This window comes from Streptomyces sp. NPDC031418 (genome assembly GCF_055581605.1).
In genome coordinates this window covers 57,124-113,737 of record NZ_JBVIJC010000020.1, presented here as the reverse complement: position 1 = coordinate 113,737, position 56,614 = coordinate 57,124, and the positions used below count along the sequence as shown (strand labels likewise).

At 72.9% G+C, this 56,614-nt stretch carries 50 protein-coding genes and 1 pseudogene (2 of these 51 running past the window's edge); 26 read left to right on the top strand and 25 right to left on the bottom strand.

What is annotated here, in order from left to right:
- The 6 genes from ACZ5CZ_RS27850 to ACZ5CZ_RS27825 all read right to left on the bottom strand — a co-directional run.
- A protein-coding gene (locus ACZ5CZ_RS27850) for a protein kinase domain-containing protein (protein WP_468947002.1) crosses the window boundary here: on the bottom strand, positions 1-1,650 show its 5' portion. It extends 564 nt beyond the left edge of the window; the window shows 1,650 of its 2,214 coding nt (coding positions 1-1,650); its start codon is at positions 1,648-1,650; its stop codon lies beyond the left edge, outside the window.
- Positions 1,651-1,736: 86 nt separating this feature from the next.
- A complete protein-coding gene (locus ACZ5CZ_RS27845) occupies positions 1,737-4,853 on the bottom strand; it encodes an efflux RND transporter permease subunit (RefSeq protein WP_385844056.1) in 3,117 nt (1,038 codons plus the stop codon).
- 158 nt (positions 4,854-5,011) lie between these two features.
- The gene (locus ACZ5CZ_RS27840) at positions 5,012-5,686 is read right to left on the bottom strand and encodes a response regulator (RefSeq protein ID WP_468947000.1); all 675 of its coding nucleotides are present in this window, start codon (positions 5,684-5,686) and stop codon (positions 5,012-5,014) included.
- Complete coding sequence (locus ACZ5CZ_RS27835; RefSeq protein ID WP_385844058.1) at positions 5,683-6,924, bottom strand: sensor histidine kinase; 1,242 nt, start codon at positions 6,922-6,924, stop codon at positions 5,683-5,685. The genes ACZ5CZ_RS27840 and ACZ5CZ_RS27835 overlap by 4 nt, the downstream gene beginning before the upstream one ends.
- Positions 6,925-6,988: 64 nt before the next feature.
- Positions 6,989-7,267: a PspA-associated protein PspAA gene (pspAA, locus tag ACZ5CZ_RS27830; protein WP_385844059.1), complete on the bottom strand. Its 279-nt coding sequence runs from the start codon at positions 7,265-7,267 to the stop codon at positions 6,989-6,991.
- A gap of 22 nt (positions 7,268-7,289) precedes the next feature.
- The gene (locus tag ACZ5CZ_RS27825; protein ID WP_385844060.1) at positions 7,290-8,081 is read right to left on the bottom strand and encodes a PspA/IM30 family protein; all 792 of its coding nucleotides are present in this window, start codon (positions 8,079-8,081) and stop codon (positions 7,290-7,292) included.
- A gap of 303 nt (positions 8,082-8,384) precedes the next feature.
- Here ACZ5CZ_RS27825 and ACZ5CZ_RS27820 point away from each other — a divergent pair, with 303 nt between their 5' ends.
- The 3 genes from ACZ5CZ_RS27820 to ACZ5CZ_RS27810 all read left to right on the top strand — a co-directional run bounded on the left by ACZ5CZ_RS27820 (position 8,385) and on the right by ACZ5CZ_RS27810 (position 10,917).
- Positions 8,385-9,011, top strand: coding sequence for a DUF3043 domain-containing protein (locus tag ACZ5CZ_RS27820; protein WP_450785509.1), 627 nt, complete (start codon positions 8,385-8,387; stop codon positions 9,009-9,011).
- Positions 9,012-9,094: 83 nt separating this feature from the next.
- On the top strand, positions 9,095-9,796 hold the full coding sequence (locus tag ACZ5CZ_RS27815; protein WP_385844063.1) for a class I SAM-dependent methyltransferase: 702 nt from the start codon (positions 9,095-9,097) through the stop codon (positions 9,794-9,796).
- A 56-nt stretch (positions 9,797-9,852) separates the two neighbouring features.
- On the top strand, positions 9,853-10,917 hold the full coding sequence (locus ACZ5CZ_RS27810) for a S1C family serine protease (RefSeq protein WP_468946994.1): 1,065 nt from the start codon (positions 9,853-9,855) through the stop codon (positions 10,915-10,917).
- A gap of 56 nt (positions 10,918-10,973) precedes the next feature.
- On the opposite strand, the gene ACZ5CZ_RS27805 is transcribed toward ACZ5CZ_RS27810, so the two are convergent.
- Complete coding sequence (locus ACZ5CZ_RS27805) at positions 10,974-11,183, bottom strand: hypothetical protein (RefSeq protein ID WP_385844065.1); 210 nt, start codon at positions 11,181-11,183, stop codon at positions 10,974-10,976.
- 77 nt (positions 11,184-11,260) lie between these two features.
- On the opposite strand from ACZ5CZ_RS27805, the gene ACZ5CZ_RS27800 reads away from it, so the two are divergent.
- Complete coding sequence (locus tag ACZ5CZ_RS27800; protein ID WP_385844067.1) at positions 11,261-12,463, top strand: bifunctional adenosylcobinamide kinase/adenosylcobinamide-phosphate guanylyltransferase; 1,203 nt, start codon at positions 11,261-11,263, stop codon at positions 12,461-12,463.
- 26 nt (positions 12,464-12,489) lie between these two features.
- Here ACZ5CZ_RS27800 and ACZ5CZ_RS27795 read toward each other — a convergent pair whose 3' ends face one another.
- Positions 12,490-13,497, bottom strand: coding sequence for a class I SAM-dependent methyltransferase (locus ACZ5CZ_RS27795; RefSeq protein WP_468946989.1), 1,008 nt, complete (start codon positions 13,495-13,497; stop codon positions 12,490-12,492).
- A gap of 133 nt (positions 13,498-13,630) precedes the next feature.
- Between ACZ5CZ_RS27795 and cobT the strand changes: the two genes are divergently transcribed.
- The 3 genes from cobT to ACZ5CZ_RS27780 all read left to right on the top strand — a co-directional run bounded on the left by cobT (position 13,631) and on the right by ACZ5CZ_RS27780 (position 17,478).
- The gene (gene cobT / locus ACZ5CZ_RS27790) at positions 13,631-14,734 is read left to right on the top strand and encodes a nicotinate-nucleotide--dimethylbenzimidazole phosphoribosyltransferase (RefSeq protein ID WP_385844070.1); all 1,104 of its coding nucleotides are present in this window, start codon (positions 13,631-13,633) and stop codon (positions 14,732-14,734) included.
- A gap of 110 nt (positions 14,735-14,844) precedes the next feature.
- Complete coding sequence (locus ACZ5CZ_RS27785; protein ID WP_385844071.1) at positions 14,845-16,641, top strand: phosphatidylglycerol lysyltransferase domain-containing protein; 1,797 nt, start codon at positions 14,845-14,847, stop codon at positions 16,639-16,641.
- Between the two features lie 24 nt (positions 16,642-16,665).
- Complete coding sequence (locus tag ACZ5CZ_RS27780; RefSeq protein WP_385844073.1) at positions 16,666-17,478, top strand: hypothetical protein; 813 nt, start codon at positions 16,666-16,668, stop codon at positions 17,476-17,478.
- On the opposite strand, the gene ACZ5CZ_RS27775 is transcribed toward ACZ5CZ_RS27780, so the two are convergent.
- A complete protein-coding gene (locus tag ACZ5CZ_RS27775; RefSeq protein WP_468946987.1) occupies positions 17,418-18,182 on the bottom strand; it encodes a hypothetical protein in 765 nt (254 codons plus the stop codon). The two genes, ACZ5CZ_RS27780 and ACZ5CZ_RS27775, sit on opposite strands and share 61 nt — an antisense overlap.
- 60 nt (positions 18,183-18,242) lie before the next feature.
- Here ACZ5CZ_RS27775 and ACZ5CZ_RS27770 point away from each other — a divergent pair, with 60 nt between their 5' ends.
- Complete coding sequence (locus tag ACZ5CZ_RS27770; RefSeq protein WP_468946984.1) at positions 18,243-19,028, top strand: adenosylcobinamide-GDP ribazoletransferase; 786 nt, start codon at positions 18,243-18,245, stop codon at positions 19,026-19,028.
- 46 nt (positions 19,029-19,074) lie between these two features.
- Entirely contained in the window at positions 19,075-19,683 is a 609-nt protein-coding gene (locus ACZ5CZ_RS27765) for an RDD family protein (protein WP_468946982.1), read from the top strand.
- Here ACZ5CZ_RS27765 and ACZ5CZ_RS27760 read toward each other — a convergent pair.
- The 4 genes from ACZ5CZ_RS27760 to ACZ5CZ_RS27745 form a co-directional block, all read right to left on the bottom strand.
- Entirely contained in the window at positions 19,638-20,288 is a 651-nt protein-coding gene (locus tag ACZ5CZ_RS27760) for a spherulation-specific family 4 protein (protein ID WP_385844078.1), read from the bottom strand. The genes ACZ5CZ_RS27765 and ACZ5CZ_RS27760 overlap by 46 nt on opposite strands.
- Positions 20,285-21,649 (bottom strand): hypothetical protein, encoded by a 1,365-nt coding sequence (locus ACZ5CZ_RS27755; RefSeq protein WP_468946980.1) that lies wholly within the window; start codon positions 21,647-21,649, stop codon positions 20,285-20,287. The genes ACZ5CZ_RS27760 and ACZ5CZ_RS27755 overlap by 4 nt, the downstream gene beginning before the upstream one ends.
- Positions 21,646-23,139: a GT4 family glycosyltransferase PelF gene (pelF, locus tag ACZ5CZ_RS27750; RefSeq protein WP_385844081.1), complete on the bottom strand. Its 1,494-nt coding sequence runs from the start codon at positions 23,137-23,139 to the stop codon at positions 21,646-21,648. Before pelF ends, ACZ5CZ_RS27755 begins: the two co-directional genes overlap by 4 nt.
- Before the next feature lie 80 nt (positions 23,140-23,219).
- On the bottom strand, positions 23,220-25,265 hold the full coding sequence (locus ACZ5CZ_RS27745; protein WP_468946977.1) for a hypothetical protein: 2,046 nt from the start codon (positions 25,263-25,265) through the stop codon (positions 23,220-23,222).
- 351 nt (positions 25,266-25,616) lie between these two features.
- Between ACZ5CZ_RS27745 and ACZ5CZ_RS27740 the strand changes: the two genes are divergently transcribed.
- From ACZ5CZ_RS27740 to ACZ5CZ_RS27705, 8 genes are all read left to right on the top strand, one after another.
- Positions 25,617-27,179 carry a leucyl aminopeptidase gene (locus tag ACZ5CZ_RS27740; RefSeq protein WP_468946975.1) on the top strand — a complete coding sequence of 521 codons (1,563 nt, stop codon included), beginning with the start codon at positions 25,617-25,619 and terminating at the stop codon, positions 27,177-27,179.
- A gap of 294 nt (positions 27,180-27,473) precedes the next feature.
- Positions 27,474-28,862, top strand: coding sequence for a dihydrolipoyl dehydrogenase (gene lpdA, locus ACZ5CZ_RS27735; protein ID WP_385844085.1), 1,389 nt, complete (start codon positions 27,474-27,476; stop codon positions 28,860-28,862).
- Between the two features lie 62 nt (positions 28,863-28,924).
- Positions 28,925-30,700, top strand: a complete 1,776-nt coding sequence (gene sucB, locus ACZ5CZ_RS27730) for a 2-oxoglutarate dehydrogenase, E2 component, dihydrolipoamide succinyltransferase (protein ID WP_468946973.1) — start codon at positions 28,925-28,927, stop codon at positions 30,698-30,700.
- Positions 30,701-30,882: 182 nt separating this feature from the next.
- Entirely contained in the window at positions 30,883-31,506 is a 624-nt protein-coding gene (locus ACZ5CZ_RS27725) for a GntR family transcriptional regulator (protein ID WP_385844088.1), read from the top strand.
- Positions 31,507-31,756: 250 nt separating this feature from the next.
- Positions 31,757-34,459 carry a pyruvate dehydrogenase (acetyl-transferring), homodimeric type gene (gene aceE / locus ACZ5CZ_RS27720; RefSeq protein ID WP_468946970.1) on the top strand — a complete coding sequence of 901 codons (2,703 nt, stop codon included), beginning with the start codon at positions 31,757-31,759 and terminating at the stop codon, positions 34,457-34,459.
- A 115-nt stretch (positions 34,460-34,574) separates the two neighbouring features.
- The gene (locus ACZ5CZ_RS27715) at positions 34,575-35,093 is read left to right on the top strand and encodes a DUF4240 domain-containing protein (protein WP_385844110.1); all 519 of its coding nucleotides are present in this window, start codon (positions 34,575-34,577) and stop codon (positions 35,091-35,093) included.
- 304 nt (positions 35,094-35,397) lie between these two features.
- Positions 35,398-36,252 carry a helix-turn-helix domain-containing protein gene (locus ACZ5CZ_RS27710; protein WP_385844091.1) on the top strand — a complete coding sequence of 285 codons (855 nt, stop codon included), beginning with the start codon at positions 35,398-35,400 and terminating at the stop codon, positions 36,250-36,252.
- A gap of 49 nt (positions 36,253-36,301) precedes the next feature.
- The gene (locus tag ACZ5CZ_RS27705) at positions 36,302-36,880 is read left to right on the top strand and encodes a hypothetical protein (protein WP_468946966.1); all 579 of its coding nucleotides are present in this window, start codon (positions 36,302-36,304) and stop codon (positions 36,878-36,880) included.
- A gap of 362 nt (positions 36,881-37,242) precedes the next feature.
- Here the strand turns inward: ACZ5CZ_RS27705 and ACZ5CZ_RS27700 are convergent, their stop codons facing one another.
- On the bottom strand, positions 37,243-37,470 hold the full coding sequence (locus ACZ5CZ_RS27700; protein ID WP_385844094.1) for a DUF397 domain-containing protein: 228 nt from the start codon (positions 37,468-37,470) through the stop codon (positions 37,243-37,245).
- A 446-nt stretch (positions 37,471-37,916) separates the two neighbouring features.
- A pseudogene (locus tag ACZ5CZ_RS27695) lies at positions 37,917-38,771 on the bottom strand (peptidoglycan recognition protein family protein); the annotation flags it as partial.
- A gap of 57 nt (positions 38,772-38,828) precedes the next feature.
- Here ACZ5CZ_RS27695 and ACZ5CZ_RS27690 point away from each other — a divergent pair.
- The gene (locus tag ACZ5CZ_RS27690) at positions 38,829-40,019 is read left to right on the top strand and encodes a MarP family serine protease (RefSeq protein WP_468946962.1); all 1,191 of its coding nucleotides are present in this window, start codon (positions 38,829-38,831) and stop codon (positions 40,017-40,019) included.
- 31 nt (positions 40,020-40,050) lie between these two features.
- Here the strand turns inward: ACZ5CZ_RS27690 and ACZ5CZ_RS27685 are convergent, their stop codons facing one another.
- Positions 40,051-40,539, bottom strand: a complete 489-nt coding sequence (locus tag ACZ5CZ_RS27685) for a GNAT family N-acetyltransferase (RefSeq protein ID WP_385844096.1) — start codon at positions 40,537-40,539, stop codon at positions 40,051-40,053.
- 265 nt (positions 40,540-40,804) lie between these two features.
- Here ACZ5CZ_RS27685 and ACZ5CZ_RS27680 point away from each other — a divergent pair, with 265 nt between their 5' ends.
- Positions 40,805-42,166, top strand: coding sequence for an NAD(P)/FAD-dependent oxidoreductase (locus ACZ5CZ_RS27680; protein WP_385844097.1), 1,362 nt, complete (start codon positions 40,805-40,807; stop codon positions 42,164-42,166).
- A 16-nt stretch (positions 42,167-42,182) separates the two neighbouring features.
- Here the strand turns inward: ACZ5CZ_RS27680 and ACZ5CZ_RS27675 are convergent, their stop codons facing one another.
- Positions 42,183-43,640 carry a regulator gene (locus ACZ5CZ_RS27675; RefSeq protein WP_468946959.1) on the bottom strand — a complete coding sequence of 486 codons (1,458 nt, stop codon included), beginning with the start codon at positions 43,638-43,640 and terminating at the stop codon, positions 42,183-42,185.
- 237 nt (positions 43,641-43,877) lie between these two features.
- Between ACZ5CZ_RS27675 and lipB the strand changes: the two genes are divergently transcribed.
- The 4 genes from lipB (at position 43,878) to ACZ5CZ_RS27655 (ending at position 46,935) form a co-directional block, all read left to right on the top strand.
- Positions 43,878-44,675: a lipoyl(octanoyl) transferase LipB gene (gene lipB / locus ACZ5CZ_RS27670; protein WP_385844099.1), complete on the top strand. Its 798-nt coding sequence runs from the start codon at positions 43,878-43,880 to the stop codon at positions 44,673-44,675.
- An 87-nt stretch (positions 44,676-44,762) separates the two neighbouring features.
- Positions 44,763-45,728, top strand: coding sequence for a lipoyl synthase (gene lipA / locus ACZ5CZ_RS27665; protein WP_468946957.1), 966 nt, complete (start codon positions 44,763-44,765; stop codon positions 45,726-45,728).
- Positions 45,729-45,964: 236 nt separating this feature from the next.
- On the top strand, positions 45,965-46,162 hold the full coding sequence (locus tag ACZ5CZ_RS27660; protein WP_385844101.1) for an SCO2195 family GlnR-regulated protein: 198 nt from the start codon (positions 45,965-45,967) through the stop codon (positions 46,160-46,162).
- 71 nt (positions 46,163-46,233) lie between these two features.
- Positions 46,234-46,935: a DUF4191 domain-containing protein gene (locus tag ACZ5CZ_RS27655; RefSeq protein ID WP_385844102.1), complete on the top strand. Its 702-nt coding sequence runs from the start codon at positions 46,234-46,236 to the stop codon at positions 46,933-46,935.
- Positions 46,936-46,938: 3 nt separating this feature from the next.
- Here the strand turns inward: ACZ5CZ_RS27655 and ACZ5CZ_RS27650 are convergent, their stop codons facing one another.
- The gene (locus ACZ5CZ_RS27650; protein ID WP_385844103.1) at positions 46,939-48,066 is read right to left on the bottom strand and encodes a ferritin-like domain-containing protein; all 1,128 of its coding nucleotides are present in this window, start codon (positions 48,064-48,066) and stop codon (positions 46,939-46,941) included.
- A gap of 167 nt (positions 48,067-48,233) precedes the next feature.
- Between ACZ5CZ_RS27650 and ACZ5CZ_RS27645 the strand changes: the two genes are divergently transcribed.
- Positions 48,234-49,313, top strand: a complete 1,080-nt coding sequence (locus ACZ5CZ_RS27645) for a right-handed parallel beta-helix repeat-containing protein (protein WP_468946952.1) — start codon at positions 48,234-48,236, stop codon at positions 49,311-49,313.
- Between the two features lie 43 nt (positions 49,314-49,356).
- A complete protein-coding gene (locus ACZ5CZ_RS27640; protein ID WP_385844105.1) occupies positions 49,357-50,421 on the top strand; it encodes a methyltransferase in 1,065 nt (354 codons plus the stop codon).
- Between the two features lie 76 nt (positions 50,422-50,497).
- On the opposite strand, the gene ACZ5CZ_RS27635 is transcribed toward ACZ5CZ_RS27640, so the two are convergent.
- The 7 genes from ACZ5CZ_RS27635 to ACZ5CZ_RS27605 are packed head-to-tail and all read right to left on the bottom strand — an operon-like array spanning position 50,498 to position 55,652.
- Entirely contained in the window at positions 50,498-50,830 is a 333-nt protein-coding gene (locus tag ACZ5CZ_RS27635) for a TcmI family type II polyketide cyclase (RefSeq protein WP_468946949.1), read from the bottom strand.
- Between the two features lie 23 nt (positions 50,831-50,853).
- A complete protein-coding gene (locus ACZ5CZ_RS27630; RefSeq protein ID WP_385845063.1) occupies positions 50,854-51,336 on the bottom strand; it encodes an SRPBCC family protein in 483 nt (160 codons plus the stop codon).
- Between the two features lies 1 nt (position 51,337).
- A complete protein-coding gene (locus ACZ5CZ_RS27625; RefSeq protein WP_385845064.1) occupies positions 51,338-51,595 on the bottom strand; it encodes an acyl carrier protein in 258 nt (85 codons plus the stop codon).
- A complete protein-coding gene (locus tag ACZ5CZ_RS27620) occupies positions 51,592-52,866 on the bottom strand; it encodes a ketosynthase chain-length factor (RefSeq protein ID WP_468946946.1) in 1,275 nt (424 codons plus the stop codon). The genes ACZ5CZ_RS27625 and ACZ5CZ_RS27620 overlap by 4 nt, the downstream gene beginning before the upstream one ends.
- The gene (locus tag ACZ5CZ_RS27615; RefSeq protein ID WP_385845068.1) at positions 52,863-54,131 is read right to left on the bottom strand and encodes a beta-ketoacyl-[acyl-carrier-protein] synthase family protein; all 1,269 of its coding nucleotides are present in this window, start codon (positions 54,129-54,131) and stop codon (positions 52,863-52,865) included. The genes ACZ5CZ_RS27620 and ACZ5CZ_RS27615 overlap by 4 nt, the downstream gene beginning before the upstream one ends.
- A complete protein-coding gene (locus tag ACZ5CZ_RS27610; protein WP_385845069.1) occupies positions 54,128-54,544 on the bottom strand; it encodes a cupin domain-containing protein in 417 nt (138 codons plus the stop codon). The genes ACZ5CZ_RS27615 and ACZ5CZ_RS27610 overlap by 4 nt, the downstream gene beginning before the upstream one ends.
- Positions 54,545-54,578: 34 nt before the next feature.
- Positions 54,579-55,652 (bottom strand): SchA/CurD-like domain-containing protein, encoded by a 1,074-nt coding sequence (locus tag ACZ5CZ_RS27605; RefSeq protein ID WP_468946942.1) that lies wholly within the window; start codon positions 55,650-55,652, stop codon positions 54,579-54,581.
- 225 nt (positions 55,653-55,877) lie between these two features.
- On the opposite strand from ACZ5CZ_RS27605, the gene ACZ5CZ_RS27600 reads away from it, so the two are divergent.
- A protein-coding gene (locus tag ACZ5CZ_RS27600) for an FAD-dependent oxidoreductase (protein ID WP_468946939.1) crosses the window boundary here: on the top strand, positions 55,878-56,614 show its 5' end (the start). The gene runs 907 nt beyond the window's last position; the window shows 737 of its 1,644 coding nt (coding positions 1-737); the start codon lies at positions 55,878-55,880; its stop codon lies beyond the right edge, outside the window.

Genomic DNA, 56,614 nt, shown 5'->3' with positions numbered 1-56,614 from the left:
CGGGTCGACGGAGAGCAGCCGGGCGCCCGGCCGGGTACCCGTGAACCGGCTGCACACGGCGTACAGGCCGCCGTCCGGGTCGTACACGTCGCAGGAGTGGTCCGCGGGCAGCGGCATCGACCAGCGGCGGCCACCGCCGTGCAGGGAGTACGCGACGAACGCATGCCCGGCGCTCTCGTCGGGCGCCAGGGCCAGGCCCGCCACCAGGGCCGGCATGTCGGCCATCCGGTCCGTCATCGGCCGGGACCACAGCACCTTCCCGGTCCCTGCGTCGAGCGCGACGACGGACGGCACGCTGTCGCCGCCCATGTCCAGGAACCGGGTCCGGCGCAGCAGTACCACGCCGTCGTGCACGCCGAGGACGTAGTTCTCGTACCGGATCGCGCCGGTGCCGGGCCCGTCGTCGGCGCGCCAGAGCACCTTGCCGGTCAGCGCGTCGAGCCGGACCGGCAGGACCTGGTCACCGGCGCAGTAGAGGGAGCCGGACTCCTGCGCGCAGGAGAGGGAGCCGTCGCCGGAGCCGTGGGGCGCCTTGGTGACGCCGTGCGCGGCGTTCGCGAACACCGTGGTCCGCCAGGGGCGCCAGCCGGCCGGCACCGGCGCCCAGCGGCGGGCCTCCGTGGCGCCGACGGTGCCGCCGGCTCCGGTGGTGCTGCCTCCCTGCGAGGGGCCGAGCAGCAGATAGGCGGTGAGTGCGATCCCCAGCACCCCGGACGCCCCGGCCAGGGCGAGCAGCCGAGCGCGGTGACGACGCACCCCGGTCCGCCGCCCGGACGCCGTGGGCCGGGTCGGCTCCGGGTCGGGCCGGCGCAGGGTCACGGTGGGCAGGTCGCCGGGCGCGGGGGCGGGCAGGCCGGTCGCGAAATCCTCCGCCAGCGCGTCCAGTCCGGGCCGGTCGGCGGCGTCCTTGGCGAGGCAGCGGGTCAGGATGGCGCGCAGGGCCGGAGTCAGCGGTTCCAGGTCCGGTTCCTCGTGGACCACCCGGTAGGCCGTCAGATACGGGCTGTCGGTGTCGAAGGGGCCGCGGCCGGTCGCCGCGTAGACCAGCAGCGCGCCGAGGGAGAAGACGTCCGAGGCGGGGCCGACCGTACGGGCGTCGGTGAGCTGCTCGGGAGACATGAACGGCGGAGTGCCGATCATGTGGCCGGTCTCGGTGAGGGTCCGGTCACCGGCGGCGCGGGAGATGCCGAAGTCGATGACGCGCGGGCCGTCCTCGGCCATCAGGACGTTGCCGGGCTTGAGGTCCCGGTGCACGACGCCGGCCCGGTGGATGTCCCGCAACGCCTCCACCAGCCCGAGGGCGAGGCCCCGCAGCTCGGCGGCGCGCAGCGGCCCCACCTGCTCGATCCACTCCGCGAGCGAGCGCGCCGGCACGTACTGGGTGGCCATCCAGGGCCGTACGGCCTCCGGGTCGGCGTCCACGACCGGCGCGGTGAAGGCGCCGCTCACCTTCCTTACGGCGGCGATCTCCTGCCGGAAGCGGGCCCGGAAGACGGGGTCCTCGGCGTACTGGGCGTGCACGATCTTGACGGCGACCTCGCGCCCGGAACGGGCCCGGGCCCGGTAGACGACCCCCATGCCGCCGGACCCCAGCCGGTCGACGATCCGATAGCCGCCGACCGACCTCGGCTCCTCCATGCGCAGTGACACCGCCCCGTTCCCCTTCCCCCGCGAAGCAGCTGGAGTCCACAGGATAAGGACAGCTCAGGGGGGAAGGGGCCACGGGTGCCGAACCGCTACACCGCCGCGGGCTCGGGCTCGTCGGAGGTGGGCTGCGCCGGGGCCGGTGCGCCCTTCTTCGCCGCCCGCTTCTTCGCCCGCCGCTCCTTGCGCAGCTCCAGCATCGCGTAGAGCGTCGGGACCAGGAGCAGGGTCAGCAGGGTCGACGTGATCAGACCGCCGATGACGACGACCGCGAGCGGCTGGGCGATGAAGCCGCCCTCGCCGGTGACGCCCAGGGCCATCGGGAGCAGGGCGAAGATGGTCGCCAGCGCCGTCATCAGGATCGGGCGGAGCCGGTGCCGGCCGCCCTCGACCACGGCCTCGACCACACCGTAGCCCTGGCCGCGGTACTGGTTGATCAGGTCGATCAGCACGATCGCGTTGGTGACCACGATGCCGATGAGCATCAGCATGCCGATCATCGCCGGGACGCCCATCGGGGTGCCGGTGGCGACGAGCAGACCGATCGCGCCGGTGGCCGCGAAGGGGATCGACACCAGCAGGATCAGCGGCTGGGCCAGCGAACGGAAGGTCGCGACCAGCAGCATGAAGACGATCGCGATCGCCGCCAGCATGGCCAGGCCCAGGTTCTTGAACGCGTCGTCCTGGTCGGAGCTGACCCCGCCGATCTCCGCCTTGGCGCCCGCGGGCAGCTTCAGGGCCTTGATCTTCGCCTGGAGCTTGGTGCTGATCGCACCCGTGTTGTCACCGGTCGGCTTGGCGGTGATGGTGGCGGCGCGCTGGCCGTCGATCCGGGTCAGCGACACCGGGCCGTCCACCAGCTTCACCGTGGCGATGTCGCCGAGCTTCACCGGGCCGAGGCGGAGGTTCCGCAGCTGTGCGAGCGTCGTCGCGGGCTTGGCCGACCGCACCACGACATCGCGCTCGGTGTCGTCCAGGACCGCCTTGGCCGCCGTCGTGCCGCGCACCGCCTCGGCGACCGCCGCGCCGAGCTTCTGGTCGTCGAACCCGGCCGCCGCCGCCTTGGCGTTGGCCTTGACCGAGATCCGCGGCACGCTCGTCGCCAGGTCGCTGGTGACGTCCGTGACGTGGTCGAGCCCGGCGACGGTGGAGCGGACCTGCTCGGCCGCCGTGCGCAGCGCCTGCGGGTCGGAGGCCTTCACCACGACGCTGAGGTCCTGGTTGCCGAAGCCGTCACCGGCCGCCACCGTGGTCGTACCGATGCCCTTGAGCTTCTTCAGCCCGTCCTCCAGGCGCTGCTGGACCTCGTCGTAGGACTTCGAGTCCTTCAGCATCACCTGGTAGGTGGCCTGGTTGGTGTCCGTGCCGCCGCCGAAGGCCGCCATGAAGCCGGAGGAGCCGACGGTGACCTGGTAGTCCTTGACGCCGTCGGTGGCGGCGATGAGCTTCTCCACCTTCTTCGCCTGGGCGTCGGTGGCCGCGAGGCCGGTGCCGGCCTTCAGCTCCTGCTTGACGGTGAGGACCTGCTGCTCGCCCTGGTCGAAGAAGTTGGTCTTCAGCAGCCCGGACATGCCGAACGTGACGACCAGGACCACGATCGCGATCAGGACGCTGGTCAGCCGGCGCCGGGTGGCGAAGCGCAGCACGGGGACGTACGCGCGCTGGAGGCGGCTGTTCGCCTCCTTCTCCTCGGCCCGCCGGCGCGCCTCCTCGGCGTCCTCCGGGGTGCCCTTCGGAGCGCGCAGGAACCAGTACGACAGGACCGGTACGACGGTCAGCGACACCAGCAGGGACGCCAGCAGGGCCGCCGTCACCGTGATGCTGAACGAGCCGAACAGCGCGCCCACCATGCCGCCGACCAGGCCGATCGGCAGGAACACGGCGACCGTGGTGAGGGTGGAGGAGGTGACCGCGCCGGCCACCTCGCGCACCGCGGTGAGGATGGCCTCCTTGCGCTCCTCGCCGTACCCGAGGTGCCGCTTGATGTTCTCCAGCACCACGATCGAGTCGTCCACGACCCGGCCGATGGCGATGGTCAGCGCACCCAGCGTGAGCATGTTCAGGGACAGGCCGTCGGTCCACAGCACGATCAGCGCGAGGACGACGGACAGCGGGATGGAGACCGCCGTCACCAGCGTCGAGCGGAGCGAGGCGAGGAAGAGCAGGATGATCAGGACCGCGAAGAGCAGACCGAGCGCGCCCTCCGTGGTGAGGCCCTTGATGGACTTGGAGACCGCCGGGCCCTGGTCGCTCACGACGGTCAGCCGGGCGCCGGAGCCGAGCTGACGGCGCAGGTCGGGCAGCTTGTCCTTGACCGCGCCGGAGATGGACACCGCGCTGCCGTCGTGGTCCATGGTGACGCTGACGGCGAGGCTGGGCCGGCCGTCGGTGCGGGTGATGGAGTCGGCCGGGGCGGGCTGCTCCTTGACGGTGGCCACGGCACCGAGGCGGACGGGCTTGCCGCCGTTCGCGCCGGCGATCATCAGGTCCCGGATCTGCTGCACCGAGGTGAAGCCGCCGCCGACCTGGACGGTGCGGTTGGCGCCGTTCTCCTCGAAGGAACCGGCCGGGACGGTCGCGCCGCCCGCCTGGAGCGCCTGGCCGAGGGCGGCCGGGGTGAGTCCGGCCCGGCCGAGCGCGGCCTCGTCGGGGGTGACGGTGACCTGGACGTCACGGACGCCGGTGACCTGGACCCGGCCCACGCCGTCGATGTCCTTCAGGGACGGTACGACCGTCCGGTCGAGCTGGTCGGCGAGGGACTGCTGGTCCTTGTCCGAGGTGACGGCGAGGACCACGGTCGGCATGTCGTCCGTGGAGCCGGAGATGACCTGCGGCTCGACGTCGCCGGGAAGCTGGTTGCGGGCCCGGTTGACGGCCTGCTGGACGTCGGAGACGAGCTGCTTGGTGTCGTTGCCGTAGTCGAAGGACGCCATGATCACGGCGTTGCCCTCGCTGGCGGTGGAGGTGACACCCTTGATGCCGGAGACGCCCTGGAGGTTGTTCTCGATGGGCTCGACGACCTGCTTCTCGACGACGTCGGGCGAGGCGCCGTGGTACGGCGCGATGACCGACACCATGGGCAGGTTGATGGTGGGCAGCAGCTGCTGCTTGATCTGGGGTATCGCAATCAGCCCGAAGACCAGCGCGACGATCGACATGAGCCCTATGAGGGCCCGTTGGGCGAGGCTGAATCTGGACAGCCAGGACATGGGTCAGGGTCCTCTTCCGTGAGCGGCAGAAGCACGGCGGGGCGCACGGGTGAGCGCCCACCTCACCACCCTGAGCCATGGCCAGGGGCCGTTCCGTAGGCCCCAGGTCCCGTTCCTTATGCCATCTCTACTCCGCGCGCAGTACACGCGGGTGGAGATCAGTCCATCCTCGGGCGCACCAGCCCGGACTCGTAGGCGATCACCACGAGCTGCGCCCGGTCCCGCGCGCCGAGCTTGGCCATGGCGCGGTTGACGTGCGTCTTCACGGTCAGCGGGCTGACCTGGAGCCGCTCGGCGATCTCGTCGTTGGAGTGGCCGCCGGCGACCTGCACCAGCACCTCCCGCTCCCGGCCGGTGAGCGCGCCCAGCCGCGCGGAGCGGGCGGGGTCGCGGTCGTCGTCGCCCTGGGCCAGGAAGCGGGCGATCAGCCCCTTGGTGGCGGCCGGGGAGAGCAGCGCCTCGCCGCCCGCCGCGACCCGGATGGCGTTCAGCAGCTCCTCCGGTTCGCTGCCCTTGCCGAGGAAGCCGGAGGCGCCGGCCCGCAGCGCCTGGACGACGTAGTCGTCCACCTCGAAGGTGGTCAGGATGACCACGTGGACCTGGGCCAGCTCGGGGTCGGAGCTGATCATCCGGGTGGCGGCGAGTCCGTCGGTGCCGGGCATCCGGATGTCCATGAGGACGACGTCGGGGGCGTACTCCTTGGCGAGCCGGACCGCCTCTGCGCCCTCGCAGGCCTCCCCCACCACCTCCATGTCGGGCTCGGAGTCGACCAGCACCCGGAACGCGCTGCGCAGCAGTGCCTGGTCGTCGGCGAGCAGGACACGGATCGTCATGCGGGCTCCCCCTGGGCCGTCGTACGCGCGTCGGCGGTGCGCGTGTCGGTTGCGAGGGGCAGGATCGCATGGACGCGGAAGCCGCCGCCGTAGCGGGGCCCGGTGGTCAGCCTGCCGCCGAGGGCCCCGACCCGCTCGCGCATCCCGAGCAGCCCGTGCCCTCCTCCGTCCTGCGGTACGGCCGCCTCCCCGGCTCCGTCGTCCAACACGCTGACCTCGATGGCCGACCCGACGCGTACGACGCTGACCTCCGCCCTGGCGCCCGGCCCGGCGTGCTTGCGGGCGTTCGTCAGGGCTTCCTGGACGATCCGGTAGACGGCCAGGTCGACGGCGGCCGGCAGGTCCCCGGTCCGGTCCGGAAGGGCCACCTCCACCGGCAGGCCCGCGCTGCGGAAGGTGCCGGCCAGCTCCTCCAGGCGGTCGAGGCCGGGGGCGGGCTCGGTCGGGGCCTCGGGATCACCGGACTGGCGCAGCAGGCCCACGGTCGCCCGCAGCTCGTTCAGCGCGCTGCGGCTGGCCTCGCGGACATGGGCGAGGGCCTCCTTGGCCTGGTCGGGCCGCTTGTCCATGACATGGGCGGCGACACCGGCCTGCACATTCACCAGGGCGATGTGATGGGCGACCACGTCGTGCAGATCGCGGGCGATGCGCAGCCGCTCCTCGGCGACCCGGCGGCGGGCCTCCTCCTCACGGGTGCGCTCGGCGCGTTCCGCCCGCTCCCGCATGGCCTGGACGACCGCGCGGCGGCTGCGGACGGCGTCCCCGGCGGTGGCGCCGATGCCGGTCCAGGCGAGGACGCCCAGGTTCTCCTGCGCGTACCAGGGCAGCGGGCCGCCGAGCATGGCGGCGGCCGTCAGCACGGTGGTGGTGAGCAGGCCGATGCGCAGGGTGGTGGTGCGGTCGGTGGCCGAGGCGACGGTGTACAGGGCGATGACGGCGGACATCCCGACCGGGGCGCGCGGGTCGCCGGTGACGAACTCGACGAGGGAAAAGGCGCCGGTGAGGGCGAGGACCAGCATGGGGGCGCGGCGGCGGAAGACCAGGGCCGCGGCGCCGAGCAGCATCAGCAGCAGGCTGAGCGGGTCGGGGGTGCGGACGCCCCAGGTCACCCCGTGCGGTCCCTGGGGCACCACGAAGGAGCCCGCGATCATGCAGGCCAGGACGCCTGCGGCGAGGGCCGCGTCCAGGGCCAGGGGGTGGGCCCTGAGGCGGCAGCGGGCGCGGTCGAGAGTGCTCACGGTGTGAACAGTACGGCGGCGGTCGAGGCTCCCTTGTCCGTCACCTTTCCCGGCACCCGGGGGGTCAGCCGGGGATCAGGCCGTCGTCGCTCAGCAGGTCGCGGACCTGCTCCAGGCTCGCGTCCGCCGACGGCAGGATGAGGTCCGACGGTTCCAGCGCGTCGTCCGGCAGCGGGACGCCCAGCCGGTGGACCGCGGACAGGAGGGCGTCGAGGGTGCGGCGGAAGCCGGCCTCGTCGCCGCTCTCCATCTCGGCCAGCAGCTCGTCGTCCAGCTGGTTCAGCTCGGCCAGGTGGGCGTCGTCCACGCTCACCTGGCCCTCCCCCATGATCCTTACGATCACGTCGGCCTCCTCGGCGTGACCCCTACTGCTTGTCGAAGCGCGGGGTGTCCTGCGGCTGCTGCTGGGACTGTCCCTGACCGGTGCCGCCCTCGATGGCCTGCTGCGGCGCGCCGCCGGCCAGCTCGGCCTTCATGCGCTGAAGTTCCAGCTCTACATCACTACCACCGGAGATCCGGTCCAGCTCGGCGGCGATGTCGTCCTTGGCCATGCCGGTCGGGTCGTCCAGGGCACCGGAGGCGAGCAGCTCGTCGATGGCGCCGGCCCGGGCCTGCATCTGCTGCGTCTTGTCCTCGGCGCGCTGGATGGCGAGCCCGACGTCGCCCATCTCCTCGGAGATGCCGGAGAAGGCCTCGCCGATCCGGGTCTGCGCCTGGGCGGCGGTGTAGGTGGCCTTGATGGTCTCCTTCTTCGTACGGAAGGCGTCCACCTTGGCCTGGAGCCGCTGGGCCGCCAGGGTGAGCTTCTCCTCCTCGCCCTGGAGGGTCGCGTGCTGCGTCTGGAGGTCCGTCACCTGCTGCTGGAGGGCGGCACGCCGGGACAGCGCCTCGCGGGCCAGGTCCTCCCGGCCCAGCGCGAGCGCCTTGCGGCCCTGGTCCTCCAGCTTGGAGGACTGCTGCTGCAACTGGTTGAGCTGGAGTTCCAGGCGCTTGCGGGAGGTCGCCACGTCGGCGACGCCGCGGCGGACCTTCTGGAGCAGCTCCAGCTGCTTCTGGTACGAGTAATCGAGGGTCTCGCGCGGGTCCTCGGCCCGGTCAAGGGCCTTGTTCGCCTTCGCGCGGAAGATCATCCCCATACGCTTCATGACACCGCTCATGGGCTTCGCGCGCCCCCTTCTGACGGACTCCAGCTCACAGATCCAGCGACAGAACCCACAGTACGGGCCCTGCCTCCATTACCGCACTGTCCGGGGGCTGATGCGCTCATCCCCGAGAACGACTGCGGACGGCACCGCTCCGGCCTGAGGAGTAGGTGGCCCCTCAGATCCTCCTCCGGGTCCCCGGATCTTCCGACCCCGGTTCGGTCCCGGTTGTGTCCCGGTTCTGTCCCTTCCCGAGGCCCGCGCGCACGCCGGTACGCGTCCGGTGTTGCCGGATCGTTCCCCGAAGGGCTGGGGTCCATGCCCGGGAAGCCCGTACCCTTGGGTTTTGTGTTCCGTAGCCGTGCCAAGGAAGAGAAGGCGCCCGCCGACAAGGCCGTGGTGACCGACTCCAAGCAGCCCCGTGACCCGCAGGCCCCGAAGGGCCGGCCCACGCCCAAGCGCAGTGAGGCCCAGTCCCAGCGCCGAAGCGTGGCCCAAACGCCGACGACCCGCAAGGAGGCAGCGCAGCGCAACCGCGAGGAGCGCCGGCAGGCGCTGGAGCGGCAGCGCCAGGCGCTCGCCGGCGGCGACGAGCGGTATCTGCCGGTCCGGGACAAGGGCCCGGTCCGCAAGTTCGCCCGGAACTGGGTGGACTCCCGGTTCAACGTGGCGGAGTTCTTCCTGCCGCTCGCCGTGGTGATCCTCGTGCTGAGCATCGTGAAGGTGCCCGCGATCCAGTCCGTGGCGCTGCTGCTGTGGCTGGTGGTGATCGTGCTGATCGTGCTCGACGCGGCGTTCAGCGGCTTCCGGCTGAAGAAGCGGCTCAAGGAGCGCTTCCCGGACGAGAACACCCGCGGCGCGGTCGCCTACGCCCTGCTCCGCTCCCTCCAGATGCGCCGGCTCCGGCTGCCGAAGCCGCAGGTCAAGCGCGGAGAGCGGCCCTGAGCGCAGAGGCTTTCACCGGGGGCGCGGCCAAGGCCTGGCTGCACAAGCTGGGCGGCCTGCGCGATGTCGTACGGCAGGAGCTGGTGGCCCGCCAGCTGGACGAGCAGATAGCCGGGCGGTTCCCGGTCGGGCAGCGGCTGCGGGTGCTCGACGTCGGGATGGGCCAGGGCACGCAGGCGCTGCGGCTGGCCCGGCTCGGCCACCAGGTGACCGGGGTCGAGCGGGAGCCGGCGATGATCGCCGCCGCGCGCGAGGCGCTGGCCGCCGAGCCGGAGGGCATCCGGGCGCGGGTCCGGCTGGTGCAGGGCGACGGGCGGGACACCGGTGTGCACTTCCTGCCGGGCAGCTTCGACGTGGTGCTCTGCCACGGCGTACTGATGTACGTCGAGGAGCCCGACCCGCTGGTGGCGGGGCTGGCGCGGATGCTGGCCCCCGGCGGGCTCCTCTCCCTGCTGGTCCGCAACGGCGACGCGCTGGCGATGCGCCCGGGCCTGTCCGGCGACTGGGCGGGGGCGCTGGCCGCCTTCGACACCACCGCCTACAGCAACCGTCTGGGCCTGGACGCCCGGGCCGACCGGCTGTCCACGCTCACCGCGACGCTCGCCGGGATCGCGGCCCCGCTGCACGCCTGGTACGGCGTGCGCGTCTTCACGGACACGGCCGCGGACGGCACACAGATCCCGGACGACCTCGAGACCCTGCTGGCCGTCGAGGAACGCGCGGGCCGCACGGACCCCTACCGCCGGGTGGCGGCACTGCTGCATCTGTGCGGCGTACGGGGCTAGATCCGTTCGGGGCAACAGCGCGGGCTTCGTGATCACCGGGCGGTGAGACTCGGGGCATGGATGCTTTCCGTACCGGTGTGCTGCGGGCCGTGGTGGTGCTGGCGTGCTGCGCGGGCCTCGCCACCGGCTGCCAGAAGCCCTCGGCCGAGGCGGGCCAGGATCCGCCGGCGGCCACCCGGGCGGCCGTGCCGATGGCCGTGGGTGATCTCCAGAGCCAGTACCAGAAGGTCATCCGGGAGGTCCTGCCGTCGGTCGTGCAGATCCGGGCGGGCAACCGGCTGGGCTCCGGGGTGGTGTACGACGGCAGGGGACACATCGTCACCAACGCGCATGTGGTCGGCTCCGCGAAGGCGTTCACGGTGACCACGGCCAGCACCGAGGAGCCGCTCACCGCGCGCCTGGTCTCCTCCTACCCCGAGCAGGATCTGGCCGTGATCAAGCTGGACCGGGCGCCGGCCGGGCTGAGACCGGCGGTGCTCGGCGACTCCGACAAGGTCGAGATGGGCCAGATCGTGCTGGCCATGGGCTCGCCGCTGGGGCTGTCCTCCAGCGTGACCCAGGGCATCGTCTCGGCGACCGGACGGACCGTCAGCGAGGGCAGCGACGGCGGGGGTACGGGCGCCACGATCCCGAACATGGTGCAGACCTCGGCGGCCATCAACCCCGGCAACAGCGGGGGCGCCCTGGTGAACCTGGACGGGCAGGTCATCGGCATTCCCACGCTCGCCGCGGCCGACCCGGCGCTGGGCGGCAGCGCGGCGCCCGGCATCGGGTTCGCGATCCCGGCGTCGATGGTGCGGACGGTCGCCGGACAGATCGTCGACAAGGGCAGGGTCGTCGACTCCGGGCGGGCCGCGCTCGGCGTCACCGTGCGGACGGTGGTGGACGTCCGCTACCAGCCGGCCGGGGTGGCGGTGGTCACCGCCAAGAGGGGTGACGCGGCCGACCGGGCGGGGCTGCGGCCCGGGGACATCATCACCAGGCTGGGCGACCAGCCCGTCACCACCGTCACCTCCCTGTCGGAGGCGCTGGCCGCGGACCGGCCCGGGCAGCGCACGACGGTGACCTATCTGCGGGGCAGCGGCGAGAAGACGGTGCGGGTGACGCTGGGCGAGCAGTGAGGAGGGGTACGGCACGCTCCCCCCACCGCTCGCCACCGGGCCGCCCGGCCGGGCTGCTAGGCGTCGGCGTGCAGGCTCATCGGCCCGTAGATCTCGCTGTTCTCCTCGTACAGCCGCACCTGGTCCGCGCCGCCCTCGCAGAGCGCCTTCCAGTGCTCGCCGATCCAGGACTCGGCGTCCCCCTGGGTGGTGAACTCCTCGGGCTGCACCGCGGGCTGGACCTCCGTCCCGTCGGCCTTCTCGAACCGCCACGTCCATGCCGTCATATGGGCCTCCTCGTGATCCAACTCCTGGCAGCCTAGCCGGAAGCGCAAGACCTGCCAGGACAAGCGAAAATCGTCCCGTGGAAATCACTCTGCTCGGTACTGGTGCCCCGGCGGGACTGCCCCGGCCCGACTGTCCCTGCGCCGCCTGCGCACGCGCGCTGGGGCCCGACGCGCGGGCGGCGACCGCCGTGCTGGTGGACGGGGCGCTGCTGCTGGACCTGACGCCGGGGGCGGCGTTCGCGGCGGCGCGGGCCGGGCACTCGCTGGGCGGGGTGCGGCAGGTGCTGCTGTCGCATCCGCACGACGGCCCCGCGGTCGAGGTGCCGGCCGGGCTGCCGCAGCCCGGACGGGTGCCGGACGGCCGGGAGTTGGCGCTGCTGACGGGGCATCGGGTGCGCGCCGTGGCGATGGACGCGGGCGGCACCGGGTACGCGGTGACCGGGCCGGACGGGCAGCGGCTGCTGTATCTGCCGCCGGGCGGGGCGCCGGCCGGGCTGGAGGAGGCGCGGGCGGAGCCGTACGAGATGGTCCTCGCGGACGTGGTGGGGCGCCCGGACGCGCTGGCCCGGCTGCGGGCGGTGGGCTCGGTGGGCCCGACAACGGATGTGCTCGCCGTGCATGTCGGCCACGACGTGCCGCCCGGCCCGGAGCTGCGGCGGCGGCTGGCGGCGGCCGGGGCGCGGGCGGTGCCGGACGGTACGACGCTGGTGGTCGGGGCGTACGAGGACGTGCCGGACGTGCCGCGGCGCACGCTGGTGCTGGGCGGGGCGCGGTCGGGGAAGTCGGTGGAGGCCGAGCGGCGGCTGGAGGCCTTCCCGGATGTGCTGTACGTGGCGACCGGCGGGACGCGGGGCGGGGACACCGAGTGGGCGGCGCGGGTGGCGGCGCACCGGGAGCGGCGGCCGGGGTCGTGGCGTACGGCGGAGACGACGGATCTGGTGCCGCTGCTGGGCGAGGAGGGGCCGCCGCTGCTGATCGACTGCCTGTCGCTGTGGCTGACGGATGTCATGGACTCCGTGGGCGCGTGGGACGACGCGGAGTGGGCGGGCGGGGGTGAGAAGGCGCTGCGGGAGCGGGTGCGGGAGTTGGCGTCGGCGGTGCGGGGGGCGCGGCGGACGGTGGTGGCCGTGTCGAACGAGGTGGGCTCGGGGATCGTACCGGCGACGGCGTCGGGGCGGAGGTACCGGGATGAACTGGGGCGGCTGAACGCGGCGTTCGGGGCGGAGTGCGAGCACGTCGTGCTGGTGGTCGCCGGGCAGGCTGTGGTGCTGCGGGGCTGAGAGGTCGCCGCGCGGCTGTGGCGGGCTCAGTTCTTGCGGGCCAGGATGCGGTAGGAGTTGGCGAAGGGGGTGTGGCGGAGGAGGGGGGCGAGGGTGTGGTCGAGGATTGAGGCCAGGCCGATGAGGGGGGTTGCCATCGCCCGGAGTGCGGGGTGGGCGTGGGCCAGGGAGAGGGAGACGGCGGCCGCGAGGTCGTAGGGGAGGTGGGGTGCGCTGCGGTGGGTGGACAGGACCGTGCAGCCCCGCTCGGTCAGTTCCGCGCAGAGGTTGCGGAGCGGGATCAGATGCAGATGGCGGGGCTGGCCGTACGGCAGCCACCGGCGGCCGAGCAGCGGCGCGAACGCGCAGCGCGGGTCGGGGACCTCGATGAGCAGATGGCCGCCGGGGCGCAGGGCGCCCAAGGCCGCGCGGAGTTCGGCGCGCGGGTCCGGGGTGTGCTCCAGGTGGTGGAACATACTGACGACGTCGTAGCGGGCGCGCAGCCGGGCGAGCAGCTCCGGTGCGGTGAGTTCGCCCTGGTGCGCCTCCTCTACGCGTTCCTCCAGCAGGGCCTTGGCCACCCGGTGGGTCGGGTCGTGGCCGTCGAAGGAGGTGTACGGGAAGACCTCCTTCGCCGTCTCGGGGAAGGAGCCGTACCCCGTGCCCACGTCCAGCCAGCTCTCCGGCTCGGCCAGCGGCAGCACCGCGCGGGCCACGGCCCGCTGCCGGCGGCGCACCGCCCGGGGGGACAGGACCCGTTCGGCGAAGTCCTCCAGCCGGCCCTCGTGGAAGTCCCGGTGGTGCAGGGCGAGGCCCTCCGCGGTGAGCCGGGGGTTCCGGAAGACGTGGCCGCAGTCGCGGCACTCGTCCACGGCGCAGCTCTGCGGGCCGTGCCGCCTCTCGGCCGCCGCGCGCACCCGGGTGCGCAGGGACCGCGAGCCGCACCAGGGGCAGTCCTCGCGGCGCGGTGCGTGGCAGGGGTCGGCGGACCGGGGCAGGCTCTGCGGTGGGGTGTTCGACGTCGGTACGGACGGCACGGACGGCACGGTCGGCATGGGCGGCTCCCTGAGCGACATTCCGCTGCAAACCGGAACGTATGGGATACCGGTGGTGGGTGCAACGACGTCGCCGGAGTGTGGTGGCGATGTGGCACGGAAGCGTTTGTTCTCTGGCGGTACTGTTCGGCGAATGAGCAGGCTTAATCTGGACGACTTCACCGATCTGATCGAGCGCCCGGACGGGGGCGTGCGCCGTGACGCCGAGACCTGGCGGGAGCGCCGGATCGTGCCGCCCGGCGCGCTGGGGCGCCTCGACGAGCTGGGCGAGTGGCTGGCCGCCGCGCAGAGTGCCGTACCGGTACGGCCCATCGAGCGGCCCCGGGTGGTGCTCTTCGCCGGTGACCACGGGATCGCCGGGCTGGGCGTCTCGGCGCGGCCGGCGGGCAGCGCCGAGCAGCTGGTGCGGGCGGTGCTGGAGGGCGCGAGCCCGGTGTCCGTGCTCGCGCGGCGGCAGGACGTGCCGGTGCGGGTCGTGGACATGGCTCTGGACTGCGCGCCGGACGCCTTCCCGGAGGAGGTCGTACGGCACCGGGTGCGGCGCGGCAGCGGCCGTATCGACATCGAGGACGCGCTCACCCTGGACGAGGCCGAGGCGGCGCTGCGGGCGGGGGTCGCCGTCGCCGACGAGGAGGCCGACTCGGGTACGGACCTGGTGGTGCTCGGCGATGTCAGTGTGGGCGGCACGACGGCCGCGGCGGTGCTGATCGCCGCGCTGTGCGGGACCGACGCGTCGGTGGTGACCGGGCGCGGCGGGCTCGCGATCGACGACCTGGCGTGGATGCGCAAGTGCGCCGCGATCCGGGACGCGCTGCGCCGGGCGCGGCCGGTGCTCGGGGACCAGATGCAGCTGCTGGCGACCGTGGGCGGGGCGGACCTCGCGGCGATGACCGGGTTCCTGTTGCAGTGCGCGGTGCGCAAGCTGCCGGTGGTGCTGGACGGGGTGGTGGCCGCGGCGTGCGCGCTGGTCGCGCAGCGAGTGGCGTTCCGGGCGCCGGACTGGTGGCTGGCCGGGCACGACAGCGGGGAGCCGGGGCAGGCCAAGGCGCTGGACCGGATGGCCCTGGAGCCGCTGCTGGAGCAGGGCGTGAAGGTCGGCGAGGGAGTCGGCGGGCTGCTGGCGCTGCCGCTGGTGCGGGCCGCCGCGGCGCTGGCCGCGGAGCTGCCCGAGAAGCCGGACGCCGAGAAGCCCGAGGCCGCGGAGGCGCCGGAGGCGGACGAGTTGGCGGAGGAGTAGCCCGGTCGCGGAGCCGGTTCGGCAACACGGGGTTCGGCGGTGAGCCGTTGTGGTCGCCGTGGGCCGAAAAGGTGCGGTTCACCGGAGCAACGCCCATATGATCCTTCCCCATGGGAGATGCCCGAATTGCCGTTCCGCAGCGAGCCGAACCGGGGCGCTCGAGTGAGGAGGGGCGGCGGTCCACCGGGGCCTCCCGGCGGGCCGCCGCCCTCGCCGTCTGGTATCTGCGGACCGTCGCCTTCATCAACTTCCTCAGCGCGGTGTGGGTCTCGCTCTACCAGGACGTGCGCCGGCACAACCAGGACGACTTCTTCACCCCCTACCTGCTGACGGCCGGCTTCGCCTCCGGTGTCTTCACCACGTTCCTCGCCATCACCATGCGGCGCCGCAAGCGGGCCGCGTGGATCCTCAACCTGGTGCTCAGCGGGGCCTTTCTGGCCCTGTTCGCGTTCGCCATGGCGTTCCCGGAGATCCGGCGGTACGCGCAGAACTGGGTGTCGCTGGCGCTGACGGCCGCGTTCACCGGGGCGCTGCTCGTCGGGCGGCGGGAGTTCTACGCCAAGGGCGACCGGTCCAACCCGCGGCTCGCCGCGACCGTGGCCGTCGGCGGCGGGCTCGCCGCGAGCCTGCTGGCCGGGCTGATCGTCACCGTCACCAACCGGGCGCCGGACGCGGGCCGTTCGACCTTCTGGGAGCGCTGGCACTACGGCACCCTGCGCCTGGTGTCGGTCACCGCCGACGAGAGCCGCTTCCCCGGCATCGCCCCGCCCAACTGGGCCAATGTCGCCGTCAACGTGCTCAGTACGGTCCTCGTCCTCGCGGTGTTCTACGCCGCGTTCCGCTCCCGGCGCGCCGTCGACCCGCTCACCGAGGACGACGAGAAGCAGCTGCGGGCCCTGCTGGACCGGCACGGCGAGCGGGACTCGCTGGGCTATTTCGCGCTGCGCCGGGAGAAGAGCGTCGTGTGGTCGCCGACCGGCAAGGCGGCCGTCGCCTACCGGGTCGTCGGCGGGGTCAGTCTGGCGTCCGGGGATCCGCTCGGTGATCCGGAGGCCTGGCCGGGGGCGATCGCCCCGTGGCTGGCACAGGCGCGGGCGCACGGCTGGATCCCCGCGGTGATGGGGGCAAGCGAGGAGGCCGGGACCGTCTACGCCCGGCACGGCCTGGACGCGCTCGAACTCGGTGACGAGGCGATCGTGGAGGTCGCCGACTTCACCCTGGAGGGGCGGGCGATGCGGACCGTCCGGCAGGCGTACAACCGGGTGAAGCGGGTGGGCTACCGGGTGCGCATCCGGCGGCACGCGGACATCCCGGCGGACGAGATGGCGTACCTCCTGGAGCGCGCGGACGACTGGCGGGACGGCGCCACCGAGCGCGGGTTCAGCATGGCGCTGGGCCGGCTCGGCGATCCCGAGGACGGACAGTGCGTGATGCTGGAGTGCACGGACGCCGAAGGGCGGCTGCGGGCGCTGCTGTCCTTCGTGCCGTGGGGGCCGCACGGGCTGTCCCTGGACCTGATGCGGCGCGACCGGGACTCCGACAACGGGCTGATGGAGTTCATGGTCATCGAACTGCTGCGGCGGGCCGACGAGATCGGGATCACTCAGGTCTCACTCAACTTCGCGATGTTCCGGTCGGTCTTCGAACGTGGCGCGCGCCTCGGTGCCGGTCCGGTGCTGAGGCTGTGGCGCTCGCTGCTCAGCTTCTTCTCCCGCTGGTGGCAGATCGAGTCGCTGTACCGCGCCAACGCCAAGTACCGGCCCATCTGGGAACCGCGGTTCCTGCTCTTCGAGAAGAGCGCGGACCTGCTGCGCATCGGCCTCGCGGCGGCCCGCGCGGAGGGGTTCCTGGAGGCGCCGGGGCTGCCCAAGTGGCTGCATCGCAGGCATCTGGGGTCGCGCAGATGACCGTACGGGGATGAGGAACGCTTGATGGGAACGCTCGCCCGCTGGGCCCGTACCGAGTGGGGGCTGCTGTACGTCACCGTGCGCGAGCCCCTGGTGAAGCGGCGCCTGCGGGTGATGCCGATGACCCTGTCGGCGGTGGCCCTGACCGCCTTGCTCCAGTGGGTGCAGAACCAGCCGTGGGGATACCAGCCGGTGCAGGACTTCGGGGCCGTGCAGGCCGAGGACCCGCTGTGGCTGGCCCTGCTGCGCACTCCGCTGTCCCTGTTCGTGCCCGCGCTGGACCTGCCGGTGTGGGGCGCGCTGGCGCAGATCCTCTTCGTGTTCGGGATCGCCGAGGTGTGCATCGGCTGGTGGCGGACGCTGACCATCGCCTATGTCGCCACGCTCGCCGGGACGCTGTACGCGCGCATCGGCATCGGGCTCGGCGCGCACGCCCCGTTCGGGCTGCCCTGGACGGACGCGGAGGTGGTGGACACCGGTCCGTCGGCGGCGGTGGTGGGGCTCGCCGTGTTCGTGGGCTGGCGGTACGGCGCCTATGTCACGACGGGCGCGGTGACCGCGGCGATGGTGGTGGAGGTGCTGGTCAAGGAGAACCTGGCCGGCAAGGAGCATCTGGCGGCGCTGATGGCCGTGGGGCTGCTCTGCCTGGTGGCGGCGGTGCGGCACCGGCAGCGGCCCCGGTTCCGGCCGGCCCGTCGGCCGGGGCAGGGGCACCGGCGGTGGCAGCGGCTGCGGCACCGGCTGCGCGGGGGCGGCCGGCGCCTGCTCCGGGAGGCTCAGCGGCGGCCGGGCAGCCGGGCCGGGCGCGGGTCGGGTCTGCCGCCGATCCAGTCCTGAAGGGCGCGGCGCGGGCCGGACCAGCGGCGGTCGTGGTGGTAGGCGCGCAGCGCGGCCTTGGCGCGGGCGCGGGGCCGGCGGCCGTAGAAGCGGCGGGCCCACGGGGAGCCGGGGCGGGCCAGCCGTACGGCCCCGACGAGCGCGACCAGCGGCACGATCACGCCGATCACCGCCATTCGCGCCTTGCCCTTGCTCAGGGCCAGCAGCGACAGGAGGAAGTTCCCGGCGATGTTGAGGATGACCGTGCCGCGGTCGGTCAGCTCCTGCTGTGTCAGGTCGTTGACGCCGAAGGGGGAGAATCCGGCCAGCAGCAGTCCGACGAGGGCGCCGGTGAGGACGACGACCTCGACGCTCTTGCGGCCCTCCTCGGTCCAGTAGACGTCGTCCAGGTGCACGATCAGCGCGAACTCGTCCAGCACCAGCCCGACGCCCATGCCGAAGACGACGGCGGCGACGGCCGCGCCCGCGCCGTGCCGGTCGCTGGCGACGGCGCCGAAGCCGCCCACGACGGTGAGGAGCACCCCGGGGACGACGTGGTGGATGTGCAGCCCGCCCGCGCTTACATTGCCGAAGGGGCCCTTCCCGGCCCGGATCAGCCGGGTGATGACGCGGGTGACCAGAAAGGTCAGCACGAAGGCGGCAAGGGCGAGCAGCAGCGGAAGCTTGCCCGGTTCCACGATGTTCCGCACCCACCAGTGCCCCATGTGCGCACTTTATCCCCAGCGCCTGCCGGAGGCTCCGCAAGCGCCTAGTACCCTGCGCCGGTGCTCAAGTCCTCTTCGTTCGACGGTGTTCGGTTCGCCTTCGGCACGCTCACCGTGCTGCCCGTTCCGGTGACCCGGTGGGACCGGGCCGCCGCGCGCGGGGGCATGCTGAGCGCTCCGCTGGCCGGGCTGGTCGTCGGCGGCTGCTCGGCCGGGCTGGGGCTGGGGCTGCTCGCCCTGGGCGCCGGCGGGCTGCTCGCGGCCGTCGGCTCGGTCGCCGTACCGGCCGTCCTCACCCGTGGTCTGCACCTCGACGGGCTCGCCGACACCGCCGACGGGCTGGGCAGCGGCAAGCCCGCCGAGGACGCCCTGCGGATCATGAAGCAGTCGGACATCGGGCCGTTCGGGGTCATCACGCTCGTGCTGGTGCTGGCCGCCCAGGTCGCCGTCTTGGCGCAGCTGTACGGCGGCTCGTGGGCGCGGGGCGCGCTGGCCGCCGTGGTGTCGGCGACCGCCGCCCGGCTGGCGCTGACCCTGGCCGCCCGCGCCGGGGTGCCGGCCGCCCGGCCGGAGGGGCTGGGCGCGGCGGTGGCCGGGGTGGTGCCGGGTGGTGCGGCGCTGGCGGCGGCGGGCGTGGTGACCGTGGCGGCCGGGGCGGCGGGCGGCTGCCTCGGCGGGTACGACGGGCTGCGCGCCGCGCTCGCGGTCCTGGCCGCCGTCGGCGTCGCCGAGCTGCTGCTGCGCCGTTGTGTGCGGCGCTTCGGCGGGGTGACCGGGGATGTCTTCGGCGCCCTCGCGGAGACGGCCGCGACGGCCGCGTTCGTGGTGCTGGCGCTGGGCCGCTAGGCTCGTCCGCCGTACACGGACAGGAATGCAGGATCGGGGGGACTCCGTGCCTACGCTGCGCCGCGTTGCGGCCTGGTTCATCGACTTCGCACTGGTGCTGGCGGCGGCCTCGCTGCTCGCCGTGCTCACCTTCCACCGGATCACCGCGCTCGTCACCGACGTGCCGGAGCTGGCCACCAAGGGCGGCCTGGACCTGCTGGCCTCGCGCGGTGACGTCATCGGCGCCTCCGAGCACCTGGGGCTGTCGCTGTGGGACAAGGTGGTGCTGGACGTGGAGGAGGCCTTCGGGGCGCTCGTCCTCGTCACCTTCCTCTACCAGTGGGCCTGTCTGCGCTGGCTCGGCCGCACTCTCGGCAAGGGCCTGCTCGGCCTGTGCGTCACCCCGCGGCTGTCCCGGCACATCCTGCGCCGGGCCGCCGTGACCACCGCCGCCGACATCGCCGTCTTCGCGCTCGCCTGTGTGCTGCTGGTCGAGGGCCAGTTCCTGCTGTCGGTGGCGGTGTGGGCGGTCGCGGTGCTGCTGTTCCTCGTCAACGCGCTGACCGTCCTCTCCCCCACCCGCCGCTCCCTCGCCGACCGGCTGGCCGGCACCACCGTGGACAGCGCGTTTCAGCGTCCGGTGCCCAGCCCGTGGGGCAGTGTGCCCCAGGGGTGAGCGCCGGTGCCGGGCACCGCGCAGTGCACGGCGGCGCCCCGCTCCCGCGCGGCGCCGGCCAGGTCGACGCCGGCCGGGACGCCGTACACCAGATGGCAGTGGCGCGCCCCCGCCGGAGAGGGTTCGGGCCGGGCGGGTGTGCGGCGGTACGCCGTCCAGGGGCCCTCGAAGGTGACGAGCAGCTCCGCCAGCGCCGCGTACGCCGGGTGCGGGGGCGTGCCGTGGTTCAGGGCGAGCGTGCGGCAGCCGAGGGCGCGGGCGGCCGCGGCCAGCCGCTCGCAGGCCGCGAACTCGCCGATCCCGGTGCTCACCTGGTCGAGGAAGGCGCCCTGGACGCCGTACCAGTCCCGGTGCCGGGTCAGGTCGCGTACGACGTCCTCGTACGGCCGCCCGCCGTAGCCCGTGTCCACATAGCCGAGCACGGTCACCCCGGCCGCCCGCAGCCGCGCGGCCGTGTCGGCGAAGTCCGCGTCGGGGCGCTCGCCCGGGCCGCTCGCGGGGTTGAGGACGACGCCGTACAGCCGGGGTGCGGCGGCGAGGACGGCCGCCCACTCGGCGGGACGCACCGCGGGGTGTTCGTAGTACGGGACCAGCAGAGTGCTCATCGGTGCGCGGTCACCCTTCCGAGCAGGCCGCACGCCAGCGCGGACTGGGCCAGGGCCGCCGCCGCGTACACGGCGAGCGCCACGGTGTGCGGGTGGCCCGTGCGGGCGAGCAGCGCCAGGGTCTGGGCGAGGGCGGCCGCGCCGCACCCGGCCGTGGCACCGAGCACCGCGCCGAAGGACTGGAGCAGCAGGCCGGTCCACAGCACCGCACCGAGCGCGAGCAGACCGGCCGCCTGCGGGCGGGGCAGGAACAGGGCGGGGACGAGCAGGGTCGCCAGGTAGGCGGCGAGGCAGCGGGCCAGGGCGCGGGCGGTGCTCCGACGGAAGGCCCGCGGGGTGTCGGTGGTGCGCAGGGCGGAGCGGGTGCGGGTGCGGAAGCGGTGGAGCAGGTGTTCCGCGGGCCCCATGCTGAGCGTCAGCGCCACCGCGGTGCGGGGGTCGGACAGCGAGGTGTGCAGGACGAGGGTGCCGGTGGCCAGGCCGAAGAGGGCGTAGGGCAGGGAGGCGACCGGCCGGGGGCCCGTCGTGGCCGCCCGGTCGCCGGGCTGCCGCGGCCCCTTCGGGCGCACCTCGCGCAGCCCGAGCACGGCCACGGCGGCGAGGGAGGTCAGCAGCAGCGCCGGCCGCCAGGGCCCCGGGAGCGGCAGGAACGGAGCGAGCAGGCCGCCGGCCGTCAGCGGGAGCAGGGCCGCCAGCAGCACCCGCTCCCGGCCCATGACCAGCAGGGCGCTGGACGCGCCCAGGTAGCAGGACTGGGCGGCCGCGAAGGCGATGGTCCCGGGGTGGCCGGGGCCGGTGACCGCCAGGGCCGTCAGGGTGCCGAGGAGCATGCCCGCCGGGGTGCCGGTAAGGAGGCAGCGGCGGGCCGCTGCCGGGTCGCCCAGGCCCAGCCAGGAGTAGGCGCGGTGGGCGAGGCCCTGGTTCCAGGCCCAGCCGCACAGGGCGCCCGCGAGCAGCGCGCGGGGGTCGGAGAGGAACGGGGCGCCGAGGACGTAGGCGAAGCCCGGCAGCGCGAAGAGGAGGCCGCGCAGCAGGCAGCCGAGGAGGCCGGTGTGCCAGGGCTCGGGGGGCGGGGCCGCCGGTTCGGGGTGGCGGCGGGGGGTGCGGTCGTAGAGCCGCTCGGCGAGGGCGAAGGAGTCCGGTACGCCGTAGCGCTCGCGTATCTGGTCGTCGGAGAGGCCGTCGGACTCCAGCAGGGCGGCTATCTCGTCCGGGTGGACCGCGGCGGCCGCGAACTCGTCCAGTTCGCGGGCGAGTCGGTCGATCGGGTCGGGCCGGGCCCAGCCGGGCCGGACGCGCGGGCGGGGCAGGGCGGGCAGGGCGGGCAGGGTGCGGGCCTGCCCGGGGGTGGTGTCGGTCATCGGCCGGTTCCGTCCGTGAGCGCGGTGTACCAGGGGTCGCGCAGTTCCGCGGTCCAGTCGGCGACCGTCTCGACCGTGGGTTCGTACCGCTCGGGCAGGCCGGCGAGTTCCTGGTAGACGGTGCGGAAGTTGTCGACCGAACGGCGCAGGGTGAACCGGTCGATGACCCGCCGGCGCGCCGACTCGCCGAGGGCGAGGCGTCGTTCGGGGTCCTTCAGGAGGGTCAGGGCGGCCGCCGCCATCTTCTCCGGTTCGCGCGGCGGGACGACCAGGCCGGTGTCGCCGACGGCCTCGCGGACCCCGCCGACGTCCGTGGAGACCGTCGTACGGCCGCAGGACATGGCCTCGATGAGGGAGAAGGGGAAGCCCTCGGAGATGGAGGAGAGCATGACGAGGTGGCCGGCCGCGTAGGCGCGCCACACCTCGGTGATGCGGCCCTCGAAGGTGAGGCCGTCGGTGACGCCGAGTTCGGCGGCGAGCTTCTCCAGGCGGGTGCGGTAGGCCTCGCCGCCGGGCGGGACCGGGCCGAAGAGCCGCAGCCGGGTCTCCGGGAGTTCGGCGCGGACCAGGGCGTAGGCGCGCAGCAGCGTCTCCAGGTCCTTGATGGGGTCGACGCGGCCGCACCAGGTGAGGGTGGGGACGTCGGGTTCGGGGCCGGCGTGCGGGAAGGCGTGCGGGTCGACACCGTTGTAGACGGTGCGGATGCGGTCGGCGTCGGCGCCGCCGCGCTCCTCCCAGCGGCGGTTGTACTGGTTGCAGGGGGTGATCAGGTCGGCCGCCCGGTAGGCGTGTGAATTGAGTTCACGGTAGAAGCCGAGGAGGAAGGCCTTCACGGGCCAGCGGTAGGGCTGGTCCCGGTGGCCGAGGTAGCGCTCGCGCAGATAGATGCCGTGCTCGGTGAGCAGGAAGGGCACTCCGTCGAGGCGGTGTGCGGCCAGGGCCGGCAGGGTGGCGAGGCCGTTGCTGACAGCGTGTGCGACGGAGTCCTCGGGGATCCGCACGCCGAGCGGGCGCAGGGCGTGTTCCAGCAGGTCGAGGGCGGTGAGCGCGTCGTGCACGGTGGGCCGGGCGACCGCCGTGGGCAGATGCGGCATGGTCCAGATCCAGTGCAGCGAGCGCAGCGCGGACTCGGTGCGCAGGGCCGCCGCCAGCCGTCCCTCGCGGGCGATGACGGCGAGGTCGTACAGCGCCGCACCGAAGTCGGTCTGCGGCTCGGGGTCGAGGAAGGACAGCAGCAGGCGCTCGTAGGCGTCGGTGAAGCGGCGCCGGGCCCGGCCGTACGGCGGCCGGGCGTGGCCGGGGCGGGGGCCCCAGGTGGGCACGGTGTGGTGGTGGCGGACGTTGGCCGGCAGCTCCCAGGTGACGGGTTCGCGGCCGGTGCCGGTGAGCGACACGACGTGGAAGCGGACCTCGGGCATGCCCCGGATCAGCTGGTCGCACCAGGTGCTGACGCCGCCGTGGATATGCGGGTAAGTGCCTTCGGTGAGCATGGTTATGTGACGGCCGGTACGGATGGTGTCCCCCCTGTGGTGTGTCCCGCGGTTCGCCGCTCGCCGCTCCCCCGGCGCGGTCACCCCTGGGGGAGTTGCAGGGTGAGCCCCGACTGGAGGGCGCCCGGCGTGGCCCATGCCTGGCGGTCGCCCGCGTAGGGCGTGCCGAAGGCGGTCGTGGTCAGCAGGTTCTGCTGCTGGGTGCCCTCCGGCGCGGTGACCGGGATCGGGGTGCCGGACGGGGCGGTGACGGTGACGGTGGTGCCGATGCGGTAGGCGGTGACCCGGCCGGAGTCCAGGGCGGCCTGCCAGGTGGCCCGGTCGTGCAGTTCGGTGCCGATCGCGCTCTCGCGGAGGTTCACGACCGGGGTGTTGTCGGCGAACAGGGCCTGGTAGTCGGCGAGGACGCGGTCCAGGACCGGGTAGAGGATGCGGTCCTCGGCGAGGTTGGACTGGTGGGCGTAGTGCGGGCGCGGGTCGTTGGCCAGCACATGGCCGAGGTCGGTGTGCGCCTCGGCGGGCACGATGCGGTCGGTGTAGCCGGTGGCGGTGTCCAGCGGCGCGGGCAGGCAGGTGGAGGTCGGGTTGTTCTCGCACAGGCCGCTGCCGCCGTCCGCCTTGGACGTGTAGATCCAGTTGTACTCGTCGGCCATCTCGGCCCGGGTGCCGACGTTGTAGTACACGTTCATCGGGTAGCGCGGCACGGTGAGGGTGGTGCCGCCGGTCACGGTGCGCTGCTCGGGCTCGCGGGAGTCGTCCGAGCCGGTCCACTGCACGCCGTTGTCGGCGAGGGCGGGCGCGAGGTTGGGGTTGTCCTGCGGCTGCTGCGGCAGGGTCCGCAGGCCCGAGTGCTCGCCGGTGACCAGTTCGGTGCGGTCGACGGACAGGCCGTGCCGCACCGCCCAGCCGCGGTTGTCGGAGATCTGTGCGGAGATGGCGGAGCGGCTCACCCACTGGGTTGAGCCGTCGGTGTTCTTCGCGCAGCTCCAGGGCACGGTCGAGGTGTCCTGCACACAGCCGAGGAACAGATGGGTGTAGGTGTGGTTGATCCAGCGGTACCTGGCCCGGTCCGCGAGGAGCTGGTCGGTCAGCGGGTCCGTGCCGCCGTGCTCGCTCTTCCACTCCTCGCCGGCGCCCGCGTTGAACGCCAGGTCCAGGGTGAAGCCGTGCGCCTGCTCCCAGGAGGCGGCGTACCGGGCGTCGTCGGCCGTCATCCGGATCGGTGCGGTGGTGTCCGTGCTGCCGTCGCCGCAGTCGAAGTCGCCGGGGGTGCAGTTGCGCCCGGTGTCCCAGCGGGCGTCCGGGGCGAAGACGTCGTCCACGTGGACGGCGAAGTAGTTGCGGGCCTGCCCGAGGTGCACCCCTTGGGTCAGCCACTCGACCATGCCGCGGACCAGCACCCGGAACTGCTGCTGGTACTGGTTGTAGACGAAGGTCACGACCAGCTCGCGGCGGCCGTCGTGGGCGTACTCGCCGAGCAGGCTGCCGGTGCCGGTGCCGCCGGGCACCGGGATGTCGACATAGCTGGTGAAGCCGGTGCGGGGCCGCGCGACGAAGCCGTAGCTCTCGTCCACGGTGGGCGAGTTGTCCTCGAAGGAGAAGGAGCCCCGCAGATAGCCGAAGGGGCTCAGCCGGCCGGCCGCGGTGACGGTGGCGGTACGGCCGTCCAGCGGCCCGGCGTAGCCGCCGGCGTCCGTGTAGTCGAGGCCGACCTCGGGGTGGGCCCAGGTGGAGGCGTCCAGCTGCGGGATGCCGTACGTCCTCTCGTACGCCTCCAGGGCCGTCTGCTCGGCCGAGCCCGCGCCGAAGGGTGCCTCGTTCGGCAGGACGACGCCCTGGAACTTCGCGCGCGGCCGGCCGTCGACGGTGTCGCTGAGGAAGGTGCCGGTGAGGGCCGGCCGCGCGGAGTCGTTCAGATCGACCCGGGTGTACGGCACGCCCTCGCTCCGCAGCTGTGCGGTGATGGCGCCGACCGGGCCGGCGCCGTCGTCGACCACCAGCACCCTGAGGTCGACGCGCGGCTCGGGCGCGGCCGCCGCGCCCGGCACGGCGGTGCCGAGCGCGAGCATTCCCGCGGCCGTCGCGGTGACGGTCGCCGCCTGCCAGCGGCGCGCACGCTGAGTCATGACTGGTTCTCCCCCCGGAGGATCCCCGTCCGTGGGCCGTGACGGTACGGCGCGGGATCGGTGGAATTCAGGTGAAACCGCGGGTCACGGACCCGTCGGAACCCGATGAGTGTGGCTCACGCCACGGGGGCGGAGGGGGCGGAAGCGGCCATGACGCCACGTCCGGGTGAACGTCCGCAGGCATGATCGAACGCCCCCACGCGCGTAGTCTCGTCCCAAGTGTTCGCCGACAGGGTGAAGGCCCCGGTGCCGACAGTCCCCAGGCCTGGGCCTAGGGTCGGCTCTCGGGCCCGGTCGACCCACCCCGTTTCGGCCACAGCAACTTCACATCGGAAGCGAGAATTCACCACCGTGACTGCTCTGACTCTCAGCACCGCAGCGGCGCCCGGCCTGCGGGCCGACGCGATCGTGATCGGTGTCGCCAAGGGCGCCCAGGGCCCCGTCGTCGCCCCCGGCGCCGAGGCAGTGGACAAGGCGTACGACGGCAAGCTGGCCGGCGTCCTGGAGACCCTGGGTGCCTCGGGTGCCGAGGGCGAGCTGACGAAGCTGCCCGCCCCGGCCGGTTTCAAGGCACCGCTCGTGGTGGCGGTGGGCCTGGGCGCCGAGCCCGGCACCGAGGCCGAGGACGGCGAGGACGGCGCGGCCGGCTACGACCCCGAGGCGCTGCGCAAGGCCGCCGGCGTGGCCGCCCGGGCGCTCACCGGCACCAGGAAGGCCGCCTTCGCGCTGCCCGTGGACGGCCCCGACGCCATCGAGGCGATCGGCGAGGGCGTGCTGCTCGGCGCGTACTCCTTCGACCTCTACAAGGAGAACGGCAAGGACGCCAAGGCCGGCAGGAACGGCAAGAACGGCAAGGCGCCGCTGGCCGAGGCCGCGCTGCTCGGCGGCAAGCCGCGGGACGCCGCCCACAAGGGCGCCGTCGCCCGCGCCGTCGCGGTCTGCGAGGAGCTGAACCGCGCCCGCGACCTGATCAACATGCCGCCGAACGAGCTGAACCCCGCGATCTTCGCCGGGCTCGCCCAGACCGCGGCCAAGGAGCACGGCATCAAGGTGCAGGTGCTCGACGAGAAGGCGCTGGCCAAGGGCGGCTACGGCGGCATCCTCGGCGTGGGCGGCGGCTCGGCGGCGGCTCCGCGCCTGGTGAAGCTGACGTACGCGCCCGCCGGGGCGGAGAAGCACCTGGCCTTCGTCGGCAAGGGCATCACCTACGACTCGGGCGGCATCTCGCTGAAGCCGGCCGGGCACAACGAGACGATGAAGTGCGACATGAGCGGTGCCGCCGCCGTGTTCGCCGCGGTCGTCGCCGCCGCGCGGCTCGGCCTGGAGGTCAAGGTCACCGGCTGGCTGGCGCTGGCCGAGAACATGCCGTCCGGTGCCGCCCTGCGCCCGGGTGACGTGCTGCGCATGTACAGCGGCAAGACGGTCGAGGTCCTCAACACCGACGCCGAGGGGCGTCTGGTGCTGGCCGACGCGCTGTGGGCCGCCTCGCAGGAGAGCCCGGACGCGATCGTGGACGTCGCGACGCTGACCGGCGCGATGATGCTGGCGCTGGGCAGCCGGACGTTCGGTGTCATGGCCAACGACGAGGCGTTCCGCACCACGGTGCACGAGGTCGCCGAGGAGGTCGGCGAGCCGGCCTGGCCGATGCCGCTGCCGGAGCACCTGCGCAAGGGCATGGAGTCCCAGGTGGCCGACATGTCGAACATGGGCGAGCGGATGGGCGGCGGCCTGGTCGCCGGTCTCTTCCTGCGCGAGTTCGTGGGCGAGGGCATCCCGTGGGCGCACCTCGACATCGCCGGTCCGGCGTTCAACGAGGGCGGCCCGTTCGGGTACACCCCGAAGGGCGGTACCGGCACGGCGGTGCGCACGCTGGTCCGGCTGGCGGAACTGACCGCCGCGGGCGAGCTCGGCTGAGCCGCCGTACGCCGCGAGCCGTACGATCCATACCGTTCGCCCGGTTCGTACGGTTCGTACGGCCTCCGCAGGGGCGCCGGGGACTCTCGCACAGCCCCCCGCGCCCCCGCGGAGCCGCTCTAGTGGCCCGTCTCACACACCGGCCCGGCGTCTCGGTCCCCTCCGACAAGTGCAAAGATGGAGCCCGGCAGGACAGGGCCCCCACCGAAGGGCCGAAGCATCAAGCGGCCGGACACCAGCCGCCTGCCGGTCATCGGAGACCGGCGCACGGCGCACATGCATGGAGGACGTGACGTGGCGAACGACGCCAGCACCGTTTTCGACCTAGTGATCCTCGGCGGTGGTAGCGGTGGTTACGCCGCGGCCCTGCGCGGGGCCCAGCTGGGCCTGGACGTCGCCCTGATCGAGAAGGGCAAGGTCGGCGGTACCTGCCTGCACAACGGTTGCATCCCCACGAAGGCCCTGCTGCACGCGGGCGAGATCGCCGACCAGGCCCGCGAGAGCGAGCAGTTCGGCGTACGGGCCACCTTCGAGGGCATCGACATGGCGGCCGTCCACAAGTACAAGGACGATGTGATCGCCGGCCTGTACAAGGGCCTCCAGGGTCTCATCGCCTCCCGCAAGGTGACGTACATCGAAGGTGAGGGCCGCCTGTCCTCCCCCACCTCCGTGGACGTGAACGGCCAGCGCATCCAGGGCCGCCACATCCTGCTGGCGACCGGCTCCGTGCCGAAGTCGCTGCCGGGCCTGGAGATCGACGGCAACCGCATCATCTCCTCCGACCACGCCCTCGTCCTGGACCGCGTGCCGAAGTCCGCGATCATCCTGGGCGGCGGTGTCATCGGTGTCGAGTTCGCCTCGGCGTGGAAGTCCTTCGGTGCCGACGTCACCGTGATCGAGGGCCTGAAGCACCTCGTCCCGGTCGAGGACGAGAACTCCTCGAAGCTTCTCGAGCGCGCCTTCCGCAAGCGCGGCATCAAGTTCAACCTGGGCACCTTCTTCCAGAAGGCCGAGTACACCCAGGACGGTGTCAAGGTCACCCTGGCGGACGGCAAGGAGTTCGAGGCGGAGCTGCTGCTCGTCGCCGTCGGCCGCGGCCCGGTCTCCGCCGGTATCGGCTACGAGGAGCAGGGCGTCGCGATGGACCGCGGCTACGTCCTCGTCGACGAGTACATGCGCACCAACGTGCCGACCATCTCCGCCGTCGGTGACCTCGTGCCCACGCTCCAGCTCGCGCACGTCGGCTTCGCCGAGGGCATCCTGGTGGCGGAGCGGCTGGCCGGCCTGAAGGTCGTCCCGATCGACTACGACGGTGTCCCGCGGGTCACGTACTGCCAGCCGGAGGTCGCCTCGGTCGGTCTCACCGAGGCCAAGGCCAAGGAGGTCTACGGCGCGGACAAGGTCGTCTCGATCAAGTTCCCGCTCGGCGGCAACGGCAAGAGCCGGATCCTGAAGACGGCCGGCGAGATCAAGCTGGTCCAGGTCAAGGACGGTGCCGTGGTCGGCGTCCACATGGTCGGCGACCGCATGGGCGAGCAGGTCGGCGAGGCGCAGCTGATCTACAACTGGGAGGCGCTGCCGGCCGAGGTGGCCCAGCTCATCCACGCCCACCCGACGCAGAACGAGGCGCTCGGCGAGGCTCACCTGGCGCTGGCCGGCAAGCCGCTGCACATGCACGACTGACGCCTTCCGACATCGGGCGCGACGACACAGACTTCCGCAATTCGTTAGGAGCAACCGAAACCATGGCGGTTTCCGTAACCCTTCCGGCGCTCGGCGAGAGCGTCACCGAGGGCACTGTCACCCGCTGGCTGAAGGCCGAGGGCGAGCGCGTCGAGGCCGACGAGCCGCTGCTCGAGGTCTCGACCGACAAGGTCGACACCGAGATCCCGGCCCCGGCCGCCGGCATCCTGGCCTCCATCAAGGTCGCCGAGGACGAGACGGTCGAGGTGGGCGCCGAGCTGGCGATCATCGACGACGGCACCGGTGCCCCCGCCGCCGCCCCGGCCCCCGCCGCCGAGGCCGCTCCGGCTCCGGCCGAGGCTCCGGCCGCCCCGGTGGCCGAGGCCCCCGCCGCCGCTCCGGCCCCCGAGGCCCCGGCCGCTCCGGCCGCCCCGGCCGGTGGCGCCCAGGGCACGGACGTGGTCCTGCCCGCGCTCGGTGAGTCCGTCACCGAGGGCACCGTCACCCGCTGGCTGAAGCAGGTCGGCGACTCCGTCGAGGCCGACGAGCCGCTGCTCGAGGTCTCCACGGACAAGGTCGACACCGAGATCCCGGCGCCCGCCTCCGGCGTGCTGCTGGAGATCGTGGTCGGCGAGGACGAGACCGCCGAGGTCGGCGCCAAGCTCGCCGTCATCGGTGCCGCGGGTGCCGCCCCGGCCGCCGCTCCGGCCCCGGCCGCCCCGGCTCCGGCCGCCGCTCCGGCCCCGGCCGCCCCGGCTCCCGCGCCCGCCGCCCCGGCTCCGGCTCCGGCCGCCGCCGCTCCGGCGCCGGTCCAGCCCGCCGCCCCGGCCCCGGCTCCGGCGCCCGCGCCGGCTCCGGTCACCCCGGCGCCCGCCGCCCCCGCTCCGGCCGCCCAGGCGACCGACGAGGGCGCGTACGTGACCCCGCTGGTGCGCAAGCTTGCCGCCGAGAACGGCGTCGACCTGGGCGCCGTCAAGGGCACCGGCGTCGGCGGCCGTATCCGCAAGCAGGACGTCCTCGCCGCCGCCGAGGCCGCGAAGGCCGCCGCCGCTGCTCCGGCTCCCGCCGCTGCCGCCCCGGCCGCCGCCAAGAAGGCCCCCACCCTGGAGGCCTCCCCGCTCCGTGGCCAGACCGTCAAGATGCCGCGCATCCGCAAGGTCATCGGCGACAACATGGTCAAGGCGCTGCACGAGCAGGCGCAGCTGTCCTCGGTCGTCGAGGTCGACGTCACGCGCCTGATGAAGCTGCGCGCCAAGGCGAAGGACTCCTTCGCGGCCCGTGAGGGCGTCAAGCTCTCCCCGATGCCGTTCTTCGTCAAGGCCGCCGCGCAGGCGCTGAAGGCCCACCCGGTCATCAACGCCAAGATCAACGAGGCCGAGGGCACGATCACCTACTTCGACACCGAGCACGTCGGTATCGCGGTGGACTCCGAGAAGGGCCTGATGACCCCGGTCATCAAGCACGCCGGCGACCTCAACATCGCGGGCATCGCCAAGGCCACGGCGGAGCTGGCCGGCAAGGTCCGCGCCAACAAGATCACCCCGGACGAGCTGTCCGGCGCGACCTTCACCATCTCCAACACCGGTTCGCGCGGCGCGCTGTTCGACACGATCATCGTGCCGCCGGGCCAGGTCGCGATCCTCGGCATCGGTGCCACGGTCAAGCGCCCGGCGGTCATCGAGACCGAGGAGGGCACGGTCATCGGTGTCCGCGACATGACCTACCTGACCCTCTCCTACGACCACCGTCTGGTCGACGGCGCCGACGCGGCCCGCTACCTGACGGCGGTCAAGGCCATCCTGGAGGCGGGCGAGTTCGAGGTCGAGCTCGGTCTGTAGTCCCCGGGCCCTGTGCCTGTACGACGCCCCGTCCGGAGCTTCTCCGGGCGGGGCGTTTCGTGTTTGCCGGCACACGGTGCGTGTAAGGCTCGTCTCACCTGCGCGAAAGCGGCCCCACCCCTCCTACCCGCGGAGCGAACGCGCCGTATTGTCTAATCGTCAGCCCTCCCGAAGGAGCCCTCATGACCGCGCCCGTCGTCCACTCGCTGCGCGAACAGATCCGCGAGCACATCGTGGAAGGGATCGTCAGCGGGCGCTGGCAGCCGGGTGAGCGGATCGTGGAGCGCCGGATCGCCACCGAGCTGGAGGTCAGCCAGACCCCGGTGCGCGAGGCCCTGCGCGAGCTGGAGTCGCTGCGCCTGATCGAGTCCGCGCCGAACAAGGGCGTCCGCGTCCGGAACCTGACGGCGGCCGACCTGGAGGAGAGCTACCCGGTCCGGGCCGGCCTGGAGGCCATCGCCGCGGAGCTGGCGGCCGACCGCCTCGCCGAGGACTGCTCGGCCCTGGAGCCGCATGTCGCGGCCCTGTACGAGGCCGACCGCAACGCCGACGGCACGGCCCAGGTCCGGCACACCGTCGGCTTCCACCGCGAGCTGGTCCGCGCGGCGGACAACTCGGTGCTGCTGCACACGTGGGAGGGGCTCGGCATCGAGGTGTTCACGGCGCTGTCCATCCGCTGGCTGGGCACGGTGCAGCAGTCGTATGCGGAGGAGCACGAGGAACTGGTGCAGGCCTTCCGCAGGCGCGACCCGCGGATCGCCGAACTGGTGAAGGCGCACGTCCTCGGCTGCGCCCCGCGAGCCTGAGCACACCGTCGCTCACCTGCGAAAACAAGGCATTTTCGCGTCACCCGGTGCCAGTACCGAAGGCACCGGGTGCCGACTTTCTCCAAATCGAGAGGTTTTCCGGCTCAACCCTTTGATCGATCATCGATCAGGGAGTTACAGTCGCCGACGGACTTCCACCGAAGTCCGCTGCCCTGTCCTGCCAAAGACCTAGGGCACCCCCGAACCCTTGCCTGTGAGGGAACCCCCTTCGACTGAGGAAGGCGGCGACATGACCGACCCCAACGCCATCCAGCCGAGCGCGCTCGACCAGCTCCCGGACCGCGACCCGGAGGAGACCGCCGAATGGCAGGCCTCCCTCGACGCCGTCGCCAGGGAGGCCGGGCCGCACCGCGCCGCGTACCTGATGCGCCGCACGCTGGAGCGCGCCGAGGCGGGCGGCATCGCGCTGCCGAAGCTGCTGGAGACGGACTACGTCAACACCATCCCCACCTCCGCGGAGCCGGCCCAGCCCGGTGACCCGGAGATGGAGGCCCGGATCACCGCCTGGAACCGCTGGAACGCGGCCGCGATGGTGACCCGGGGCAGCAAGTACGGCGTCGGCGGCCACATCGCCACCTTCGCCTCGGCCGCCTGGCTGTACGAGACCGGCTTCAACCACTTCTTCAAGGGCAAGGAGGGCGACGGCTCCGGCGACCAGCTGTACATCCAGGGCCACGCCTCCCCCGGCATCTACGCCCGCGCCTTCCTGGACGGCCGGCTGACCGAGGCCCACCTGGACAACTTCCGCCAGGAGGCCGGCGGCAACGGCCTGCCGTCCTACCCGCACCCGCGCCGGCTGCCCTGGCTGTGGGAGTTCCCGACGGTGTCGATGGGCCTCGGCCCGCTCTCCGCCATCTACCAGGCGCGCTTCAACCGCTACCTCACCAACCGCGGCATCAAGGACGTCTCGTCCTCGCACGTGTGGGCGTTCCTCGGCGACGGCGAGATGGACGAGCCGGAGTCGACGGCGGCCCTCGCGCTCGCCGCCCGTGAGGAGCTGGACAACCTCACCTTCGTCATCAACTGCAACCTCCAGCGCCTGGACGGCCCGGTCCGCGCCAACTTCAAGATCGTGCAGGAGCTGGAGGCCCAGTTCCGCGGCGCCGGCTGGAACGTCGTCAAGACGCTGTGGGGCTCCGCCTGGGACGAGCTGTTCGCGCTGGACACCACGGGCGCGCTGGTACGCCGGCTGCGCCAGGTACCGGACGCGCAGATCCAGACGTACCAGACCCGTGACGCGGCCTACATCCGTCAGGACTTCTTCGGTGCCGACCCGGCGCTGGTGGAGATGGCGAAGCTGCTGAGCGACGACAAGATCCTCGAGTGCTTCCACCTCTCGCGCGGTGGTCACGAGGCCCGCAAGGTGTACGCCGCGTACAAGGCCGCCGTCGAGCACAAGGGCGCGCCGACCGTGATCCTGGCCCAGACGGTCAAGGGCCACACCCTGGGCGAGGGCTTCGCGTCGAAGAACGCCAACCACCAGATGAAGAAGCTGACGGTGGACGAGTTCAAGGCGATGCGCGACCTGCTCGAGCTGCCGATCAAGGACAGCGACTTCGTGGACGGCGTGGTGCCCTACGGCCACCCGGGTGCCGACTCCCCCGAGGTCCGCTACCTCCAGGAGCGCCGCGCGGCCCTGGGCGGTCCCGCCCCGGCCCGCCGTACGCACGCGCTGGCCCCGCTGCCGGCCCCGGCGGAGAAGGCCTTCGCCTCCTTCGACAAGGGCTCCGGCTCGCAGAACGTGGCCACCACCATGGCCTTCGTCCGCCTGATCAAGGACCTGGTCCGCGACAAGGAGACGGGCAGGCGCTGGGTGCCGATCGTCCCCGACGAGGCGCGCACCTTCGGCATGGAGTCGCTCTTCCCGTCCCTCGGCATCTACTCGCCGAAGGGCCAGACGTACGAGCCGGTCGACCGGGACCAGCTGATGTACTACAAGGAGGCGACGAACGGCCAGATCCTCAACGAGGGGATCACCGAGGCAGGTTCGATGGCCGACTTCATCGCCGCTTCGACGTCGTACGCGACGCACGGCGAGGCGATGATCCCGTTCTACATCTTCTACTCGATGTTCGGCTGGCAGCGCACCGCCGACCAGATGTGGCAGCTCGGCGACCAGCTCGGCCGCGGCTTCCTCATCGGTGCCACGGCGGGCCGTACCACCCTGACCGGTGAGGGCCTCCAGCACGCCGACGGCCACTCCCCGGTCATCGCCGCCACCAACCCGGCCGCGCTCTCCTACGACCCCGCGTTCGCCTACGAGATCGCGGTGATCGTTCGTGAGGGTCTGCGCCGGATGTACGGCGAGGCCAAGCCGGGCGAGGACCAGAACGTCTTCTACTACCTGACGGTCTACAACGAGCCGCTGCCGCAGCCCGCGAAGCCGCAGGGCCTCGGCATCGACGAGGGCATCGTCAAGGGTCTGTACCGCTTCAACACGGCGGAGTCGGCGGGCGTGACCGTGCCGGCCAACGCGCCGCGCATCCAGCTGCTGGGTTCCGGTACGGCGATCCACTGGGCCCTCAAGGCGCAGCAGCTGCTGGCCGAGGAGTGGGGCGTGGCCGCCGACGTGTGGTCCGCGACCTCCTGGGGCGAGCTGCGCCGGGACGCGCTGGAGGCGGACGCGGCGCTGCTGCGCGGCGAGGAGCGCGTCCCGTACATCCGGCAGGCCCTCCAGGGCGCCGAGGGTCCGGTGCTGGCCGTGTCCGACTACATGCGCCAGGTGCCCGACCAGATCGCGCAGTGGGTGGAGCAGGACTACTCCTCGCTCGGTGCGGACGGCTTCGGCCTCTCCGACACCCGTGAGGCCGCCCGCCGCCACTTCGGCGTCGACGCGGAGTCGATCGTCGCCGCGGCCCTGGCCCAGCTCGCCCGGCGCGGCGAGGTCAAGGCGACGGCCGTGAAGGAAGCGCGCGAGAAGTACGGTCTGTAGGCCCCGGCACACACCGGGTACCGCCGCGGCGGGCAGCAGGGCACACGTCCTGCTGCCCGCCGCTGTGCTTTTTCCGCGTGCGGCTGGGCGGCCGAGGCTGGATGCTGGTGCCGTGATGGACGAGACGGAGTTCTGGGAGCTGGTCGACAGCAGCCGTGCGGCCGCCGAGGGCGACCCCGAGGAGCAGGCCGACCTGCTCGTGGAGCGGCTGCTCCAGCGGGATCCCGATCAGGTCCTGGACTTCGCCCGGCACTTCGAGGCCCGGTACAACCGCGCCTACCGCTGGGATCTGTGGGGCGCCGCCTGGGTGCTGCTGGACGGGTGCAGCGACGACGCGTTCGACTTCTTCCGGTGCTGGCTCATCGGCCAGGGGCGAGAAGTGTTCGAGGGAGCGCTGCACGCACCGGACGAGCTGGCCGAGCTGCTGGAGGACTTCGACGAGGAGGTCGACGGGGACGGCGAGGAGCTGGGGTACGCGGCGGACGAGGCGTACGAGCAGCTCACCGGCACCGTGGCCCCGGAGCTGGGGATCGCCCCGGCACCGGCGGAGCCCGAGGGCACCCCGATCGACTTCGAGAACGAGGCGGTCCTCGCGGACCTTTATCCCAAACTTTGGGGTCGTTTCAAGGGCTGATTCCCTCGCGGAATTCGACCGAAAACGTTCCATCGGGGCCCGTCGAGTGCCCTCCAGCCCCCCTGAGCTGGGGCTTCAACCGTTTCCTCGGTATCTCTCGCCCCACTGGACACACCATCAGAAAGTATGCGCAGCGGGTGTGTTCCGGGTTCGGCGTGCGCCGGAGGTAGGCTGAGCGCAATCCGCAGGGCAGCCAGGTAGCAGGCGGCCCGGAAGCAGGTTGCCACCTGGCAGTCTGCCACCGGCCCGACTGCCAGGTGGCGGCTCGAAGTCACCCTCGACAAAGAATCGGGACCGCGAGGAGATGACATCGAAAGATCCGGCTCTGGAAAAGCGCAGGGTGCGTCTGGCGCTGCGCAGCTTCCGCAATGACGCGCACATCAGCCAGCCCGAGGTGGCCGAACGCCTCGCGTGGTCGCCCTCCAAGGTCATCCGGATCGAGGGCGGCTCGGTGGGGGTCTCCGTGACGGACCTGCGCGCGCTCCTCGATCTGTACGGCGTCACGGACGACACGATCCGCCGCGACCTGGAGCAGGCCACCCGGGAGAGCCGGCGGCCGCCGTGGTGGCACGCGTTCCGGGATGTGGTGAGCCCGCCGTTCAAGGCGTACCTCGGCCTGGAGAGCGCGGCGGACGAACTCTCCGCCTACGACCCGACCCTCGTCCCCGGCCTGCTCCAGACCGAGGGCTACACGCGCGCCCTGCTGGCCCACAGCGAGCTGCCGCCCCAGCGGATCGACGCGATCGTCCGGCTGCGGGCCGAGCGGCAGCGGCGGCTGCTGCGCGAGGCGATGGGGCCACGGCTGCGGTTCCTGGTGGACGAGGCGGCGCTGCGCCGCTGGGTCGGCGGTGCGGACACGATGCGCGAGCAGCTGGCCCGGCTGACGGCGGACGCCGCCGCGGCCCATGTGGACCTGGGCGTGGTGCCCTTCACCCGGGGGGCGCACCCGGTGCTGCGCCAGGGGTCGATCGCGCTGGTCTTCCGCAACGACGACGACGTCCTGTTCGTGGAGGGCCCGAACGGCGCGCTGACGACGCGGGACGACCAGCAGGCGGTCGCGGAGTACCTGGCGAGGTTCGAGGAATCCCGCGAGCAGGCTCTGTGCGGCGCCGAGGCGATCGCGTTCATCGACGAGGTGCTGGCCCAGTACCCGTCCTAGCAGGTTCCCACCGGACTGGAGACAGTCGGGCAGAGATCGGAGAGGGCCCGTGGCGGGTGTGCTCACCTGGATACGGCGGTGGTGGACAGGCGACGGCGCCTCCCGCCCCGGCACCGCTGTGCCGGAACCCGCTTCGCCGGAGGGCCAGGGCGGCTCCGCCGACCCGTCGGACCCTCCGGCCCCGGCTGCGGAGCCGGCCCCGGCGCCGGCCTCCTTCGAGCTGGCCTCGCCCCGGGACGTGCTCCCGGACCGGCCGCCGACCCTGAACGACCTGGCGCTGTTCCTGCTGCACTCGATCCTCGGCTCGACCCGCGCCCTGTTCAGGTTTCTCGCGGTGCTCGTGGTCATCGGCGCGGTGCTGGCATGGCGGGACGTGCCCGCCGACATCCACGCGCTGAGCCATCTGCTCGCCCCGGTCTCCGGTCCGGCCCTGCACGCCGTCCGGGCGAGCTGGCTATGGCTCGGCGGCGTCGGCGCGCTCACCGTCGGCTACCGCCGAATACGCGCCCGGCGCGCGGGCCGTGCCCAGGAGCCGTCCGGCGGCACCGCGCCTAGTCCGGCGCCCGGAACCGCCGTACCTCCGCAGCCCGACCCGCCAGCTGCGGAAAGCGACGTACGGCAGCCGTAGCCCCCCGGTCCAGCAGGACTCCGGTGGCGGCCGCCGTGACCGTGCCCACCACCCCCCACACCCAGGGCCGCAGTTCCGGTGTCACCGGCAGGGAGAGGAGGACGCCCGCCAGTGTCCCGGTGCTGCCCGCGAGCACGAAGCCGAGGACGAGCAGGACGATCAGCGGTAACAGGGGTCTGCCGCGCTGCCGTTCGGCGTCACCGACGGCAAGCCGCGTCTCAGCGGATTCCCCCATCTCGCCCCCAGACAGCTGAATTGGACTCTGGCGGTGATGCGGATGCCCTCTCACTGCTGGGCCCAATCGAATCACAGCCACCCCCCGTCCCTCGTGTCCACCCCGTCCCCTGGCCGGAAGTCACCCCTCATACGGGTTCCATTCCGGTCCATTGGGGCTCTTCAGTGGTTGTACCGCATAACGCGGCCAGAAATGCCTGCCAGGCCGGCCCCCCGAAGGCGACGACATGGGTACGCGGACGATGGGATTCACGCACTCGGACTCCCCCGTCCGTCACCGCGACCTCCACGCATTCATACGGGTCGCACGCACTGCTTCGGTGCCAGTCGAGCCCGAGCAGACCACCCTCGCTCACCCCTGACTACCTCTCACCCCGCGGTCGGAAGACCGATCGGGCGAGGCCCCGCGCTGGACACCCCCGTGCCGGAAACCCCCCGTGTTTCCCACGTGCGACGGTCCGCACGCACCGTATCGCACGCGCGTGGACGCCCGCAGGAGGACGGCGGGAGTGGCCGGTGCGCGGCACGACCCGACCGCCGGTCACACACTCCTGCCCCACTTTTACCCTGAAAGGGTAGGCTCTCCGAACCCGCTGCGCCAAGTTGCAATCAGGCCCTATTTCCTTGTGCCGTAAGGGACTTCACGGTCGCGTGCCCCCAAGTGGGCAGCCTGGGCCGGGTGTTGACCCGCCGGTCGGCTGCTGTGCGGCACGACGGTGGGGTGCGCAGTGGGCAGCGGGCTGCGCGCGGCCTGTGGCGGGCCGGTGGACGGCGTGGTGGCGGGCGGCACGGGTGCGGGCGGGCGGCCCTGGAGCCGGGCGGCGCGCTCCCTGATCTCGGGCAGGCGGGCGGTCAGGGCGGCGCCGGGACAGCTGGTCATATAGCCGGCGTCGTGACCGGCCAGGGCGGGCAGGGTGGCGACGGTGCCGGCCGGATAGCGGCTGCCGCCGTTGCTGGAGACGAGCCGGACGTGCTCGCGCGGGTCGACCCCGGCCGGGCCCAGCTTCCAGGCGGCGAGGGCGGCGATCGCCTCGGTCATGGCCCGGGGCACGGGGACCCCGGCGGTGAAGGTGCCGAGGGCGGCGATGCCGGCGGTGCGGTGGTTGAAGCCCTGGGTGTGGGCGCCGGTGACGGGCCGGTCGACGCCGCCGGCGCGCCCTTCGTAGATGGTGCCGCAGCGGTCGACGAGGAAGTTGTAGCCGATGTCGTCCCAGCGCCGGGCGCCGGTCTGGCCGGCGTAGAGATGCCGGATGATGCGGGGCGCGTCGGCGCAGCGGTAGCCGTTCGGCGAGTCGGTGTGGTGCACGAAGACGGCGATCACCTGGTCGTCGTAGCGCGGCGGCGGCTGTCGGTGCGCCGCGGTGGGGCCGGTCAGCCAGACGGAGCGGGGCACGATGGCCGGCCGGGCGACCCGCCGCAGGTTCTGCGGCCGGCCCGCGGCGGGCGGGTCCAGGCGGACGGCGACGGGGCGGTCGGCGCCGCGCGCGCACAGCACCAGTGCCAGCACGGCGAGCACTCCGGGCAGACAGCCCAGCAGCACCAGGACGGCACCGGGTATCCGGCCGGCTCGCGGCGATCTTCTCGGGACACGCATGGTCCCACTCTCGGGCCGGAGCGCCGCGCCCGCGATGTGCGCTGTGCCACCTGGTGGAACCATCGTCCCTGTACAGGACGTTTTGGTGATACAGGCACAGGGACAGAGAAAGGCGGCTCCGTGGACCTGCTCGACCTGCTGCTCGTGCTGGTGGTCCTGCTCTACGCGGCCTCCGGTTACCGGCGCGGACTGGTGGCCGGCTGTGTCTCGCTGGCCGGGTTCGTCGGCGGCGCGGCCGTCGGCGTGTGGCTGCTGCCCTGGGTGACCGGCCTGGTGGCGCGGGGGACGCCGCAGGCGACGGTGGTCGCGGTGCTGACGGTGCTGGGGCCGGCGGTGCTGGGGCACGAGCTGGCGGGCCGGCTGGCGCTGCGGCTGCGCGGGGAGCTGGACCGGGGACCGGGGGCGCTGCGGGTGGCGGACGGCGTCGGGGGCGCGGCGGCCAACTCGGCGGCGGTGCTGATCGTGGCCTGGGTGGCGGCGAGCGTGCTGGCCGCGGCCCCCTCGCAGACCCTGACGACGCAGATCCGGAACTCGACGCTGCTCGGCGCGGTGCAGCGGACGATGCCGGACACCACCCCCGCGTGGTTCTCCCGGGCCACCTCCGCGCTGACGGAGGCGGGCTTCCCGCAGGTCTTCAACCCGTTCGAGAACGAGTCGACGGCCCAGGTGCCCCGGCCCACCGGGGACAGCGTCACCCCGGCCGCAGCGAACGCCGCCAAGGCGAGCACGGTGAAGATCGAGGGCGCCGCGGGCAACGAGGGCCGGGAGGGCAGCGGTTTCGTGTACGCGGCGCGGCATGTGATGACCAACGCGCACGTGGTGGCGGGCATCGACCGGCCGAGCGTGCGGATCGGCGGGGTGGGGCCCTCGTATCCGGCCCGGGTGGTGCTCTTCGACCCCAACCGGGACGTGGCGGTGCTGTACGTGCCCCGGCTGCGCGCCCCGGTGCTGCGCTTCGACGGCGGCGCGGGGCGCGGGGACTCGGCGGTGGTGGCCGGCTATCCGCAGGACGGCGGGCTGAACCTCCAGGCGGCGACGGTGGCGGGCCGGCTGCGGGCGAACGGCCAGAACATCTACAACGACCGCGTGGTCACCCGGGAGATCTACCAGGTCCGCTCGACGGTCCGGCCGGGCAACTCCGGCGGCCCGCTGCTCACCACCGGCGGCAAGGTCTTCGGGGTGGTCTTCGCGCGCTCCACCTCGGACGCCGAGACGGGGTACGCGCTGACGGCGGCCGAGGTGGCGGGCGACGCCGCCCGCGCGGCGACGGCGACGGCCCCGGTGGACACGGGCGCCCTGGTCGACTCCTAGCACTCACGCCGTACGGCTCATACGGCACGGCTCACAGGCTGCGGCCCATGAACACGTCGTCCACGTACGTCCCGTCTATGAGGAACTCCTCCGGCAGTACGCCCTCCACGGCGAACCCCTCGGACGCGTAGAGCCGTCGCGCCGGGGTGTTGTGCCCGAGCACGCGCAGGGTCAGCCGGCGTGCGCCGCGCCTGCGCGCTTCCTCGGCGGCGGCCCGCAGGAGTGCGCGGGCGAGCCCCAGCCCGCGCGCCTCCGGGGCGACGGCGAGGCCCTGGATCTGGAGGACGTGCGCGTTGACGGCGAGCGGGGTCGGCCGGCCGAGCCGGATGTAGCCGGCGACGCGCCCCTCCAGCTCGGCGACCAGATGGTCGCGCGGGTCGTGCCGCTCGTCGAAGAAGGGCTGGTACGGCGGCTTCGGCTCGGGGGAGACCGCGTGCAGGGGGGACCAGGTGATCCGGTCGAGGAGCGCCAGCTGCTCCTCGTCGGCGAGCACGGCGGGCCGGAGGGAGGGTCGGGGCATGGCGCTCACCCTACGGCGCGCCGCGCGGGGCCCCCAAGGGGTTTCCGGGCCCGGAAAAAGGCGGTCGACCGGATGCGACCTGGCGAGGCCAGCGCGGCAGCGGAGAACCGGCGTGACCACATGCGACCTCTATGCGACCGTGCCCTGTCGATGCGCGACTGCCGTTGACCGGTCGGCACCCTAACCTCGACCCGAACTCGGGTATCCCCGGAGCCTGTTGGGGGCATGACGTCTCCACCGGCCGCGCAACCACAGGAGGGGCCTCGTGCTTGAGCCCGCGTACCAGGTGGACGTCGTCATCGTCGGAGCCGGAATCGCCGGACTCTCGGCGGCTCACCGGCTGACCAGTGCAGGAGTCACCACCGCGGTCCTGGAGGCCGCCCCGTACGTCGGCGGCCGTATGTCGACCGAGAAGGTCGACGGCTTCCGGCTGGACCGCATGGGACAGCTGCTGTCCACGTCCTACCCCGAACTCCGCCTCACCCCCGGCCTCGACGCCCTCACCCTGCGCCGCTTCGCGCCGGGCGTCCTGCTGCACCGCGACGGCCGCCGGCACCGCGCGGGCGCGCCGGCGAGCACGGGGAGCGCAAGGGGCGCACTCCATGTGGTGCGCGCCTTCGCCAGCGCCCCCCGGGGCACGGCGGCCGCGCCCGGCCGGGCCGGCGCCCCGGTGAGCGCGGTCGACCAGGCGCGGCTCGGCGCCGCGCTGGGCCGGATCGCCGCGACCCCCGTCGAGCGCCTCCTGGCCCGCCCCGAGATGCCCGCCGCGCAGGCCCTGGCCACGCGCGGGGTGCCGGCGCGCACCATCGAGGGCTTTCTGCGGCCGCTGCTCGCCGCGCTGCTGTGCGACCCGGAGCTGAGCACCTCCAGCAGGTGCGCCGATCTGGCGCTGCGCGCCTTCGCGAGCGGCCGGCTGGCGGTGCCGGAGGGCGGTGCGGAGATGCTGCCGGAGCTGCTGGCCGGGGCCCTGCCGCCGGGCACGGTGCACACCGGGGTGCGGGTCACCTCGGTCTCCACGACCGCGGTGACGACCGCGGAGCACGGCGAGATCCGCTGCCGGGCGGTGCTGCTCGCGACCGACGCGCGGGCCGCGGCGGAGCTGCTGCCGGGGCTGCGGGTGCCGGAGTTCCACGCGGTCACGGTGGTCCACCACACCACCGACGACCCCGGGCCGGCGTTCTCCGTCGGCACCTCGCTGCTGCTGGACGCGGACCGGGGCGGGCCGGTGGCGCACACGGCGGTGCTGAGCACGGTGGACCCGAGCCGGGCGCCGGCCGGCCGGGTGCTGATCTCCTCGACCGTCCTCGGCCCGCCGCCCGAGGGCGTGGAGACGGCCGTACGGATGCACCTCGCCCGGCTCTACGGCACCTCCACGCGCCGCTGGGAGACGCTGGCCGTGCACCACACCCCGGAGGCGGTCCCGGCGATGCGCCCGCCGCACGATCCGCGCCGCCCGGTACGGCTGCTGGCCGGCCTGTACGTGTGCGGCGACCACCGCGACACCAGCACGGTCCAGGGCGCCCTGCACTCCGCCCACCGCGCCGCGGCAGCGATCCTGACGGACCTGGGCGCGGCGGGCTCGATGCACAGCGCGGACCCGGCCCCCGTGCTGCCGAAGGCGGCGTAGCCGGGGAGGGGGTGGCCTACCCGAGCGCCGCCACCCTCTCCCGGTAGCCCCGCACGGGTGCCGCGTCCTTGTACGGCTCAAGGCGGCGCTCGAAGTCCCGTACGTACTCCACGGCGCGAGCGCTCCGCATCTCCGCCGCCTGCCCCGCCGCCTCCGCCGCCAGCGCGCACGCCTGGTCGAGCTCGCCGAGGCCGAGGCGGGCGGTGGCGAGGACGACCCGGCAGAAGAGGCGGCTGCGGGCGAAGGAGGGGGCCCGCAGCTGGAGGGAGCGTTCGGCGTGCTGGGCGGCGGCCCGGAACTGCTGCAGATCGCGGTGGCAGTGCCCGAACTCGTCGGCGAGCTGGGCCTCGTCGAAGAACCTGGCCCAGTACGGCACGTCGTCCCCGGGCCGGGCCGCCTCCAGCGCGCGCTCGGCCCGCACCAGCGCGGCCGTGCACGCCCGCACCTCGCCCAGCACCGCGTGCGCCCGCGCCTCCGCCGAGTGCAGCAGCGCCTGCACGACCGGCGGGGCGCCGGTGCCGACGCCCTGCTGGGCGACCCGGGCGAGCTGGACGGCCTCCCGGCCGTGCCCGAGGTAGACCGCCTGGCGGCTCATGGTGACCAGCACGAAGGAGCCGTACGACCGGTCGCCGGCGGCCTGGGCCAGCCGCAGGGCCTGCACGAAGTACCGCTGGGCGAGCCCGTGCGCGGCGATGTCGTACGACGTCCAGCCCGCGAGCCGGGTCAGATCGGCGGCGGCGCCGAACAGCCGGCGGCCGGTCTGCTCGTCGTAGGTGCCGCGGAGCATCGGCTCGCACTCGTGCTCCAGATAGCGCACCAGGGCCTGGCGGGCGTGGCCGCCGCCGAACCGGTCGTCGAGGGTGCGGAACAGCTCGCCGACCGAGCGCAGCGCGGCGATGTCGCCGCCGGTGACCTTGTGCCCGGGGGCGCGTTCGGCGTGCCCGCGCGTCCGCGGCGGTGCGAGCGGCTGCGGCCGCACCACCCCCGGGCGGCCCTGCGGGGGCACCCGGGGCACCGGCTCCCGGGCCACCTTGTCGTCGGGCTTGCCGATCAGCCAGTCCCGGCTGGGCACCACGAGCCCGGCCGGGGTGAAGGCGATCTTGCGCAGTTCGGCATGGCTGCCGGAGTCCTTGCGCCACAGCCCGCTGACGATGTCGACGGCCTCCTCCGGGGAGGCGGCGAACTCCAGCCCGGCGTAGACCGGCGCACAGGCGTCCAGGCCGAGGTCCTGGGCGGTGAGCCGGCGCCCGAGCCGGCGGGTGAACACCTCGGCGATCAGGGCCGGGGTGGTGCCCCGCGGCTGCTGCCCGCGCAGCCAGCGGGTGACCGAGGTCTTGTCGTATCTGAGATCCAGCCCGTGTTCCAGACCCAGCTGGTCGACGCGACGGGCCAGACCCGCGTTGGAGAACCCAGCTTCTGCGATGAGCGCGGCGAGCTGGCGGTTGGGGGTGCGCTGCGCGGGTCGGTCCGTCATCTGCGGTGCGGTCTCCTGCCTTCCGGTCTTCTGAAGTGCCCGGTTTGCCTCTGAGCAGCCCTTATGGCCTCACGAACGGCGCGAATGTAGCGGTAAGTGAACAGGCAGTCGCATAATTCGCCCCCCATTCATCCGATCGTGTGAGGAACGCCCTCTCGGCTGACGTACTCCGGACGGACGTACAGTGGCGTGAGCGCAGAACATGCCTGACAACCGTCGCCGAGGGAGGCGCTTGCCGTGAGTGAGTTGCGGTTCGTCCGCATGGGGTTCGGTGCGGACCTCGTGGACTACCAGGTGGCCTGGGACGAGCAGCGCCGGGTGCACGCGGCGCGGTTCGCCGACGAGGTGCCCGACACCGTGATCCTCCTGGAGCACCCCCCGGTCTACACGGCGGGCCGCCGCACCGAGGACAGCGAGCGCCCGCTGGACGGCACCCCGGTCATCGACGTGGACCGCGGCGGCAAGATCACCTGGCACGGGCCGGGCCAGCTGGTCGGCTACCCGATCCAGAAGCTGCCGCGCCCGGTGGACGTGGTCGCGCACCTGCGCCGCCTGGAAGAGGCGATGATCCGGGTGTGCGCCGAGTTCGGCATCGAGACCTCCCGGGTCGAGGGCCGCGCCGGGGTCTGGGTCCTCGGCGACCCGATCGAGCAGCGCCCCGCGCTCGGAGGCCTGACGCTCGACTTCGCGCCGCGCGCCGACGACGACGAGTTCGACCACCGCCTGGTCGGCCCCGAGTACGCACCCTCGCGCGCGGGCCGCCGGCACGAGGACCGCAAGATCTGCTCCATGGGCATCCGGGTCGCCAAGGGCGTCACGATGCACGGCTTCGCTCTGAACGTGAACCCGGACACGGCGAACTTCGACAAGATCATCCCCTGCGGCATCCGTGACGCGGGCGTCACCTCCCTCTCCCACGAACTCGGCCGCGAGGTCACCATCGAGGAGGTGCTGCCGGTCGTCGAGAAGCACCTCCAGGACGTCCTGGGCAACGCGGACCTGAAGCCGCGGGTGATCGAGCAGGCGTCCGCCTGACCGGCCCAGGCCGGAACCGACTCGGGGCCACCAAATCCACGGGCGTACCCTTGGGAACGCCGAAGAATCAATCGCTAGGGAGCCGACGTGTCCGCAGTCTCACCCGACGGACGCAAGATGCTGCGCCTGGAGGTCCGCAACAGCCAGACCCCCATCGAGCGCAAGCCCGAGTGGATCAAGACCCGGGCGAAAATGGGCCCCGAGTACACGAAGATGCAGAACCTCGTGAAGAGCGAGGGCCTGCACACGGTCTGCCAGGAAGCCGGCTGCCCGAACATCTACGAGTGCTGGGAGGACCGCGAGGCGACCTTCCTCATCGGCGGCGACCAGTGCACCCGACGCTGCGACTTCTGCCAGATCGACACCGGCAAGCCCGAGGCGCTGGACCGCGACGAGCCGCGCCGCGTGGGTGAGTCCGTGGTCACCATGGACCTGAACTACGCCACCATCACCGGCGTCGCCCGCGACGACCTGGAGGACGGCGGCGCCTGGCTGTACGCGGAGACCGTGCGCCAGATCCACCAGCAGACGGCGGAGCGCGAGGGCGGCCGGACCAAGGTCGAGCTGCTGGCCCCCGACTTCAACGCCGTCCCGGAGCAGCTGGCCGAGGTCTTCGCCTCCCACCCCGAGGTCTTCGCGCACAACGTCGAGACGGTCCCGCGGATCTTCAAGCGGATCCGCCCCGGCTTCCGTTACGAGCGTTCCCTGAAGGTCATCACCGAGGCCCGCGACTTCGGCCTGGTCACCAAGTCCAACCTGATCCTCGGCATGGGCGAGACCCGCGAAGAGGTCAGCGAGGCGCTCAAGCAGCTGCACGACGCCGGCTGCGAGCTGGTCACCATCACCCAGTACCTGCGGCCCTCCGTGCGGCACCACCCGGTGGAGCGCTGGGTGAAGCCGGAGGAGTTCGTGGAGCTGAAGGAGGAGGCCGAGCAGATCGGCTTCTCCGGGGTGATGTCCGGCCCGCTGGTCCGGTCCTCCTACCGGGCCGGGCGGCTGTACCAGATGGCCGTGGAGAAGCGCGGCACGTACGTCGCCGCCCAGGCGGTCTGAGCCACCACCGACGGCGCGTGTGAATTCACGCATACGGCACGACCGGCCCGTTGTGGCCGACTCGACGCGGTCCCGCGCGTCCTCGCTGATGAGGGCGCGTTCCGGGGCCGCGTCCGCGTTTCCGGTCCGCGCATCAGGTCTTCATGGGTGTTTGACCGGTCGGACATGCACTGGTAACACCGATCAGTGAGCATGGCATCACACCCCGTAGAACCTACTGAGGGGGGACCCCGATCATGCAGGCCGCGCCCGTACGCGCCACCGCCATCCCGTCCTTCACCGACGCCCTGCGGGCCGTGGAGTCGCTGCTGATGAGCGGCGGCCAGCGCACCGCACGCCGCAACGCCTGGACCTCCGTGCTGGAGGACCGCCGCCGGGCCAAGGACCGGGTCGAGGCCCAGCGGGTCCTGGACCGGGCCGCCACCCTGCCCTGACGTCCGCCGTCGCAGGGCGCCGCCGGGCACTGCCGTCGTCGGCGCTCCCGGCGCCACGTAGACTTCGTGGCATGGCGAGGAAGGAACCCGCGGCGGACGCCGCGAACGCAGGGCGACTGAAGCAGATCGCTCTCACGTACAAGATGACCCGCAAGGCCGACACCAAGATCGGTCTTGTACTCGCGGCCGTCGGCATCGGCACCCTCGGTGTCTTCCTCGCGATCGGCTTCTTGATCGGTCACCCGGTCTACCTGGGCATCTTCGGCCTGCTGGTCGCGGTGCTGGCGACGGCGATCGTGTTCGGCCGCCGTGCCGAGCGGGCCGCCTTCGGTCAGATGGAGGGCCAGCCGGGCGCCGCCGCGGCCGTGCTGGACAACATCGGCCGGGGCTGGACGACGACTCCGGCGGTCGCGATGAACCGCAGCCAGGACGTGGTGCACCGGGCGGTCGGCAAGGCCGGCATCGTGCTGGTCGCCGAGGGCAACCCCAACCGGGTGAAGAGCCTGCTGGCCGCCGAGAAGAAGAAGATGAACCGCATCGTCGCCGATGTGCCGGTGCACGACATCATCGTGGGCAACGGCGAGGGACAGGTCGAGCTGAAGAAGCTGCGGACCACCATGCTGAAGCTGCCCCGGGTGCTGGCCGGCCCCCAGGTGACGGCCACGAACGACCGGCTGCGGGCCATGGGTGACCTGATGAGCAACATGCCGCTGCCCAAGGGGCCCATGCCCAAGGGGATGCGGATGCCCAAGGGCGGGCAGCGGGGGCGCTAGCCCCTAGGAGCACCTGAACTGGGGGCCGTAGGTGCCCGGCCTGTGGTGGAGGGGGATCTCCATCAGCTCCACGGCCGGGGCCTCCATCGCGCGCATCGAGCGGATCGCCGCGCCCAGGCTGCGGGAGCCGCCGCCGGACCAGGCGTCCTCCAGGGCCGCGAGCACATCGGTGTAGGTGCCGTCGAACCGGTCCAGGAGGCGTTGCACCTGCTCCGGCGGGTCGGGCCAGCCGCCGGCCGGTACCCGGGCCATCGGGCGGGCCTCCGGAAACGGCACGGGGGCGCCGGTGAAGTGCCAGCCGTGCTCGGTACGGCGCAGCTGGCGTCCGTGGTAGATCTCGGCGAAGGCGTAGTAGTGGGCCGGGTGGTCGTCCTGGTAGGCGTCGGCCGGTGAGCCGGCGGTGCCCTCGCCCTGCTCCTTGATGATCTCGATGGCCTGTTCCACGTCGTCCAGGTTCGCCACCGGCTTCAGCTCGTCGGCCCCGATCCGGCTGGACAGCTGGCCCTCGGCCGACAGCTCCGGCGCGGTGCGGTGGAACGCCTCCAGCAGACCGCCGTAGAAGTCGCCGATGCCCGGCGAGAGTTCCCTCTTCCGGGCGAGCGGCTCGTCGGGGGCCTCGATCGCCATCATCACGTCGTGCACGAAGGACCGGGTCAGCCCCGACAGGTAGACGTTCACCCCGGCGCGTACGCCGCCGGGCAGCGGACCGGGGTAGACGGGTGCCGCGCGCCTGAGGCGGGGGCGGCCGCCGACCGCCGCGAGCAGGTTGCAGACCACGCCCAGGTGGTACATCTCGTCGCCGACGATCCGCTGGATCAGCCGCGCGGCCTCGCAGCCGCGGTCCGTGACGGACCACCACGCGCACAGGTAGGGCGGGATCGTGGAGAGTTCGATCTCCGCGGCGACCTGGAGCGCCGCCCGCAGCCAGCCGACCCCGCGGCCGCCGCCGGGAACGGCCAGCAGCCGCGCCACCGGGCCGGGGAACGGGTCGTCCGCCGGCGGTTCCACGGCCTCGGCCGGGGCGGCCGCCGTGACCGGCGCCGCGGCGGCCAGCGCGGCCGTCGCCAGGAAGCTCCTACGTCCGAACGGGGCGATCTCCGGCCCGTCCGCGTCGTCCGTCGTACCCGTCACCGCTGCCTCCGCTCGTGGCCTGGGACCCTCCGACAGCTCGCGAAGCTAGCAGCCGGTGCCGCCGTTGCCGGGGCATCAGGGCGCCGGTGGGGCCGTACTCCCCCGGACACGCCGCCGAACGGAGCATCCGGCCGGTTATCGGCTCATCCACTCCTAGCCTTCGGAATGTGACAAAACGCCATATCGCATACGTTTCGTGCGCCACCGCGCTGTGCAGCGCGCTCCTGGCCGCCGCCCCCGCCTCCGCCGCCCATCGCACCCTGGTGGTGCGTCCGGGTGAGTCGATCCAGAAAGCGGTGAACGCCGCCCAGCCCGGCGACACGGTGCTCGTGCTCGCCGGCACCTACCGCGAGAGCGTGAAGCTGACCACGCCCGGCCTGACACTGCGCGGCATGGGCTCGCGCACCGTGCTCCAGCCCGCCGCGCAGAAGACCACGGCCTCCCGCATGGCGGAGAAGTCCTGTGCGGAGCAGGGCAACGGCATCTGTGTCGTCGGGGCCAAGAACCAGCCGGTCCAGGACGTCACCGTCGCCCACCTGACCGTGCGTGGGTTCTCCCGGATCGGTGTCATGGCCGTGGGCGCGGACCATCTGACCGTGCGCGGGGTGACCTCCGAGAAGAACGGCCAGTGGGGCATCGCCGAGGAGCGCTCCACCCGCAGCGTCTACCGGGACGACATCGCCCGCGACAATGGCGACGCCGGCCTGTTCCTCGCCAACACCGTGAAGGACGAGGCGGGCGCCACCGACACCCGGGGCACGGTGATCGAGCGGAACCTGCTGGAGGGCAACCGGATCGGCGTCACCGTGCGCCGGCTGCGCAACCTCACCGTCGCGGACAACTCCGTCACCGGCAACTGCGCGGGCGTGTTCGTCGTCGGCGACGAGAACAAGCCGAAGGCGGGCGCGCTGACCGTCAGCGACAACCGGATCGAGAAGAACAACAAGTACTGCGAGAAGACCGCCCGGCTGGCCTTCCTCCAGGGCTCCGGCATCGTCCTGACCGGCGCCGAGGACACCGAGGTGACCCGGAACCTGGTCACCGGCAACTCCGGCAAGTCCCCGCTGTCGGGCGGCATCGTGCTGTTCAAGAGCTTCGTGGGCGTGACCAGCGAGCGGAACCGGATCAGCGGCAACACGCTGTCGGAGAACGGCCCCGCGGACCTCGTCAACCAGGAAGCCACCAAGAGCGGCAACACCTTCCAGAGCAACTCCTGCCGGACCTCGAAGCCCGCCGGTCTGTGCTGAGCGCACGGCCGTACCACCCCCACCCAAGGAAGGAGGGCGGCGCATGACCGCACCATCCCGCGAGTTCCAGGCCCCCGCGGTGCAGGAGGCCGCTTCCGCCCCGCCGCCGTCGATGCGGCTGCGGGAGCTGGTGTTCGGCGCGGCGTGCGCCGCCGCCGTCCGGGCGGCCGCCCGGCTGGGCGTCCCGGACGCCCTCGGGGACGCCCCCATGACCGTGGAGGGCCTGGCGGCCGCGGTGCACACCGAGCCCAAGCCGCTGCGCCGGCTGCTGCGCGCCCTGTCCTGCTACGGCGTCTTCGCCGAGCGGCCCGACGGGACGTTCGCGCACACCGAGATGTCCCGGCTGCTGCGCACGGACGACCCGCACAGCCTGCGGGACATCGCCCTGTGGTGCACCGAGCCGTGGACCTGGGACGCCTGGCCGAAGCTGGACGAGGCGGTGCGCTCCGGCCGGAACGTCGTGGAGGGCCTGTACGGCAAGGAGTTCTTCGTCTATCTGAACGAGGACGCCCCCGAGTCCGCGGACGTCTTCAACCGGGCGATGACCACCTCCAGCGAGCAGTCGGCCCGCGATGTCGCCGCCCTGCTGGACCTGTCGGGCGCCACGTCGGTCGCGGACCTCGGCGGCGGCCAGGGGCACGTGGTGGCGAGCCTGCTCGACAAGTACCCGGCGATGCGGGGCTATCTGCTGGACCTGCCCCGGGTGGTGGAGAACGCCCTACCGCGGCTGCGCCCGGGCGGGGACCTCGCGGACCGGGCGGAGATCGTGCCCGGTGACGTCCGGGTGTCCGTGCCGGTCGAGGCCGACGTCTACATCATCAAGAACATCCTGGAGTGGGACGACGGGTCCACCGCGCGGCTGCTGGCCAACGTGGTGGAGCGGGGCGGTCCGGGCACCCGGGTCGTGGTGATCGAGAACCTGGTGGACGACACCCCGTCGATGCGGTTCAGCACCGCCATGGACCTGCTGCTGCTGCTGAACGTGGGCGGGGCCAAGCACACCACCGCCAGCATGGTGGAGCGGCTGACGGCCGGGGGGCTGACCGTCGGGGACATCCGGCCGGTCAACCCGTATCTGCACGCGTTCGACTGCACGGTCTCCGGGTGAGCCGGCTCCCCCGGAACGCCACCGGTGCCGGGTCCGCGTACGACGCGGGCCCGGCACCGGTGTCCGGAGGGCGGGTTCAGCTACGGGCGTCGCGCTCCCAGAGGTAGAAGCGCTGCGCCATGGCGTCCTTCGGGGACCGCCAGGTCTCCGGGTCGTAGGCGCTGACGTACGCCGAGAGCCGCTCGCTGACGTCCTCGAACTCGGGGTGCGAGGTGACCTTGGCGATGGCCGGGCCGGGCTCGCGCTCGGACTCGATGAGGTGCATGTACACATCGCCGAACTGGAAGAGGCTGCGCCGCACCACACCGACGAGGTGCGGCAGCTCGCCCCGGTCGGACTCGGCGAACACCTTGGCGATGTCGGGGGCGGAGCCCGGGGCCATCCGGGCGACGATCAGGGCCTGGTGCACGGTTGTCTCCTCGTCGTCCGGGCTCAGTCGGTGGCCAGGGCGGGGGCGGGCCGGTGACCGGCGGCCGCCTTCTCGATCTTGTCCCGGATCAGGGCCATCTGGATCTTGGAGTTCCGGTTGATGTTGTCGGTCATCCAGTCGTCGTCGACCGGCGCCTCCGGCTTCATCTGGAAGTCCTGGGTCCACACCATGCGGGTGCCGGCCGGTACCTCCTCGTACTTCCAGTGGATGTTCATGTAGGCGAAGGGGCCGGTCTCGACCCGGCGGGCCCGCACCTCCAGGCGGGGACGGTCCGTCTCCCGCTCCGAGACCCAGCTCCACACCGTGCCGTTCTCGTCGGGGTGCATGGTGAGCCGGAAGGTGGTCTTGTTCCCCTCCTGGGAGAGGATCTCGGCGCTGGCGTACTCGGTGAAGAGGTTCGGCCAGTTCGCCACGTCGTTGGTCATGTCCCACACCAGGTCCAGGGGTGCGGCGACGGTGATCTCGTTCTGGGTGTGTCCGGCCATGTCAGGCTCCCGCGGGCAGTGCGCTGTTGACGAGGTCGAGGAACTGGCGGGGGGTCTTGCACCGCTCGGCGTCGACCGGCATGGGCGTGCCGCGGCGGTTCTCCAGCTCGCCGACGATGCCGAGCAGGCCGAGCGAGTCGATGCCGAGGTCGTCGAAGCCGGCGTCGGCGCGCCGCTCCAGCTCGTCCGGGGCGACGGTGACCCCGGCGGCCTTCTTCATGAGTTCGGAGAGCTCTTCCACGGTGATGTGGTCACTCATGCTTTTCCTCCTTCGCTGGTGTCCGGTGGTGCGGCGGCGCCGTGCCGCAGCACGAGCGCCGCGTTCGACCCCATGAGTCCCCGGCTGAGGACCAGGGCGGTGCGCAGCTCGGCGGCGCGCGCCCGGCCGGTGACGAGGTCGAGGTCGTGGCAGGTGTCGACGACACCCGGGGTGGGCGGGACCAGGCCGTGTTCCAGCGCCAGGACCGCCGCCGCGGTGTCGAGGACGGGGGCCGCGCAGTAGCCGCGGCCGATCCCGGTCTTGGGCGCGGTGACCGGCACCCGCCGGGCGTGCGTGCCGAGCGCGTCGGCGAGGGCCAGCACCTCCGCGCGGTCGGCCTCGGGGGTGCCGAGGGCGTCGGCGAAGACCACGTCGATCTCCTCCGGGGCGCAGCCGGCCTCGTCCAGGGCGCCGCGGATGGCCTGCGCGAGCCCCTCCCGGGACCGGTCCCAGCGGCCGGCTCCGGTGAACGTCGCCGTGTGCCCGGCGAGGACGGCCCGCACGGGCAGCCCGCGGCGCCGCGCCGAGGCCGCCTCCTCCACGACGAGCATGGCGCCGCCCTCGGCCGGTACGAAGCCGCAGGCCTGGTCGGTGAACGGTCGGTAGGCGCGCGCCGGGTCGGCCTCCCGGCTCAGCTCGTCGTAGCCGAGCTGGCACACCACCGAGTACGGCGCGAGCGGCGCCTCGGTGGAGCCGGCCACGATGACGTCGGTGCCGCGCCGCACGGCCCGGGCCGCGTGGGCGAGGGCGTCCAGGCCGCCGGCCTCGTCGGCGGCGACCACCGAGCAGGGCCCCTTGAAGCCGCGCCGGATGGAGATCTGGCCGGTGCTGGCGGCGTAGAACCAGGCGATGGACTGGTAGGGGCCGACGTACCGGCTGCCCTTGCCCCACAGCCGCTGGAGTTCGCGCTGGCCGAACTCGCCGCCGCCGGAGCCGGCCGCGGTGACCACGCCCACGTCGAACGGGGAGCCGTCGGTGTCGGCGCGGCCGAGCCGGGCGTCGTCCAGCGCGAGGTCGGCCGCGGCCATCGCGAAGTGCGTGAAACGGTCGGTCTGGACGAGGAAGCGTTCCTCGACCGCGGCCGCCGGTTCGAAGCCGCGGATCTCGCCGGCCACCTTGAGCGGCAGCTCCTCACAGCCCTCCCGGGTCACCTTGTCGAGGACGCTGACGCCGTCCACGACGGATTTCCAGAAGGTCTCGGTGCTGGTTCCGTTGGGCGCGACGACGCCGATGCCGGTGACGACCGCCCGCCGAGGATGGGGTTCGCTCATCGTTTCCTTCCTCTCGGCCGGGTCAGGATCACCGCGGACTGGAAGCCGCCGAAGCCGCTGCCCACGGACAGGACGCCGTTCAGGGTCCGTTCGCGGGCGACGCGCGGGACGTAGTCCAGGTCGCATTCGGGGTCGGGGGTCTCGTAGTTCGCGGTGGGCGGGACGACCTGATGGGCGAGGGCCAGCACGCAGGCGACGACCTCGATCGCGCCGATCGCCCCGAGGGAGTGGCCCACCATGGACTTGATGGAGCTCATGGGGGTGTCGTAGGCGTGCTGCCCGAGAGCCCGTTTCACGGCGGCGGTCTCGTGGCGGTCGTTCTGCCGGGTGCCGGAGCCGTGTGCGTTGACGTAGTCGATGGCGGTCGGGTCGAGGCGGGCGTGGTCGAGCGCGGTCTCGATCGCGCGGGCCATCTCCAGGCCCTCCTTGGTCAGGCCGGTCATGTGGTAGGCGTTGCCGAAGGTGGCGTAGCCGTCCAGCTCGCAGTAGACGCGGGCACCGCGGGCCCGGGCGTGCTCCAGCTCCTCCAGGACGAGCACCGCGCCGCCCTCGCCCATGACGAAGCCGTCACGGTCGTTGTCGAAGGGGCGGGAGGCGTGCGCGGGGTCGTCGTTGTGGGGGGACGTGGCCTTGATCGCGTCGAAGCAGGCCATGGTGATCGGGGAGATCGGGGAGTCGGAGGCGCCGGCGATGCATATGTCGGCCCGGCCCTCCTGGACGGTGTGGAAGGCGTAGCCGACGGCGTCCAGGCCGGAGGTGCAGCCGGTGGAGACCGTCTGCACCGGGCCCTGGGCGCCGAAGCGTTCCGCCACCGCGGAGGCGAGGGTGCTCGGCGAGAACGCCCGGTGCAGCTGGGGCTCCGCCTTGCGGTGGTCCACGTCCCAGCGCTGGCCGGCGCTGCTCACCAGCACGTAGTCGTGCTCCAGCCGGGTGGTGCCGCCGACCGCGGTGCCCAGCGACACCGCGACCCGCCAGGGGTTCTCCCGGCCGAGGTCGAGACCGGAGTCCCGGACCGCCTCCTCGCCCGCGACCAGGGCGAACTGTATGTACCGGTCCGCCCGCTCGACCTGTTCGGCGTCCAGGCCGTGCGCGGCCGGGTCGAAGTCGCACTCGGCCGCGATCCGCGACCTCAGTCCGGAGGGGTCGAAGAACGTGATGCCGCGCGTCGCGGTCCGGCCTTCGGCGAGCAAGTTCCAGAACGCCGGCACGCCGATCCCACCCGGAGCCACCACGCCTATGCCGGTCACCGCCACGCGCCGGGTCACGACCGGACCTGCCCCACCGCGACGGACTCCGTCTCCTCCGTGTCGACGTGGCCGAGGCTCGGCCGCGGGGCCAGCGGGCCGAGGTGGAAGACGATCCGCGCCTCCACGTTCCCCACGTTGCGGAAGCGGTGCCGCATGTTGATGGGGATCATCAGCCCCTGCTCCGGCCGGAGCGGATGGGGCTCGCCGTCCAGGTCGACCTCCAGCTCGCCGCAGACGACGTACACGAACTCCTCGGAGTACGGGTGGTAGTGCTCGCCGATGCGGTCTCCCGGCTGCACGATGGCCACACCCATGAAACCGCTGGTGGAGCCGACCGTGGCCGGGGTGAGCATGGCGCGCAGATCGCCGCCGCGCCGGGTGTTGGGCTCGACCTCGCTGAGGTGCACGATCTTCGGAAGGGGTTTGATCACGACGTACCTCCGTGGTGTGGTGCGGCTTGGCGGTTCAGGCGTCCGGGGAGCGGCGGTCGGTGATGAGCTGCATGCGGACGGCGGCACCGGCCAGCAGGCCGGCCGGGGCGGCCGCCGCGGCGGGGTCCGCGTCCGCGCCGGGGCGCAGGTCGATGAGCCGTACGACGACGTCGTCCCGCTGGAAGATCGTGCTGCGCAGCACCGGGCTGGCCGGGTCGTCCGCCGCCGCCTCGTCGGTCTGCGCGAGCAGCTCGGCCAGCTCCATCCCGCGGTCCGGGCGGGCCGGGTAGTACAGCGCGTGCCGCTCGCCCTCGGCCAGCTCGTCGGCGGTGACGTGGTGCACGGCGGGCAGCGCCGCCCGGGTGAAGAACACCCGCGCGGACTCCTGGTCGTTGAGGTCGCGCTCCTGCTCCAGATACGGGTTGATGGCCTCCTCGACGGCCCGTACCTCGGGCTGCCGGGCCACGTGCCGCAGCGCCGCGAGCAGGTCGCCGCGCACCTCGATGGCCCGTACCACCCGGTTGCCGTGCATGAACAGCGAGGTGCGGCACAGCCGGGTGGTCTCGTCGACCCGCGGCTCGGGCGAGGCGTAGTCCGCGAGGATCTTCGCGACCCGGTCCTCGCTGCCCGGCCGGACGGTGAAGGTGAGCGCGTGCCGGATCACTCCGTCACCGATCCGCGGGGACGCCTGGAGCCGGCGCTGCGGCTGCGCGGTCCCAGCCGCCGCCTCCGTGCCGGTCTCCCGGACGATGTGGAAGCGCAGCGAGCGGGTGTCGCGGACGCAGGAGTGCAGAGGCTCCACCATCCGCACGTGCTCCTCGCTGTTCACCCAGTTGAGGAACGGCGGGGCGCTCTCCCACTCGCTGGTGATCAGCCACTGGGAGGGGTTCTCGATGGACTGGCACAGCTGGTCGCTGACATGGCCGGGCACGGACGCGACCTGGTTGCACAGCTGCTCGTAGGCCTCCAGGAACTGCTGCTGGGCGCCGTCGTACACGTCCACCAGCAGGACGACCCGGAGGCGGGAGCCGTCGAAGACGGACTGGGAGACCCGTTTCGTCATCTGTCGCGTCAGCTGATCCGAGGCCTTTTCCGAGGTGGTCGTCATGGGTCGCACATCTCCTTCACGGGGGCCCGGGCGGGCAGAGGCTTCAGCGCCGTCGCCGATGACGCGACGTCAGCGCTTTTTGATCGTGTTCCGGTCGCGGACGGCGCGCGACTCGCGTGAACCAGGCGGGTGATTGAGCCCGCCGGGGGCCCCGCACCGGGCCCCGCACCGGGCATGGAACCTGCAACGAGCCCCACCGCCCGACCCCTGCCCCTGGAGCCACCGATGCAGCAGAAAGCCGATCACCAGGTGCCCGTCCTCATCGTGGGCGGTTCCCTGGTCGGCCTGTCCATGTCCCTCTTCCTGGGCCGTCTAGGCGTCCGCCACATGCTCGTCGAGCGGCACTCCGGCACCTCGATCCACCCGCGTGGCCGCGGCAACAACGTCCGCACGATGGAACTCTTCCGGGTGGCCGGCATCGAGCCGGCGATCAAGGAGGCGGCCTCGCTCCTCGCGGACAACCACGGCATCCTCCAGACCCCGACGCTGGTCGGCGACGCCGGCGAATGGCTGTTCCGGGAGATCGACCCGGGCGGCGGCCTGGCCCGGTTCAGCCCGACCAGCTGGTGCCTGTGCAGCCAGAACGACCTGGAGCCGGTGCTGCTGAGCGGCGCCCGCGCACTCGGCGGCGACCTGCGCTACTTCCACGAGCTGGAATCCTTCGCGCAGGACCCCGAAGGGGTGACGGCGTACGTCCGCGACCGCGACTCCGACCGGCTCTACACCGTCCGTGCCGACTACCTGGTCGCGGCCGACGGCCCGCGCAGCCCGGTGCGCAACCGGCTCGGCATCGGCCAGACCGGCCCCGGCGACCTGTTCGCCAACGTGAGCGTCACCTTCCGCTCCAAGCTCCTCGCCGACGTGGTGGGCGACCGCCGCTTCATCTGCTGCTACCTCACCGACCCGGAGGCGGACGGCGCCCTGCTGCCCGTCGACAACAAGGAGCGCTGGGTCTTCCACGC

Bases quoted from the DNA above. Each gene is read 5' to 3' on its own strand.
- ACZ5CZ_RS27845 (WP_385844056.1), bottom strand. From the start codon at position 4,853: ATGTCCTGGCTGTCCAGATTCAGCCTCGCCCAACGGGCCCTCATAGGG.
- ACZ5CZ_RS27840 (WP_468947000.1), bottom strand. From the start codon at position 5,686: ATGACGATCCGTGTCCTGCTCGCCGACGACCAGGCACTGCTGCGCAGC.
- ACZ5CZ_RS27825 (WP_385844060.1), bottom strand. From the start codon at position 8,081: ATGAGCGGTGTCATGAAGCGTATGGGGATGATCTTCCGCGCGAAGGCG.
- ACZ5CZ_RS27820 (WP_450785509.1), top strand. From the start codon at position 8,385: ATGCCCGGGAAGCCCGTACCCTTGGGTTTTGTGTTCCGTAGCCGTGCC.
- ACZ5CZ_RS27810 (WP_468946994.1), top strand. From the start codon at position 9,853: ATGGATGCTTTCCGTACCGGTGTGCTGCGGGCCGTGGTGGTGCTGGCG.
- ACZ5CZ_RS27805 (WP_385844065.1), bottom strand. From the start codon at position 11,183: ATGACGGCATGGACGTGGCGGTTCGAGAAGGCCGACGGGACGGAGGTC.
- ACZ5CZ_RS27795 (WP_468946989.1), bottom strand. From the start codon at position 13,497: ATGCCGACCGTGCCGTCCGTGCCGTCCGTACCGACGTCGAACACCCCA.
- cobT (WP_385844070.1), top strand. From the start codon at position 13,631: ATGAGCAGGCTTAATCTGGACGACTTCACCGATCTGATCGAGCGCCCG.
- ACZ5CZ_RS27785 (WP_385844071.1), top strand. From the start codon at position 14,845: ATGGGAGATGCCCGAATTGCCGTTCCGCAGCGAGCCGAACCGGGGCGC.
- ACZ5CZ_RS27780 (WP_385844073.1), top strand. From the start codon at position 16,666: ATGGGAACGCTCGCCCGCTGGGCCCGTACCGAGTGGGGGCTGCTGTAC.
- ACZ5CZ_RS27775 (WP_468946987.1), bottom strand. From the start codon at position 18,182: ATGGGGCACTGGTGGGTGCGGAACATCGTGGAACCGGGCAAGCTTCCG.
- ACZ5CZ_RS27760 (WP_385844078.1), bottom strand. From the start codon at position 20,288: ATGAGCACTCTGCTGGTCCCGTACTACGAACACCCCGCGGTGCGTCCC.
- ACZ5CZ_RS27755 (WP_468946980.1), bottom strand. From the start codon at position 21,649: ATGACCGACACCACCCCCGGGCAGGCCCGCACCCTGCCCGCCCTGCCC.
- pelF (WP_385844081.1), bottom strand. From the start codon at position 23,139: ATGCTCACCGAAGGCACTTACCCGCATATCCACGGCGGCGTCAGCACC.
- ACZ5CZ_RS27745 (WP_468946977.1), bottom strand. From the start codon at position 25,265: ATGACTCAGCGTGCGCGCCGCTGGCAGGCGGCGACCGTCACCGCGACG.
- sucB (WP_468946973.1), top strand. From the start codon at position 28,925: ATGGCGGTTTCCGTAACCCTTCCGGCGCTCGGCGAGAGCGTCACCGAG.
- ACZ5CZ_RS27725 (WP_385844088.1), top strand. From the start codon at position 30,883: ATGACCGCGCCCGTCGTCCACTCGCTGCGCGAACAGATCCGCGAGCAC.
- aceE (WP_468946970.1), top strand. From the start codon at position 31,757: ATGACCGACCCCAACGCCATCCAGCCGAGCGCGCTCGACCAGCTCCCG.
- ACZ5CZ_RS27715 (WP_385844110.1), top strand. From the start codon at position 34,575: ATGGACGAGACGGAGTTCTGGGAGCTGGTCGACAGCAGCCGTGCGGCC.
- ACZ5CZ_RS27710 (WP_385844091.1), top strand. From the start codon at position 35,398: ATGACATCGAAAGATCCGGCTCTGGAAAAGCGCAGGGTGCGTCTGGCG.
- ACZ5CZ_RS27685 (WP_385844096.1), bottom strand. From the start codon at position 40,539: ATGCCCCGACCCTCCCTCCGGCCCGCCGTGCTCGCCGACGAGGAGCAG.
- ACZ5CZ_RS27675 (WP_468946959.1), bottom strand. From the start codon at position 43,640: ATGACGGACCGACCCGCGCAGCGCACCCCCAACCGCCAGCTCGCCGCG.
- ACZ5CZ_RS27660 (WP_385844101.1), top strand. From the start codon at position 45,965: ATGCAGGCCGCGCCCGTACGCGCCACCGCCATCCCGTCCTTCACCGAC.
- ACZ5CZ_RS27655 (WP_385844102.1), top strand. From the start codon at position 46,234: ATGGCGAGGAAGGAACCCGCGGCGGACGCCGCGAACGCAGGGCGACTG.
- ACZ5CZ_RS27640 (WP_385844105.1), top strand. From the start codon at position 49,357: ATGACCGCACCATCCCGCGAGTTCCAGGCCCCCGCGGTGCAGGAGGCC.
- ACZ5CZ_RS27630 (WP_385845063.1), bottom strand. From the start codon at position 51,336: ATGGCCGGACACACCCAGAACGAGATCACCGTCGCCGCACCCCTGGAC.
- ACZ5CZ_RS27625 (WP_385845064.1), bottom strand. From the start codon at position 51,595: ATGAGTGACCACATCACCGTGGAAGAGCTCTCCGAACTCATGAAGAAG.
- ACZ5CZ_RS27620 (WP_468946946.1), bottom strand. From the start codon at position 52,866: ATGAGCGAACCCCATCCTCGGCGGGCGGTCGTCACCGGCATCGGCGTC.
- ACZ5CZ_RS27605 (WP_468946942.1), bottom strand. From the start codon at position 55,652: ATGACGACCACCTCGGAAAAGGCCTCGGATCAGCTGACGCGACAGATG.